The following is a 57,671-nucleotide window of genomic DNA, read 5'->3' as shown; positions in this document are numbered from 1 at the left end:
CTGGAACAGGTTGAACTGGTCGTCGAACCACAGCGGACCGCCCGTGCCGGTGAACAGGCCGGAGTTGGTCTTGGTGCTCGCGACGACGAGCCACCACAGCGGCGTGATGAAGTACAGGACCAGCGCGAGCAGGAACAGGTGCGACCCGATCCGGCTGCTGCGCGGTCCCCGCCCGGTGCTCGCCGGGGCGGTGCGGCCGCCGCGGCGCGGACGACGCGCGGTCTCGGTGGTCTGCGGTGCGCCGGCGTTCCCGCCGGCCGTCTGGAGGCTCATCACTTCAGTCCGCTCTTCTTGCGGGTCAGGTACAGGAAGACGTAGGAGAAGACGAAGACGACGATCCCGAGCGCGAACGCGATGGTGGACGCGTAGTTGAACTGGCTGTAGGAGAACGCCAGCGCGAACGCGTACATGTTCGGGGTGTAGTCCGCCGGGATCGCCCCGGGGGCGACGGTGCGCAGGACGGCCGGCTCGGTGAAGAACTGCAGCGTCCCGATCAGGGAGAAGATCACGACCATGACGAGGGCCGAGCTGATCATCGGCACCTTGATGCGCAGTGCGGTCTGCCAGCCGTTGGCGCCGTCGATGCGTGCGGCCTCGTAGATCGCGGGGTCGATGCCGCGCAGGGCCGCGAAGATGATGATCATGTAGTAGCCCGACCACTGCCACGTCACGATGTTGACGAGGCTGCCGAACACCGTGCCCGAGGCGAGGAACGACGGGGCGGTCGCGCCGAACAGCTCGAAGAGGTCCGTCGCGGGGCCGAAGCGCGGGCTGTAGAGGAAGCCCCACATGAGCGCCCCGATCATCCCGGGGATCGCGTAGGGCGCGAAGATCATGAGCCGCGAGAACTTCGACAGCCGCGTCGCGAGCGTGTCGAGCACGAGCGCGGCCGCGAGGGCGATGCCGATCTGGATCGGCACCATGACGACGACGAACTTGCCGACGCGCAGCAGACCCTCGAGGAAGAGCGGGTCGGTGAACGCGCGCTGGTAGTTCGCGATGCCCGTGAAGGACTCGCCGGCCGCCAGCGTGCTCGTGTGCAGGCTCATCCAGAACGCGTAGCCGAGCGGCGCCACGAGGAAGACGAGGAAGACGATCGCGAAGGGCGTGAGGAAGAACCAGCCCCAGCGCTGCCGGTTGTGCTCGATCCGGCTGCCGCGGCCGCGGCCGGGCTCCGTGGGCGTCGCACCCCGACCGGGGGCGGACGTCGTGACCGTGGAGGTGGTCATCGTTGACTCCAGGGGTGGGGGGCCGGGCCGGACTGGTGTCCGGCCCGGCCCGGGGTCACTCGGTGACGGTGAAGCCCTGCGCCGTCGCGTAGTCGACGAGGCTCTTCTCGAAGCCGGCGAGCGCACCCGCCGAGTCGACCGAGCCCTCGACCATCGCGAACAGCTGCTGCGTCTGCTGGTCGTAGACGTAGGTCTGGAACGGCGCGAACGTGAAGCCCTGGTAGCCCGACGCCGCCTCGAGGAAGACGTCCTGCTGGATCTGCTGGCCGTCGAAGAACTCGTACTCGCGGGTCGCGAAACCGTCCGACTCCAGCACGGGCTTCCACAGCGGGAACAGCGCGGCCTCCTCGATGCCGATGTCCCACGCCTCCTCGGTCCCGAAGATGCCCATCGCGACCTGCGCCGCGAGCTCGGGGTCGTCGGCCTGGCTGGTCACCGCGAACGTCGAGCCGCCCCAGTTGATCTGCGTCGGCTCCTCGCCCTCCCACTGCGGGATGGGCGCGGCGCGCCAGGTCGCCTCCTCGTCGGCGTCGGACAGGCCCTGCAGGTAGCCCGGGCCCCACGCGGCCGCGAGGTACACCGCGTAGGTGCCGTCGACGAGGCTCGTGTTGTAGTCGGCGGTGAACGCCTCGTCGGTCGAGACGAGGCCCTCGTCGACCAGGCCCTCCCAGTAGGAGAGCACCTCCTGCGCCGGCTCGGTGTCGACCGCGATGCCGATCTCGGTGGGCGCGGCGGCGTCGTAGGTGAACGGCTCCCAGCCCTTCTGGGCCATGAGCGCGTGGATGAACGCGTTGCCGTTGGTCGGGAAGTTGGTGATGTAGCCCTCGTAGCCCGCGTCCTTGAGCGCCTGCGCCGCGGTCGCGAACTCCTCCCACGTGGTGGGGACCTCGACGCCGTACTCGGCGAAGATGTCCTCGCGGTAGAGCATGCCCATGGGCCCGCCGTCGACCGGGACCGCGTAGATCGCGTCGCCGTTCGTGACGTCGCTCCAGGCGCCCTCGGTGAACTCGCCCTCGAGCTCGCCCGCGCCGTACTCCGACAGGTCCACCAGGCCGTCGCGGATCGTGAAGGTCGAGAGCACCTCGGCCTCGAGCATGATGACGTCGGGGGCGCCCGAGCCGGCTTCGAGCGCGGTCGAGAACTTGGTGTACTCGTCGGCGCCCTGACCGGCGTTGGTCCAGCAGATCTGGACGTCGTCGTTGGTCTCGTTGAAGTTGTCGACGACCTGCTCGAACGCGGGGTACCAGGCCCACACGCTCACCTGCGGTGCGTCCGCGTTCACGATCTCGTTGGTGCAGCTCTCGCCGGAGGCCGAGCCGCTGCCTCCCGAGCCGCCGTCCGAACCGCCGCAGGCCGCGAGCGCCGTGACCGCGACCGCGCTGGCAGCGACTGCCATGGGCCGACGGGCGGAGCGACGAATGCCCTCCATGCGAATCCTCCTTGATCCGACCGGCGGCGAGGTGCCGTCCGGGGCCGCGTCCCGAGGACGCGTCTACATCGTTGTAGACGAGAGTTTGCATCGATGTAGAGAAGGCGTCAAGCCCCTGAGGTCACGGGATGTTAACGCTCACTTCTGACGGCGGGACGACGGCGGTGTCGTGCGACTCGCGGCGACAGGCGCGTGACGGTGCCCGCCGCTCCGGAAGGTCGCCGGCGCGCGGCGCAAGGTGGTGCCGGGCATCGGCACCGTGCGGCGGCGCGCTCCTCGTCCACGTGAAGATCGTGGTCCGCATTCCGACCCGAGGCCTTCACCGAACGGCGCAGCGGCCGACCGACTCCGCGCAGGTTCCGCACGCATTCACCGCCACCACCACCGACGACGCCCGCACCGACGACGCCCTCGCCACCGGCCCACGGCCCCGCCGCCGCGCGCCCCCGAGCCGCCCGTCAGCGGGTCGACGGGACCTCGACGTCGTCCGGGACCGGCGTCGTCGTCTCGCCGGGCTCGGGTGACGCGGTGCGCCGGCTGGGGTCGGTCGAGCCGCCGACGTCGATCCGGTACGCGGCGACCACGCGCTGGGGCTCGCCCGCGCCCGCGCCCGACGTCCGCTCGTGCAGCAGCCGGACGGCGGTCTCCGCGATGACCTCGCGCCCGGGGTCGACCGTGGTGAGCGTCGGGTTGGAGTACCGGCCCTCGTCGATCGCGTCGAAGCCGATCACCGCGACGTCCTCGGGCACGCGCAGGCCGCGCACCTGGAGCTCGTGCATCGCGCCGAGGGCCAGCGCGTCGTTCATGCCGAACACCGCGTCGGGCGCCGCACCGTCGTCGAGCAGCCGCGCCATCGCCGCGGCACCCGTCGCGCGGTGCCACAGGCCGGCCTCGCCCTCGAGCGCGGGGTCGGGTGCGATGCCGGCCTCCTCGAGGGCGGCGCGGTAGCCCGCGAGGCGCAGCGCGGCCGAGCCGACGACCTCGCCCGGGTGCACCCCGACGACGGCGATCCGTCGCCGGCCGAGCGCGAGCAGGTGCCGGGTCGCCGCCGCCGCGGCGTCGACGTTGGCCATCGTCACGTGGTCGACCGGGCCGTGGAAGATGCGCTCGCCGAGCAGGACCAGCGGGTACCCGACGTCGAGCAGGTGCTCGTCGCCCGGACCCAGCCCGAGCGGGCTGTAGATCAGCCCGTCGGTGAGGTGCCGGCGCGCACCGGTCAGGACCTCGATCTCGCGCTCGCGCCGCCCGCCGTGCTGCTCGATGAGGACCGTGAGGCCGCACTCCTCCGCGGCGTCGATCACCGAGTCCGCGAGCTCGGCGAAGTAGGGCAGGCTCAGCTCCGGGACGGCGAGGCCGATGATGCCCGTCCGGCCCGTGCGCAGGTTCCGCGCGGTGAGGTTGAGCTGGTAGCCGAGCTCCTCGATCGCGGCGAGGACGCGGTCACGCGTCCCCGGCCGGATGTGCGGGTAGCCGTTCACCACGTTCGACACGGTCTTGACGGACACGCCGGCGAGCCGGGCGACGTCCTGCATCGTGGCCGCCATTGGCCTCCCTCTCCCCGGTGCGACCGGCCGCCGTCGCGACCTGCGACGATTCTACATCGTTGTAGAAGAGCCGACGAGGGCCCGGCCCCCGCCCCTGTCGGGACACCGGACCCCGGGTACGCCACAGGCCCGGCACCTGGCCGGGCCTGCGTGGGTCGCCCGGGATCACCCGGGCGACGGGTCACTTCTTGTTGCGACGCTGGTGGCGCGTCTTGCGAAGCAGCTTGCGGTGCTTCTTCTTGGCCATGCGCTTGCGGCGCTTCTTGATGACGGAGCCCACGGGTCCTCGCAGATCTAGATCGGTACCGGGGTCCCGCCGAGGCCGGAGCCCGGCGCCGCCCCGAGGTCGGGAAGGTCCGCGCTCACTGTACCCGGTCGCGCCGACGCCCGCGTACCCGGGCGTGTCGCCCGGTCGACGCCGACGTGCCGTCGACGTGCCGGCGCGTCAGCCGCTGAGCCGGTCGCGGTCGACCGACGACGCCTCGAGGTAGGCGTCCAGCGCGTCCTGCGGGACGCGGAACGAGCGACCGACGCGGACGGCCGGCAGCTCACCGCCGTGGACCAGGCGGTACACGGTCATCCGGGACACGCGCATCGTGTCGGCGACCTCCGCCACGGTCAGGTAGCGCAGGCGCGGCTGCTGCGGCCCGTTCGACATCTCGCCCCGATCTTCCCTGCCCACCCGGGCCCGGTGCCCGCGCAGGCGCGCGACTGCGCCGATGACGAGCCTAGGGGCTCGGCGTGACGGGTGGGAAGGCGGTGACTGCTGTGACGCCTGGGACGTCACCCGACCGGCCCTCAGTCGTACAGCGGGTCGAGGTCGTACCAGTCGAAGACGGCGCGTCGGGCGGCGAGGATCACGCGGTCGACGTCGTCCGCGGGGTCGTAGCCGTCGGCCCACGGGCGCGGACGCGGGTCCTCGTCGTCGGTCATCGTCGTGGGGGCGTCCTGGCCCGTCACGTGGTCGACGTGGTCGAGCCAGGCGTCGGGCACGCGCGTCGCGGGGTCGAGCGGAGCGTGCGCAGCGATCGCGAGCAGGTGCGTCCACACCCGCGGGACCACCGAGGCGACCGCGTACCCGCCGCCGCCGAGCGCGAGCCATCGCCCGTCGCACACGTCGTGCGCGAGCTCGTGGACGCGCTCCGCGGCGCGGCGCTGCGCGTCGACCGAGACGTCGAGGTGCGTGAGCGGGTCCATCCCGTGCGCGTCGCAGCCGTGCTGGCTCACGACGACGTCGGGGGCGAAGGCCCGCGCGACCGGCAGAACGACCGCCTCGACGGCACGCAGCCACGGGACTCCGGACGTCCCGGCCGGCAGCGCGACGTTGACGACCGTCCCGCGTGCGTGCGGCCCCCCGACGTCGGTCGGGTGGCCGGTCCCGGGGAAGAGCGTCAGCGGGCTCTCGTGGACCGACACCGTCAGCACGCGCGGGTCGTCCCAGAACGCGGCCTCGACGCCGTCGCCGTGGTGCGCGTCGAGGTCGAGGTAGGCGACGCGGTGCGCGCCGAGGTCGAGCAGGCGGCGGATCGCCGCGACGGCGTCGTTGTAGACGCAGAAGCCTGCGGCGTGGTCGCGCATCGCGTGGTGCATGCCGCCCGCGACGTTGACCGCGTGCACGACGTCGCCGCGCCAGAGCGCCTCGGCGGCCTCGACGCTGCCCGCGACGACGCGCGCCGACGCGTCGTGCATGCCGGGGAAGCACGGGTCGTCGGTCGTGCCCAGGCCGTGGTCGGGGTCGGGGTCGCCCGTCTCGTCGGCGACCCGCACGGCCTTCACGTAGCCGGGGTCGTGCGCGAGGGCGAGGACGTCGTCGGACGCGGGCTCGGCGGCGACGACCTCGACGTCCGGGGCGTCGAGCACGCCGAGCGCGGACGCGAGGCGGTGGGTGAGGTCCAGCCGCAGGGGCGTCATGGGGTGCCCTGGCCCGAAGTCGTACCTCAGGAGCTCCGGGGACCAGACCACCCGCGTCAGCATGCTTCACCGTAGCGCCCGCACGACCGTGGGCAGGCGCCGGGGCGCCGCCGCACGCGCCCGCGTCCCGTGGTGCACAGTAGGTTCCCGGCGCGGGGTCCCCCGCCCCGCCGGCGCAGGTCCGTCCGGCGTCGGAGCCCGGTCGGGAGGAGGTGGCGGCGGTGGAGATCCCCGCACCGCTGCTCACCGCGCGCGAGTGGGTCGACGACGTCGCGCGCCGCTCCCCCGCACGGCTCGCGATCTCGGTGTTCGCCGCGATCGTCGCGACGGTCGCCGGGCTGCTCATGCTGCCGGTCTCGACCGCGGGCGACCGGCAGACGTCGTTCGTCGACGCGCTGTTCACGGCGACGTCCGCCGTGTGCGTCACGGGCCTGACCGTCGTCGAGACCGCGACCCACTGGTCGGGTTTCGGGCAGGCCGTGATCCTCGTCGGCATCAAGGTCGGCGGCCTCGGCGTCATGACGCTCGCGTCGATCCTCGGCATGGCCGTGTCGCGGCGCATCGGGCTCACCCAGCGGCTCCTCACGGTCGCCGAGACCAAGACGGAGTCGCTCGGCGAGGTCGGCTCGCTCGTCCGCGTCGTGATCATCACCTCGCTGAGCCTCGAGGCCGCGATCGCGCTCATGCTCTTCCCGCGGTTCCTCACGCTCGGCGAGGAGGCGGGCACCGCGCTGTGGCACGCGGTGTTCTACGCGGTGTCGGCGTTCAACAACGCGGGCTTCGTGCCGACGCCCGAGGGCCTGGGCCCCTACATCGGTGACTGGTGGATGAACCTGCCACTCATCCTCGGGGTGTTCGTCGGGTCGCTCGGCTTCCCCGTGATCCTCAACGTCGCGCGCCGCCGGACGCGCGTGGGCAAGTGGAGCCTGCACACCAAGCTCACGCTGTCGGTCTCGCTCCTGCTGGTCGTGGTGGGCGCGCTGCTCATCGGCTCGGCCGAGTGGAACAACGAGAAGACGTTCGGCGGGCTCGACGTGCCGTCGAAGCTGCTCGCCACGCTGTTCGCCGCGGTCATGCCCCGCTCGGGCGGGTTCAGCACGGTCGACGTCGGCGACATGACCGAGGCGACGTGGCTCATGACGGACGCGCTCATGTTCGTCGGCGGCGGGTCGGCGTCGACCGCGGGCGGCATCCGCGTGACGACGCTCGCGGTGCTGCTGCTCGCGATCCTCTCCGAGGCGCGCGGGGACCACGACGTCGAGGCGTTCGGGCGGCGCATCCCGCGCGACACGCTGCGCCTCGCGATCACCGTGACGTTCATCGGCGCGACGGCGGTGCTCCTGGCGAGCCTGCTGCTGCTCGAGATCACCGGCGAGACGCTCGACCGCGTCCTCTTCGACGTGATCTCGGCGTTCGCGACCGTAGGCTTGTCGACGGGCCTGACCGCCGAGCTCCCCGACGCCGGGAAGTACGTCATGACGGCCCTCATGTTCATCGGCAGGACCGGGACCATGACGGTCGCCGCGGCGCTCGCGCTGCGCGACCGTCGTCGCGTCATCCGGTACCCGGAGGAGAGGCCGATCATTGGGTGACGCGCTGGACACGCCCCGTCCCGGGCTCGAGCAGCCCCGCCCCGCGGGGCTGGGTCGCGGGGGCACCGCCGACCGGCACGGGGCCGACCTCGCCCGCGCACGGGGGCGCGGCCGCGAGAAGGAGAAGGAGCGCGAGGCGGGCGTGCTGCTCGTCGGGCTCGGGCGCTTCGGCTCGTCGATCGCCCTGACGCTCGACCGGCTCGGGCACGACGTCCTCGCGGTCGAGCGCGACCCCGAGCTGGTCGCGCACTACACGGGCCGCTTCCCGCTCGTGCAGGCCGACGCGACCAACCCCGAGGCGCTCGTCCAGCTCGGCGCCAAGGAGTTCGGCGTCGCGGTCGTGGGCGTCGGCACGTCGCTCGAGGCGAGCGTTCTCGTGACCGGCAACCTGGTCGACCTCGGCACGCCGCAGATCTGGGCCAAGGCGATCTCCAACGAGCACGCGCGGATCCTGCACCGCATCGGCGCGCACCACGTCGTGCTGCCCGAGGCCGACGCCGGGAACCGCGTCGCGCACCTCGTCTCGGGCAAGCTGCTCGACTACATCGAGGTCGAGGACGGCTTCACCATCGTGAAGATGCGGCCGCCGCGCGAGACGCAGGGCTTCACGATCGGGCAGTCCGAGATCCGCAAGCGCTACGGCGTCACGGTCATCGGCGTGAAGCCGCCCGGCGAGGAGTTCGTGTACGCGACGGAGGAGACGCGGATCTCGGCGAACGACCTCCTCATCGTCTCCGGTCACGCCGACCTGCTCGAGCGGTTCGCCGCGCGCCCGTAGACACGCGGGCCGACCGCAACCGGCCACCTCGGCAGGCGACACCGCGCCAGCCTCCCGGCCGGGGAATCCCGGCACCGACGCCACAGGGCGGGGTCCGCGCGGACCCCGCCCTGCCTGGTGCTCACCTGCGGTCCGGCCGCCGGGTGCTCAGCACCCGGCGGCCGGAGCCGTCACCTCGCCCAGGAGCGACCCCACGGGGCGACGACGCGCAGCACGACCGTGGCCGTCGACGGCGCGTGGAGCGCGTCGCCCAGGTACCGGACCTGGAGCTGGTGCCGCCCGGGCTCGAGCCCGCTGGTGGCGACGACGGCACCGCCGACGCCCCAGCCGACCGAGCCCGTGCCGACGACGACACCGCCCGCACTGACCTCGAGCGTCCCGGTCGGCAGCGCCGTCTCGCGCTCGGCGGGTCGCACGGTCGCGACCACGGCGCTCGGCAGCCCTGCCGGGACGGTGCTCGGGACCGCGTACGCGCGGATCGTCGTCGCCGTCCGGGTCTCGAGGACCGTGACGACCACCCGGGCGCGCACGCCCACGCCCCCGTCGAGCGTCCCCGCGACGACGACCTCGCCCGGCTGGGCCCAGGCCGTCGGGTCCACCTCGTCCCACGTGACCGCGCGCTCCTGCGTCGAGCCGTCACCCATGTGCGCGGTGACGGTGGCCGGCAGCGTCGGCGCCTGACCCATCGGGGTCTCAACCAGTACGTCGTCGACGGACTCGACGAACGCGTCCGGCTGGTAGACCTCGACCAGCCGGTCGAGCTCGCTCTGCGTGATCGGCAGGACGGTGCCGTGCCGCGGGCTCGTCGGCAGGTCCGCCCCCTCGGTGGGGGTCCAGACGCCCGAGTCGAGGTCGGTCGTCTCGAACGGCACGTACCCGTTCCCACCGCCGTACGGCGGCCAGTCCTGGAAGAGGTACCACTTCTCCTCGGTGTTCGACTTGAACACCGTCGGACCCTCACCGTGCGTGATCGTGCCCTCGCCGATGCGCTCCGTGATGAGCTCCCACGAGGTGCCCATGGCACCCGTGGTCGGCAGGAGCAGGTCGTCCGACTTCTCCTGGAGCACCATCATGACGTCGTTCCGCTCGTCCTTCGTGAAGCGGTAGTACGTCCCCTCGTGCTCGACGACGGTGGAGTCGATCGTGCCGCGGCCCGCCTCGCGCCGGACGTCGATCCACACCTGCGGCTCCGTGAACGTCACGAAGTCGCGCGTCGTCGCGTACATCATCCGGTTGTAGCTGTCGGCGGTCCGCCGGCCCTCGACCTCGGTGGTCGGGTAGAGGTTCGACGCCCAGTACACGACGTAGGCGCCGAGGTCGTCGCTCCAGAACGCCTCGGGCGCCCAGGTGTTGCCCGCGAAGTCGGACGACACCTTGACCATCCGCTGCTCGCCCCAGCTCACGAGGTCCGTGGACTCCCACACCATGAGGTGCTTCGAGCCGCTCTCCTGCGCCTCGGCGAAGTTGCCGCCGCCGTAGATGCGCAGGTCGGTGGCCAGCAGGTAGAACCGGTCGCCCTCGGGCGAGCGGATGACGAACGGGTCCCGCAGACCCTTCTCGCCGAGCGTCGACGTGAGCACGGGCTCGCCGTCGTTGAGCTCCTGCCACTCGAGCACGGTGTTGCCCTCGCTCGCCGCGAAGTGGATCTGCTCGCCGTCGGCGGTCGACTCCCCCTCGAAGTACGGGAAGAAGTACGCCTCGAGCGGCTCCTCGGCGGGCAGCGGCTGCACCGTCGCGGTGTAGGTGCGCGTCGCGCTCGCGGCACCGCGCGTGGCGGTCACCGTGAGCTCGACGACGACGGCGTCGCCGCCGTGGGCCGGCCGCGTCACCTCACCCGTCGGGCTGACGACGTCGGGCGCCGACGACGACCACGCGAGCGTGGTCCCCGTGGGTCCGGCCGTCGGCAGCGTGATGTTGCCCCGCACGTCGTCGAGGTTCGGGATGACGACGCCCGCGGCGTCGATCTCGACGGCCTCGGCGTCGTCGGGCTCGGGGACCACCGTCACCTCGAACGTGCGGGTACCGGACTCGGCACCCCGCGTGACGGTCGCGGTGAGCGTCACCGTGGCTGGCTCGGCGTCGGGCGCCGGGCGCGTGACCGCACCGGAGTCCGAGACCACGGCCGGGTCGGACGACGACCACGTGACACGCGAGCCGTCAGGCGCCGACGTCGGCAGCGTGAGGTCGGCCTCGACCGCGGACGTGTCGCCCAGGTCGAGCGCCTCGAGGTCGGCCGCGACCGCCGCCGACGCGACCGGCTGCGCGAGCAGCCGGGTCTCCGCGGCGGTGAGGGCGCGGTCGTGGATGCGCACGTCGCGCACCGTGCCGTCGAGGTACCGGTCGCCGGAGTAGACGGACCGGCCGACGTGGTTCGCGGTGGTGGAGCCACCGCCGATGTCACCCGGCGTGATCGTGACGGGCGCGCGGCCCACCTCGACCCCGTCCTCGTACAGGACGGACACGCCGTCCTCGACGGTGTACGTCAGGTGCTTCCACACGCCTCGGTCGAGGCCCCGGTCGCCTGCGGCCCGGACACCCTGCTCGGTCGTCCAGCTCCCCGACGCGATCGCGGCCCGGTAGGGGTCGCCGGTCGAGAAGAGGTAGCCGTCACCCGAGCCGCCCGTCGAGTTGCCCAGGCCGTACAGGAAGTACGGCGTGCGCTGCTCGGGGTCGATCCGGACGTCGAGCGAGACGGAGATCCCGTCGAGGCCCGCCATCACGTCGTCCGGCAGGTCGACGAAGTCGTCGACGCCGTCGAGCACGAGGCCCTCCGGCCCGAGCTCCGCGCCGCCGAGCACCGCGCCGTCGCGGCCGGAGCCGCTGAGGTCGGTCGCCGTCGTGCCGCCGTCGCCCGTGAGCGCGTAGTGCAGCACGAGGCCCCGCTGCGGGTCCGGCTCGGGCGCTGCGACCACGGTGACCACGGCGCGAGCACGCACGCTCGTGCCGCTCACGGTGCCCTCGACGACGACCTCGCCCGGCTGCTCCCACAGGGCCGGGTCGACGGCGTCCCAGGTCACGACGACCTGGCGCGACGTCCCGTCGCTGAGGTGGGCGGTCGCCCGCGTCGGCAGCGTCGGCGCCTCACCGACGAGCGTCTCGACCGCGACGTCGTCGATCGACTCGACGACGGCGCCGCCGCCGCCCGTGGCCAGCCGCAGGATCGTGACCGACTGCGCCGGCAGCTCGTACGTGAACGAGCCCGAGACGCCGTCGAGCGTGCGCTCGACCGGCACGATGCGGTCGGGGTCGGCCTTGGTGTTGGTGTCGGCGAGCGACGCCGCGGTGAGCTCGGTGACCGTCGCCGTGCCCTCGAGCGCGACGTCGGACACCTCGACCGTGGTCCGCATGACCGTGTCGGACGTGTTGACGACCTTGGCGACGAGGTCGCCGGTCTCGACGTCGCGCGTGACGACCTGGTGCACGACGTCGGCCGGGGCCGGCTCGGTGTACTCCATCTGGAGCACGTCGTCGAGGTAGAGGCGGATCGACCGGCCCGCGACCTCGACGCGGACGCGGTAGTCGCGACCCGTCTCGACCGAGTGGCCCTCGACCGCCATGACCTCGTTCGCCGTGCCGCCGCTCGCGCGCTGGAGGGCCTGACGGGTGTTGTTCCAGCCGCCGATGTTCCACCAGTAGAAGTCGTTCGCGCCGCCCGCGGCGAAGCCGATCAGGAAGCCCTCGGAGCCCGCGAGCTTGCGGGCGTCGACCTCGAGCGTGTAGCTCGACCAGTCCTTCGCGTACGCGTCGGTGATGATCGTGCGGGCGTCGGTGACCGCCGTCGACGACTGGACGTACTCGCCGTCCGCGACGGCCCACTCACCCGCGACGGGCTGCCACTGCGAGGCGTCGGAGAAGTCGTCCGCGAACAGGACGTCTCCCGTGCCGGCCGCCGTGACCCGCACGTCGTCGTACGCCGCGCTCGTCGCCCACGTCGAGAGGAAGACGCCGCCGTCGATGTCCTGCGGCGCGACCGCGGGACCGTCGAAGGTGCTCGGGACGACCTCGTCGCCGACGTTGTTCATGAACATGTGCTGCACGTGGTAGTTCGGCGTGAGCCACGACTCGTCGTTGTCGAACCAGATCGCGTCGGGCGACCACTGCACGTAGTCCTCGTTCGCGAACAGCGGCGCGTACGACGCCATGCGCACCACGTCGGAGTTCCGCTCCAGGCCCGTCATGTACGCCGCCTCGGCGAGCGCGTTCCCGAACGTGTTGCCGCGCGACGCGTACTCGCCGAGGAACACCTCGGGACCGTTGCGGTCGTAGGAGTCGTAGCGGTGCGTGTTCGCGAGGAACCAGGACGGGTCGTTGTAGTAGTGCTCGTCGACCATGTCGACGCCCTGCGCGCGGTTGAACTCCCAGAGCTGCTCGAATCGTGCTCCCGCGTCGTCCGGCCCGGAGTTGGAGATGATCGTGACGTCGGGGTACGCCGCCTCGATCGCCGCGCGGAACCGCGGGAAGTTGGCCTCGAACGTCGTCGTGTTCTCCTCGTTGCCCAGCCCGATGTAGCGCAGGCCGAAGGGCTCGGGGTGCCCGAGCTCGGCACGGACGGCGCCCCACTCGGTGGACGTGTCGCCGTTCGCGAACTCGATGATGTCGACGGTGTCCGCGACCCAGCGCTCGATCCGCTCGTCGTCGGTCATCTCGGGGATCGAGCTGCCGCAGCCGTTCGCGCCGACCGAGACGACCGGGAGCGGCGTCGCACCCAGGTCCTCGGCGAGCATGAAGTACTCGAGGTAGCCGATGCCGTACGACTGGTTGTAGCCCCAGAAGTTCCAGTTGGTCGGGCGCTCCTCGACCGGGCCGAGGGTCTCCTTCCACTGGTACGTGCGCTGCCGGTCCTGGTAGCCGCTGCCGACGTAGGAGTCGAACGTGCCGACGTTGGTCACGCAGCCGCCGGGGAAGCGCAGGAACGACGGGTCGAGCGCCGCGAGGTGCTCCGTGAGGTCCTTGCGCAGGCCGTACGTCCCGTTGACCGGGCCGACCCACTGCTCCTGCGGGAAGAGCGACACCATGTCGAGGTTCACCGTGCCCGGCGCCCCCGCGAGGACGTCGAGCCGGCCGCGCGTGGTGGTCGCCGTCGCCGTGACCGTGACCTCGTGCTCCGCCCAGGCGTCGGTGCCGTCGACGGTCACGGTGCCCGTGGCGACGACGGCGCCGCCCGGTCCGTCGGTGACGCGCACCGTGAGGTCCTGCGCCGTCGCGGTGCGGGCCCACACGGAGAAGTCGTAGGCGTCGCCCTCGGTGAGCGCGAGGCCCGTGTTGTAGCCCGCGTTGCGGATGCCCGCACCGGCCGCGGGCGCGTCGAGCCGCAGGTAGAAGCGGTTCGTCTCGTTGAGCCGGCCGTCGTCGGAGACCACCTCGGCGGCGGCGCCGTCGACCGGCTCCCACGCCGTGAGGCCCGTGAACGACGCGTTGTCGCTGCTGTTGAACTCGAAGGACCGGTTGCGCACGAGCTCGGCGTACAGGCCGCCGTCGGCCGCGTAGTTGATGTCCTCGTAGAACAGGCCGTAGAGGTCGTCGCTGACCTCGATGTCGGTCGCGTCGCCGTCGATGCTCAGCGTCGCCTCGGCCTCGCTCACCGCGGCGAGCGTGAGGCGCACAGCGTCGTCGCGCGCACCGATCACCAGGTCGCCGTCGACGAGACCCGCGTACCCCTGCTCGGCCGTCGCGTCCGCGAGCCGCAGGACGAGCCGACCGCCACCCGCGTCCGTGAGGCGCAGGGGCGTCCCGGAGACGTCGCCGTCGCCCAGGGTCAGCCGGCCCGCGTCGTCGACGACGACGGCGCGGCCGTCCGCCGCGAGCGTGAGGGCGCCCTCCGCGCCGTCGACGGCGGCCGCGCCCAGCTGCACCGACGACGTCGGACGCTGCGGGGCCAGGCCCAGCACGCCGTCGTCGGCGGTCAGGTAGGGCGCGTCCGCCTCGCCGCGGAGCGTGAACGTGCCCTCGGGGACGACGTCCTCGCCCTCGGCGGCGACGAGGGCGACGAAGTCGAAGACCGCGGTGTGCGACGGCGCCGCGCCGGCCGCGAGCGCGTACAGGCCGACCTGCGTCGTCGGGAAGGTCACGGTGACCTCGGCGGCCTGCTGCCACGCGCCGTCGGCCCAGTAGCTCGTCGTGATGGTGTCGCCCGTGCGCTGCAGGCGGAGCGTCTCACCGGTCGAACCGGGGCGCGCCGTGGTCGTCGAGGCGTAGGTGCCCGCGGTCTCGACGCCGTTCTCCAGGACGACCGGTCCGCCGTCCGCGAAGCTCACGTGCGTCAGGCCCGCGCGGACGTAGCTGTCCATGTCCTGCCACGCGATGACGCCGGCCCCCTGGAAGTCCTGGGCCACCGGCGCCTCGAGCGAGGTCACCAGCGTGAAGTCGCCCGCCGGCACGTCGAGCAGCATGACGTTCCGCGCGGTGTTCGAGTCCTGGTAGGTGTCGCCGGGCTGCGACGCGAGCGTCAGCGTCCCCGCGGCGGGGTCGACGCTCCACGCGTCGGGCTGCTCGTTGACGACGGTCCAGCGCGGGTCGAGCCCGTCGCCGGTGAACTCGTCGACCCAGGCGCCCTCGGGGACGACGCCGTCGGGGGCCTCGGCGGCTGCGGGGACCGCGCCCACGAGGGACGCGGCCAGAAGGGTGAGGACGGTCGTTGAGGCGGCACCCGCTCGTCGGCGGGCATGCGGCCAGGAGATACTCATCGTGCTCCAACCACTCGGCAGGGTGGGACAGGGGCCCGGCATCGGGCCTGCTTCGGACCTCCTTCCGGGGCGTCCGGTGACGAGCCGCACGCCAGGAGGTCGCACCCTCCTGGCGTGCGGCGGGGATCAGGTGCCGCCGTCGGGGCCGCGGGCGGGTTCCTCGGGCTCGGTGGTCGGCAGAGCCCGACGTCGACCGCTCACCGGACCTCCTCGTCCTCGGCTCGTCGTCCGTCCCGCGGGAGGGGCCTCGGGCGGGAGACCGTGCCGCGCCCACCGAGGTCCCCTCGCACGAGGTCGGGCCGTCCGGCCCAGGTCACCGACGGCGCTCGCCGAGGGTGGGTGGTGGGTGCTGCGTGCTCTCCGAGCCGTGGGTCCCGCTCCCTTGCGGGGCGGGCCACCGTCGGCCCGCTGCGCGCGATGTTAGCGCTCACAATTTGTTCAGACAATAGGTCTGAACGGTTCCGGACCACCGGATCTCCATCGGTGTAGATGCGCCGCCAAGCCGCGCTGCGCGGTGCGGGCGAGGACGGCGACAGCGACAGCCGGCAGCGGGTACCGAGCCACGGGCACACGGAGCCACGGGCGCCGCGGGCACCATGGCCGCTGTCGAACCTCTGTGAAGGCATCGGGTCGCTATCCGGACCAAACACTTCACACAGATCAGAGTCGGTGTGCTCCCGTGCTCGGCGCCGCGGGGGGCACCCGAGCACGAGGGAGGGCGCTGTACGGCCGCCGGTCCTGCCCGTCCCTGCAGCGCACCCCCCGGCGCCGTTGAGTGAAAGCCTCGAGCCGGAATGTGACCCGACCGCTTCACGCAAGAGCCCCGCGTCGCCGCGCACATCGCAAACGCTGGCCTGGTTCACGCACCGGGGCCGATCGGGTGGTGTCGGAGACCCTGTCGAGCACGTCTCCCCGGTCCCACCGACGTGTGGACGGCCTTCGTCCACCCATTTGGGCGACCAGGCCACCGGAGGCGACGCGCAGCCCGGTCGACTGGGTCCATGCGCCTCCCCGAAGCGACGGTCCAGCACCTCGCTGCCCACCAGGCGGGCGTCCTTGCTGTGGAGCAGCTGCTCGCCGCTGGGGCCGACCGCAGCTGGGTGCGGCGCAAGCTCGCCTCGGGTCGATGGCAGAGGCTGCACCGCGGCGTCGTCGTCGTGCACTCGGGACCGCTGCCGTGGGAAGCACGCGCCTGGGGAGCTGTCCTTCACGCGGGACCCGGTGCCGCCCTCAGCCACCTGAGCGCCGCACACGCCCAGAGGATCAGGACGGCGCGTCCGTCGGAGCCCCTGCACGTGTCGATCCCGGCCTGCCGTCGCATCACGGCCGCAGCCGACCTCGTCGTCCACCTGCGTCGGCGGATGCCGGACGTCGTCCTCGCCGCTCAGGCCCGCATCCCGAGCACCCCGCGCGCCGTCACCGTCATCGACGCCGCCGCCGGTGCACGCGGCGCCGACGGCGTCATCGCCTGGGTGACAGACGGTCTGCGGGCCGGCGCGACGGCCCGTGAGCTCAGAGACGTCCTGGCCGACCGGGCGCGGACGCCGAACGGTCACCTCCTCCGCGAGGTGCTGGGCGAGGCGGTGGCCGGGGTCGAGTCGGCACTGGAGCTCCGGTACGTCCGCGACGTCGAGCGGCGCCACCGCCTCCCGACCTCGTCGGCGCAGGACCGCGACGTCGTCGGCGGGCTCTGGGTGCGGGCCGACGGCCGCTATGAGCCGTACCGCACGCGAGTCGAGCTCGACGGCTGGTTGGGACATCCGGGCGGTCGCACGGACCGCGACACCTGGCGTGACAACGCCGTGCTGCTCGAGCGCGGGGAGCTCACGCTCCGGTACCGATGGCGGCACGTCGCGGTGACCCCTTGCGCAGTCGCCGAGCAGGTCGTCGCGGCACTGCGCGCCCGCGGGTGGGCCGGCACCCCTCGCCGCTGCGGCGCCGGCTGCGCCGTCGTCTGACGGCTGGCCGCGCAAGGCTCCGGACCCTGCGCGGAACGCCGCGGTCGCGCCGCGGTCGACCGGATCCGCACAACCGCTGCGGCACCCCGAGCAGGCTGAGGGGGCGCGGACCGGCGCGAGGCCCGGCGCGGAGGGCGGGACCCCGTTACGGAACCTGGCCCCGTGGGCAGCGCCCCCGGTCCGCACGGCGCGAGGCCCGGCCCCGCGGAGCGGGACCGGGCCTCGACGGGTGCGGGAGGGTCAGCGACCCGTGCCCGCCTTGCGCTTGTTCCAGACGTCGAACGCGACGGCCAGGAGCAGGACCAGGCCCTTGACGACCTGCTGCACCGACTGGTCGATGCCCATGAGCTGCATCCCGTTGGACATGACGGCCATGATCAGACCACCGACCATCGCGCCGGTGACCTTGCCGACACCGCCGGTGACGGCCGCGCCACCGATGAAGCACGCCGCGATCGCGTCGAGCTCGAACATGTTGCCGGCCGCGGGCTGGGCGGCGTTCGACCGTGCCGAGAAGACGACACCGGCGAGCGACGCGAGGAAGCCCATGTTGACGAAGATGAAGAAGTTGACCCACTTCACCTTGACGCCGGACAGCTGGGCCGCCGACAGGTTCCCGCCGATCGCGTACACGTGGCGGCCGAAGACGGTCCGGCTCGTGATGAGCGAGTACGTGATGATGAGGAACGCCAGCAGGATCAGCACGTTCGGCAGGCCACGGCTGCTCGCGAGCTGGTACGCGAACCACATGACGACCGCGGCCACCACGAGGATCTTCAGCACGAACAGCGGGAAGGCCTCGACGGACTGCTGGTACGCGAGCCGGGCACGACGCGAGCGCCACTGGCTGAACGCGTAGCCCGCGACCGCGATGCCGAAGACGACGAGCGTGAAGACGTCGTACCCGGGACCACCCAGCAACCCGTTCTGGAAGCCTGCCGAGATCGTGGTGTACGGCTTCCCGAACGGCGACAGCGAGATGTTGTCCAGGACCAGCAGGGTCAGGCCGCGGAACAGGAGCATGCCCGCGAGCGTCACGATGAACGCGGGGATGCCGACGAACGCGACCCAGAAGCCCTGCCACGCGCCGATCAGCAGGCCCGCGCCGAGGGCGGCGAGGACGCCCATCCACCACGGCATGCCGTTCTTGATGACGATGGTCGCCGAGATGGCGCCCGTGACGGCGACGACCGACCCGACCGACAGGTCGATGTGACCGGCGATGATCACGATCACCATGCCGATCGCGAGGATCAGGATGTAGGAGTACTGCAGGACCAGGTTGGAGATGTTGTTGGGCGCCAGGAGCAGCCCGTCCGTGATGACCGCGAACAGCGCGATGATCACCACGAACGCGATGTAGATACCGCTCGTCCGCATGTTCCGGGTGACGAGCTCCCGGATGTTCGCGACTTGAGTCATTGCACCTTGTCCGTTTCCTTCTCCATGGTCATGAGCTCCATGAGGCGCTCCTGGGTGGCGTCCTGCACCGGCAGCTGACCCGTGATCCGGCCGAACGCCAGCGTGTACACGCGGTCGCTGATGCCGAGCAGCTCGGGCAGCTCGGAGGAGATGACGATGACGGCCTTCCCCGCCGCGACCAGCCGGTTGATGATCGTGTAGATCTCGTACTTGGCGCCGACGTCGATGCCACGCGTCGGCTCGTCGAGGATGAGGACGTCCGCGTCGGTGTAGATCCACTTCGACAGGACGACCTTCTGCTGGTTGCCGCCCGAGAGCTTCCCGACGACGGCGAGCACGCTCGGCGTCTTGATGTTCAGGCTCGCCCGGTACTCCTCGGCGACCTTGAGCTCCTCGTTGCCGTTGACCCAGCCGCGCCGCGACATCTTGTGCAGGCCGGCGGCCGAGACGTTGCGCTTGATGTCCTCGATGAGGTTGAGGCCGTACTTCTTGCGGTCCTCGGTCGCGTACGCGATGCCGTGGGCGATCGCCTCGCTCACGGTCCGCATCTGGACCGGCTCGCCGCGCTTGAAGATCTGGCCGCTGATGTTGCGGCCGTACGAGCGGCCGAACAGGCTCATCGCGAGCTCGGTGCGACCGGCGCCCATGAGGCCGGCGATCCCGACGACCTCACCCGCGCGCACGGTGAACGACGCGTCGTCGACGACCTTGCGGTCCTGCGTGGGGTGCCAGACCGTCCAGTTCTCGACGCGGAGCACCTCGGGCCCGATGTTGGGGGTGCGCTCGGGGTACCGGTGCTCGAGGTCGCGGCCGACCATGCCCTTGATGATCCGGTCCTGGGTGGACTCGGGACGCGACATGTCGATCGTCTCGATCGTCCGCCCGTCGCGGATGATCGTCGTGCGGTCGGCGATCTCGGCGATCTCGTTGAGCTTGTGGGAGATCATGATCGACGTGATGCCCTGGCCCTTGAGGTGCCGGAGCAGGTCGAGCAGGTGCTCGGAGTCGCTGTCGTTGAGGGCGGCGGTCGGCTCGTCGAGGATGAGGAGCTTGACCTCCTTCGAGAGCGCCTTGGCGATCTCGATGAGCTGCTGCTTGCCGACGCCGAGCTGCCCGACGGGGGTGACCGGGTTCTCGTCGAGGCCGACGCGCGCGAGGAGCTTGGCCGCCTCGGCGTTCGTCTTGTTCCAGTCGATGAGCCCGCCGGTACCGCGCTGCTCGTTGCCGAGGAAGATGTTCTCGGCCACCGACATGTAGGGCACCAGGGCGAGCTCCTGGTGGATGATCACGATGCCCTTGTGCTCGCTGTCGTTGATCGACCCGAAGCTCACGACCTCGCCGTCGAAGACGATGTCGCCCTCGTAGGTGCCGTGGGGGTAGACGCCGGACAGGACCTTCATGAGGGTCGACTTGCCTGCGCCGTTCTCCCCGCAGATGGCGTGGATCTCGCCGCGCTGGACCTCCAGCGTGACGTCCTGGAGCGCCTTCACTCCCGGGAAGGTCTTGGTGATGGAGCGCATCTCCAAGATGTTGCTGCTCATGCGGCCTCAGTCCTTCACGTCTCGGGTGGCCACGGATGGGTGCCGACCCGGCGGGGAGAGGCTCCCCGCCGGGTCGGCAGTCAGATCACTCGGCGACGCCGGAGGCGACCTCTTCGGCCGTCCAGTAGCCCGACTCGACCAGCAGCGACTCGATGTTGTCCGCGTAGACGATGTCCGACTCGAGCAGGTACGACGGGACGACCTTGACGCCGTTGTCGTACGTCTCGGTGTCGTTCGCCTCGGGCTCCTCGCCGTTCAGGTACGCCTCGGCGGAGACGATGGCCTGCTGCGCGAGCTTGCGGGTGTCCTTGAAGATCGTCGAGAACTGGACGCCGTCGGCGATCAGCTTGACCGACGCGATCTCCGCGTCCTGACCCGTGATGACCGGCATCGGCTTGTCGGCCGAGTCCACCGCGTAGCCCGCGTTCTGCAGCGCGGTGATGATGCCGCGCGACAGGCCGTCGTACGGCGAGAGGACGCCGTGGACGATCGAGCCGTCGTTGTACTGCGCCGTGAGGAGGTCCTCCATGCGCTTCTGCGCGGTCTCCTGCTGCCAGCGCAGCGTCGCGACCTGCTCGATGTCCGTCTGGCCGGACTTCACGACGAGCGTGCCGTCGTCGATGAGCGGCTGGAGGACGGACATCGCGCCGTCGAAGAAGAAGAACGCGTTGTTGTCGTCCAGCGAGCCCGCGAAGAGCTCGATGTTGAACGGCCCGGCGGGCGCGTCGGCGACCTCGTTGCCCTCGGCGTCGAGCAGGCCGAGGCCCACGAGGAGCGAGGTGGCCTGCTGGACGCCGACCTGGAAGTTGTCGAACGTGACGTAGAAGTCGACGTTCTCCGAGTCGCGGATGAGGCGGTCGTACGAGATGACCGGGATGCCCGCGTCGGCAGCGGCCTGCAGCTGGCCCGAGAGGGCCGTGCCGTCGATCGCGGCGATGATCAGCGCCTCGGCGCCCTTGGTGATCATCTGGTCGATCTGCTGCTGCTGGGTGGGGATGTCGTCGCCCGCGAACTGCAGGTCGACCTCGAACCCGGCCTCGGTCAGGCCCGCCTCGACGGCCTCGCCGTCGGCGATCCAGCGCTCCGAGGTCTGCGTGGGCATCGCGACGCCGATGAGGCCGCCGGCCTCGGCGCCACCCTCGGTGCCGCCACCGGTCGTCGTGTCGTCGTCGTTGGAGCCCGCGCCGCCACCGCCGCACGCGGCGAGGGTCATCGCCAGCGTCAGGCCCGCCGCGGTCACGGCGAACTTCTTGGTGCTCATTCTTCTCCTCCTCGAGAGAACTGCTCTTCCTGAGTGGGCTGGTCGTCGACCGGGCCCTGCTGCCCTGACCAGGACCGGTCAGGAAGTGTGTGGTGCATCTGGGGGGTCACTCGACGCGGACCACGTCCACGTCGGCCCGTCGCAGCCGGGCCAGCTCGTGCGCAGGGGCCGAGGCCCCGGTCACGACCGTGTCGACGTCGCGGACCGAGCCGATCCGGCCCAGGTGGACCTGACCGAGCTTCGAGCCGTCGGCGACGACCACGGTGCGGTCGGCGGCGGCGATCATGCGCTGCTTGATCTCCGCCTCCGGGAGGTTCAGGTTCGTCACCCCGTGCTCGGCGTCGACGCCGTTGCACCCGATGACGGCCAGGTCGGCGTGCAGCCGGCCCAGCAGGACGGTGGCGAGCGGGTCCACCAGCGAGTGCTGGAGTCGCCGCAGCGTCCCGCCCGTGACGACGACCGTGAACCGCCCCAGCGCCGGCTCGAGCTCGAGCGCGATGTTGAGACCGTTCGTGATCACCGTGACGTGCTCGAGGTCGGCACGGGCCACGAGGGCCCGGGCCACCGCCGTCGTCGTCGTCCCGACGTCGAGCAGGATGCTCGACCCCGAGGCGACCACCCCGGCGACGTACTCACCGATGCGCTGCTTCTCACCGGCGAACTCGACGAGCGCCTCCTCGAAGGAGGGCTCGGCGCGGTTGGAGCCTGCGGCGGGCGCCATCGCGCCACCGCGGACCCGCCGCACTGCGTGTGTGCTCTCCAGAGCCGCGAGGTCCGCACGGACCGTCACGTCGGAGATCCCGAAGGCCCCCGCGAGGTCGGCGACGCGGACGAACTGCCGTTCCGCGATCACCTGGAGCATGCGCTCGCGACGCGTCGTCACGGGCAGCGGCTCCGTCTCGTCCTTGAGCACGCCCCTACTGTCGTCGGGCCGGTCGCCTTGCGTCAACTTCTTGAAGCCAACTTTTGATTGCGAAACTGTAACGGCCGGATCGACAGTTCCGAAGAGGGCCCTAGGTCCTGGCCGTTCCAACATCATCGCAGGTCAGAGGGCAAATCGGGCGCTCCGGGCACCTGTCACGGAGCCCGTCGACTACGGGTCACGCTTTCGTTTGTGAAAGTGAATGCAACGGTTTCACAACCTCCGGGCGCGCTCCACCGCACGACGGCGACGTGCAGCGCCCTCGTCCGACATCACCCGGACGGGTGGTCCGGCGCCCCTCGCGAGGGCGCCGGACCGGCCGCCGGGCCACCGTCACGACGGGTCAGAGACCCTGCGCGACGCGGTGGTAGACCTGGTTCCAGCGGAGCTCGTTGGCGAAGCCGCGCGACGTCGTGCCCTCGTCGATCACGAGCAGCTCGGTGCGCGCGATGTCCGCGAAGTCCGCGAAGACGTCGACGCCGACCTGCGTCGAGAGCACCGTGTGGTGCGCCGCGCCGGCCATGAGCCACGCCTCGGCGGAGGTGGCGAAGTCCGGCTTGGGCTTCCAGACGGCGCGCGCGACCGGGAGGTTGGGCAGGTCCTGGTCCGCGCCGACCACGTCGACCGCGTTGGCCGTGAGCCGGAAGCGGTCCCGCATGTCGGACATCGCCACGACGACGCCGGGGCCCGGGTCGGTGTCGAAGACGAGCCGGACCGGGTCCTCCTTGCCGCCGATGCCGAGCGGGTGGACCTCGAGCGACGGCCGCGACGTGGTCAACGTCGGGCAGATCTCGAGCATGTGGGCGCCGAGGATCTTCTCGTCGCCCGGGGTGAGGTCGTACGTGTAGTCCTCCATGAGCGACGCGCCGCCGGGCAGGCCCTCGCCCATGACCTTCGCGGCGCGGACGAGGATCGCGGTCTTCCAGTCGCCCTCGGCGCCGAAGCCGAAGCCCTTCGCCATGAGGCGCTGGACCGCGAGGCCCGGGAGCTGACGGAGCGCGCCCAGGTCCTCGAACGTCGTCGTGAACGCGGTCGCGCCGATCTCGCCGAGCAGCGCGAGCAGCGCGAGCTCCTGCCGAGCGCCGTAGCGCAGCGAGTCGTGGCGGTCGCCGCCGCGCCGCAGCTCGGGCACGACGTCGTACAGGTCCTCGTACTCGGCGACGAGCTCGTCGACCGCGGAGTCCTGCACCGCGTCGACGGCCGTGACGAGCTCGTTGACGCCCCACGTGTTGACGGACACGCCGAAGCGCAGCTCGGCCTCGGTCTTGTCGCCCTCGGTCACCGCGACGTTGCGCATGTTGTCGCCGAAGCGCGCGAGGCGGAGCTCGTGCGTCGCGGCCCAGCCCGCGGCCGCGCGGACCCACGTGGCGACCTTCTGCTGCACGGTCGGGTTGGACACGTGCCCGACGACGGTCTTGCGCGCGACGCCGAGGCGCGTCTGGATGTACCCGAACTCGCGGTCGCCGTGCGCGGCCTGGTTCAGGTTCATGAAGTCGAAGTCGATCGTCGACCACGGCAGCTCGACGTTCGCCTGCGTGTGCAGGTGCAGCAGCGGCGTGCGCAGCGCGTCGAGGCCGAGGATCCACATCTTCGCCGGCGAGAACGTGTGCATCCAGGCGATGACGCCGATGCAGCGGGGGTCGGCGTTCGCCTCGAGCGCCATGCGGTGGATCGCGTCGCGGTCCTTGAGCACCGGCTTCCAGACGATCCGCACGGGCACGACGTCGGACTCGTCGAGGCCGCGGGCGATCGCCTGCGACTGCTCCGCGACCTGCCGGAGGGTCTCCTCGCCGTACAGGTCCTGGCTCCCGGTCAGGAACCACACCTCGCGGTCGGCGTAGGGCTTCGTCATGGTCTCTCCTCCAGCGCGGTGCGCGCTCGTCATCGGTGTCTCGTCAGGCTGGGTGGGGCTGGGTGGGGCTGGGTGCGGGGCTGCGTGGGCCGGTGCCGGCCGCGTCGGGTCGCGCGGGCCGCGTCAGCGGCCGTACACGTTCTGGTAGCGGTCGTAGAGGCTGTCGACGTCGGCCTGCGCGATGGGCAGCGGCTCGCCGAGCTGACGCGCGACGTGGATGGTCCGGGCGACCTCCTCGCACATGACCGCGGCCTTGACGGCGGCCTTGGCGTCCTTGCCGATCGTGAAGGGTCCGTGGTTGCGCATGAGGACGGCGGGGCTGCGCGACCCGCGCAGCGTCTCGACGATCCCGCGGCCGATCGAGTCGTCACCGATCAGCGCGAACGGGCCGATCGGGATGGGCCCGCCGAACTCGTCGGCCATCATCGTCAGCACGCACGGCACCTCCTCGCCGCGCGCGGCCCAGGCGGTCGCGTACGTCGAGTGCGTGTGCACGACGCCGCCGACCTCGGGCATGTTCCGGTAGACGTACGCGTGCGCCGCGGTGTCCGACGACGGCGACCGCTCGCCGTCGACGAGCTCCCCGTCGAGGTCGCACACGACCATCGCCTCGGGCGTCAGCTCGTCGTACGTCACGCCCGACGGCTTGATCACGAGCAGGTCGTGCTCGCCCGGCCCCGCCGCGGGGTCGACGACGACGCGCTGGGAGACGTTGCCCGCGGTCCACACCACGAGCCCCCACCGCGGGAGCTCGGCGTGCAGCGCCGAGACGACCTCGCGCGTGCGGGCCACCGCGTCGCGCACGGCCTGCGGGTACGTGTCGAGCTGGGCGGTCATGGCCTGTCCTCCTGCGTCGGGCGTCGTCCCGCTCTGCGCGGGACCTCGGGGGTCACGGGGGTGACGGGGGTGCGGCTCACGCGTCGTCGTTGCCGGTCGCCTCGGTCGCGGCGCGCTCGACGGCGAGCCCCGCGACGTACCGGTCGAGGAAGACCGCGTAGCCGCGGACGTCGTCGGCGTCGGGCTCGACCACGTCGACCTCCGCCCCGGCGAACACGCGGTCGTCGAGGTAGGACCCCAGGTCCTGCCCCTGCCCCGCCACGAGGTAGCCCGCGAGCACGGCCATGCCCCACGGGCCGCCCTCGCTGGCCGTCCGGGCCACCGCGACGGGTGCGCCGACCGCCGCCGCGAGCAGCCGCTGCGCGACGCCCGCGGTCCGGAACAGACCGCCGTGCGCGAACAGCGTGTCGATCTCGACACCCTCGCCCGCGAGCACCTTCATGCCCAGGCTCAGCGTCGCGAAGGCGCCGTAGACCTGCGTCCGGACGAAGTTCGCGAGCGTCAGCCGGCTGCCGGGCGTGCGGACGACGAGCGGCCGGCCCTCGGTGAGCCCGGTGATCGGCTCGCCCGAGAGGTAGTTGTAGGCGAGCAGGCCGCCGCCGTCGACGTCGCCCTCGAGCGCCTCGCGCAGCAGCGCGCCGAACACCTCGTCCGGCGCCGCCGGGCTGCCGAGCACCGTCGCGAAGCGGCCGAACACCTCGGCCCAGGCGCCGAGCTCGCTCGCTCCGTTGTTGCAGTGGACCATCGCGACCAGGTCGCCCGCGGGCGTCGTCACGAGGTCGAGCTCGTGGTGCACCCGCTCGAGCGGACGCTCGAGCACGACCATCGCGAAGATGCTCGTGCCGACGCTCACGTTCCCGGTGCGGGGCGCGACGGCGTTCGTCGCGACCATGCCGGTCCCGGCGTCGCCCTCGGGCGGGCACAGCGGCACACCCTCCTGGAGCGTCCCGGTCGGGTCCAGCAGCGCGGCGCCCTCCTCGGTGAGCCGACCGGCCTCCTGGCCGGCGACCAGCACCTCGGGCAGGAGCTCGGCGAGGCGCAGCCCGGGACGGCGGCCCGCGACGCGCTCGTCGAAGGCGGCGAGCATGCGCTCGTCGTACGCGTGCGTCGCCGGGTCGACCGGGAACATGCCGGACGCGTCGCCGACGCCCAGGACCCGGCGGCCCGTGAGCCGCCAGTGGACGTAGCCCGCCAGCGTCGTGACGAAGCGGACGTCGGGCACGTGCGGCTCGTCGTCGAGCACCGCCTGGTAGAGGTGCGCGACCGACCACCGCAGCGGGATGTTGTAGCCGAACAGCTCGGTCAGCTCGGTCGCCGCGCGCTCGGTGGTGGTGTTGCGCCACGTCCGGAACGGCACGAGCAGCTCGTCGTCGGCGTCGAACGCGAGGTAGCCGTGCATCATCGCGGAGACGCCGAGCGCGCCGAAGGTCGTCGGGCGGACGCCGTGGCGCCGCTCGGTGTCGGCGAGCAGCTCGGCGACGCACTCCTGCAGGCCCGTCCAGACGGCGTCGAGCGAGTAGGTCCACATCCGGTCGACGAACTGGTTCTCCCAGTCGTGCGCGCCGGTCGCGAGGACCGTGCCGTCCTCGGCGATCAGGCACGCCTTGATGCGCGTCGAGCCGAGCTCGATGCCCAGCGAGGTGCGGCCCTCGGCGACGGTCGCGCGCAGGTCGGTGGTGGGGGGCTCGACGGCCATGTCGCTCCGTCCGGGACGGCGTGTGCACCCGCCGCGGGGACGCGGCGACGGTGCGCCGCCCGCTGGTGCCGGCGGCTCACCGATGTTAACGCTCACACGGGAGGGGTCAAGGTTCCGGAGGTCCTAGATGGCCCGTTCGGGCCAACCTCACCCGCACCACGTCGGCCACGCCCTCCGGTCAGCCGTCGCCGTCGTGCCGCGGCGGGCCGGAGCTCTCCCGGACGACGAGGTGCGGCTCGACGACGCTCGCGGGCGCGTCGTCGCCCTCGATGAGCCCGAGCAGCATCGCGAGGCACCGGCGTCCGAGGTCGCCGAACTCCTGCCGCACCGTCGTCAGCGGCGGGAAGAAGTGCGCCGAGCCCGCGACGTCGTCGAAGCCGACCACCGACACGTCGTCGGGGACCCGCACGCCGCTCTCCGCGAACGCACGGAGCAGCCCGAGCGCGAGGAGGTCGTTCGCCGCGAACACGGCGGTCGGCAGGCGACCCCCTGCGACGAGCTCGCAGCCCACCTCGTACCCGCGGTCGGCGCCCCAGTCCCCGCTCAGCGGCGCACCCGGCTCGATCCCCGCCGCGCGCAGCTCGTCCTGCCAGCCGCGCACGCGGTGCCGCGCGTCGAGCCAGTCCTGCGGCCCGGCGAGGTGCGCGACGTCGCGGTGGCCCAGGTCGATCAGGTGCCGGACCGCGAGGCGTGCGCCGCCGTACTGGTCGACCGCGACGGCGTGCAGCTCGGCGCCGGGCAGCTCGCGCGGGCCGACCATGACGACGGGGACCGGCGAGGGGAACTCGCGCACCGCCTCGACCGCGTCGTCGTGCGCGGCGACGACCACGACGCCGTCGGCGCCCTGGCTCAGGAAGTGCTCGAGGACGGCGCGCAGGCCGTCCTGCTCCCACGCGGCGACGGTCGCGAGGCTCACGAAGTAGCCGGCCTCACGGGCCGCGTTCTCGATCGCGATGAGCGTGCTCGTCGGGCCGAACAGCGCCGAGCCCGACGTGACGACGCCGATGATCCCGCTGCGCCGCGTGACGAGCGCGCGTGCGGCGGTGTTGCGGCGGTACCCGAGCTCCCCGATCGCGGCCAGGACGCGCTCACGCGTCTCGTCGCGCACCGACGGGTGGCCGTTGAGCACGCGCGACACCGTCTGGTGCGACACGCCCGCGAGGGCCGCGACGTCGCTCATGGCCGGCGGCCGCGCGGCGCTCATCCCTCGAGCTCGGCGCTCAGGGCACGGGACCGGTCCCGTGCGGCCTCCGCCGCCGCGACGACCGCGGCCCGCACGGCGTGCGCGTCGAACTGGCGCAGCCCCGCGGCGGTCGTTCCACCGGGCGAGGTCACGCGCTCGCGCAGGACGACGGGGTGCTCGCCCGTCTCGTCGAGCAGCGCGACCGCCCCGCGGAACGTCGCGGTCGCGAGCTCGAGCGCGCGGTCGCGCGTGAGCCCCAGGACCACGCCCGCCTCGGCGAGGGCGTCGACGAGCGCGAACACGTACGCCGGTCCCGAGCCCGAGATCGCCGTCACCGCGTCCATGTCCTTCTCCGCCGCGGCCACGACCAGGCCGGTCGCGGCCAGCAGCGCCGTCCCCGTCGCGACGTGCTCGGGTGTCGCCGAGCGACCGGGCGCCACCGCCGACGCCCCCGCGCCGACGAGCGCGGGCGTGTTCGGCATGACGCGCAGCACGGGTGTGCCCTCGGGGAGCAGTCGCTCGTAGAAGGCCGTCGTCAGGCCCGCCGCGACGCTCAGCACGACGGCACCGGGCGCGAGGTGGTCCGTGACCTCCGTCAGCGCGGCCCGGACGTCGCCCGGCTTGAGCGCGACGACGACGACCTCCGCGCCGCGCACGGCGTCGGCGAGGTCGTCGGTCGTGCGCACGCCGTACCGGTCACGCAGCTCGTCGGCGCGCTCGGCGCGGCGCTCGCACACGGCCACGCCGCCGGCGGGGACCCCCGCGCGCAGGACGGCCGCGAGGATCGCCTCGCCCATGACGCCGCCGCCGAGCAGGGCGACGGACCGGACGGGAGCCGCGGGTGGCGCTTCGCTCATGAGGGCCTCCGGTTCAGGACGACGGTGCCGTGAGCGTAGCGGCGCGTGCGTGTCAGCCGGCGGGACGCGGGCGACCCGTCACAGCGGGAACGCCGCGTAGACGTCGCGCACGGCCGTGGCCGGGCCGTCCAGCCGGAGGAGCGCGGTGCCGTTGGTCCAGTGCACCGTGCCCGAGCCGTCCGGTCGCGTGACGAGCAGGTAGCGCCCGACCTGCGTCCCGTCGACCTCGACCGGACCCTGCTCGAGGGTCGGCTCGGTCGGGGCGGCCGGCTCCGTCGGCTCCTCGGTGGGGGCGGCGGGGTCCTGCGTCTGCTCGCCCGCCGCGGCGTCGTCGGCCGACCCCGTCGGGGTGCCCACCTGGTCGACGGGGATGCCCGCGGCCGCCGCCTCGGCGGCGAGCAGCTCGTCGAACGCCGCGCCTGCGGCGTCCGCGTCGCGCCATTGGCTCGCGAGGACGACGACCTCGGTCGTCCCGCCGTCGCCCAGCACGAGGCGGTACGCCTCGACCGCCCCCGAGGCGACGGCTGCCTGGTCGGCGGTGCTCTCGGTCAGCGCGTACTCGAGCACGGTCCGCGGCAGCGACTCGAAGAAGCGCGTCCCGGGCTCGACGTCGATCGGGTCGATCGTCGGCGTCGGGACGGGGAGCGTGACGACCTCGGGGTCGGCCGGCTGCGGCGCCGCCTCGGGCTCGCGGTCGTTCGCGAGGAACAGCACGGCGACGACGACCGCGACGACCACGGCGAGCACGAGCACGACCCACGGCCACCTGCGCCGCCTCGTCAGGCCGCCCGCTCGGTCGTCGCCGTCCACCGGGACGCGGGTCGCCTCAGTCATGCACCTCTCCTGCCGCTGCCGTCCGGTCAACCCTAGGCGGACAGGGCGGATCGCGCCGGTCGCCTCGCCGCGGCGGGGTGCCCGCGGGCGGCCGGCAGGGGCGGAGAGCATGTGCCCCCGTCAGGCGCCCACGTACTCCGCGAGGTGGCGTCCCGTGAGCGTCGAGCGCGCGGCGACTAGGTCCGCCGGCGTGCCCTCGAAGACGACCCGGCCGCCGTCGTGCCCCGCGCCGGGACCGAGGTCCACGATCCAGTCCGCGTGCGCCATGACGGCCTGGTGGTGCTCGATGACGACGACCGACGTGCCGGAGTCGACCAGGCGGTCCAGCAGCCCGAGGAGCTGCTCGACGTCGGCGAGGTGCAGGCCCGTCGTCGGCTCGTCGAGCACGTAGACGCCACCCTTGCCGGCCATGTGCGTCGCGAGCTTGAGCCGCTGCCGCTCGCCGCCGGACAGCGTCGTGAGCGGTTGCCCGAGCGTGAGGTAGCCCAGGCCGACGTCGGCGAGGCGGTCGAGGATCGCGTGCGCCGCCGGGGTGCGGGCGTCGCCGACGCGGAAGAACTCCTCCGCCTCGGTCACGGGCATCGCGAGGACCTCGCTGATGTCGCGACCCCCGAGGGTGTACTCGAGCACGGACGCGTCGAACCGGCGCCCCTCGCACTGCTCGCACGTGGTCGAGACGCTCGCCATGACGCCCAGGTCGGTGTAGATCACGCCCGCGCCGTTGCACACCGGGCACGCACCCTCGGAGTTGGCGCTGAACAGCGCGGGCTTGACGCCGTTGGCCTTGGCGAACGCCTTGCGGATCGGCTCGAGCAGACCCGTGTAGGTCGCGGGGTTGCTGCGCCGTGACCCGCGGATCGCGCCCTGGTCGACCGTCACGACCCCGTCGCGCCCGGCGACCGAGCCGTGGATGAGCGAGCTCTTCCCCGAGCCCGCGACGCCCGTGACGACGACGAGCACGCCGAGCGGGATGTCGACGTCGACGTCCTGGAGGTTGTGGGTCGAGGCACCGCGGATCTCGAGCGCACCCGTCGGCGTGCGGACCGCGGGCTTGAGGGACGCCCGGTCGTCGAGGTGCCGCCCGGTGAGCGTCCCGCTGGACCGGAGGCCCTCGACGGTCCCCTCGAAGACGACCTCGCCACCGGCCGAGCCGGCACCGGGGCCGAGGTCGACGACGTGGTCGGCGATCGCGATCGCCTCCGGCTTGTGCTCGACGACGAGCACGGTGTTGCCCTTGTCCCGCAGGCGGAGCAGCAGCTCGTTCATGCGCTGGATGTCGTGCGGGTGCAGACCGATCGTCGGCTCGTCGAACACGTACGTGACGTCGGTCAGGGACGAGCCGAGGTGGCGGATCATCTTGGTCCGCTGCGCCTCGCCGCCGGACAGCGTGCCGGAGGGCCGGTCGAGCGAGAGGTAGCCGAGCCCGATCTCGACGAACGAGTCGAGCGTCTCGCGCAGCGCGGTGAGCAGGGGCGCGACGGACGGCTCGTCGAGGCCGCGGACCCAGGTCGCGAGGTCGGTGATCTGCATCGCGCACGCGTCGGCGATGCTCACGCCGCCGATCCGCGACGACCGGGCGGCCTCGCTGAGGCGCGTGCCGTCGCACTCGGGGCACGTCGTGAACGTGACCGCGCGCTCGACGAACGCGCGCACGTGCGGCTGCAGCGTGTCGACGTCCTTGGACAGGAACGACTTCTGGATGCGCGGCACGAGCCCCTCGTAGGTGAGGTTGACGCCCTCGACCTTGACCTTGCGAGGGGACCCGTGCAGGAACTCCTGGAGCTGCTTCGCGGTGAACCTCTCGATCGGGACGTCGATCGGCACGACGGCACCGAAGATGCGCCCGTACCAGCCGTCGGCGCTGTAGCCAGGCACGGTGATCGCGCCCTCCGCGATGGCCTTCGACGCGTCGTACAGCTGCGTGAGGTCGACGTCGTTGACCGACCCCATGCCCTCGCAGCGGGGGCACATGCCGCCCGTGATCGAGAACTCGCGCTTCTCGGCGCGCGCGACGCCGCCCTTCTCGAGCTTGACCTGCCCGACGCCGCTGATCGACGCGACGTTGAACGAGAACGCCTGCGGCGAGCCGATGTGTGGCTGCCCGAGGCGGCTGAACAGGATCCGCAGGAGCGCGTTGACGTCCGTCGCGGTCCCGACCGTCGAGCGCACGTTGGCGCCCATGCGCTCCTGGTCGACGATGATCGCCGTCGTCAGCCCCTCGAGGACGTCGACGTCGGGCCGCGCGAGGTTGGGCATGAAGCCCTGCAGGAACGCGCTGTACGTCTCGTTGATCATGCGCTGGGACTCGGCCGCGATGGTGTCGAACACCAGCGAGCTCTTGCCCGACCCCGAGACACCCGTGAACACCGTGAGCCGGCGCTTGGGGATCTCGATGCTCACGTCCTTGAGGTTGTTCTCGCGCGCTCCGTGCACGCGGATCAGGCCGTGGCTGTCCGCGACGTGCGCGTCCGGCGACGACGTGGGGGTGGCCGTGCTCTCGGACCTGCTGGTGGACGTGCTCGTGACCATGCTGGGCTCTCCGTCCTCGGGATGCGCTCGGCCCCACGCTAGGGCGGGCCACCGACACCGTGCTTCTCCGTACCTGACCGGTGGGGGGACCGGGACTGAGCGGGCCGCTCACCACCCCGCGCCGTGCACCGCGAACGACGTGCGGACCCCGAGCGCGGCGGTCGCCTCGCGCAGCGCGTCCGACGGCGCCCGGCCGCGCGCGAGGCGGCGGTGCACCTCGGCGAGGAGGTCGCCCGCGACGGCGTCGTTGACGGCGGACCCGGCCGCGACGACGCACCGCGCGCCCGCGTGCAGCCACGCCTGCGCCATCCCGAGCGCCTCCCGGCCCCACCCCTGCGCCGAGCGGCCGAGCTCGCACGCCGACAGCACGACGACGGCGGGCACGGCGTCGAGGCGGTCGACGTCGTACCCGAACCACGGCCCGTCGCCCAGCTCGAGGCCCGAGAACAGCGGGTTGTCCGCCGAGTGCCGCCCGTGCGCGGCGACGTGCAGCACGTCGACGGACCGGGCCACGGCCGCGACCGCCTCCGTGGACGCGGGGTGGTCGAGGACGACGGCGTGCGGCGCCCACGCGGCCGCCGCGGCGCGGACCTCGTCGGCGGCCCGCGGCACGTCGGGCCCGGCCGCGAACCCCGCGGTGCGGGGCGCCCGGGGTGCGCGCCCCTGCTCGAGCCAGCGGCCGACCGACGTCGGGCGCGTGAGCGAGCGTCCGCGGAAGGTGTCCAGCGCGTCCCACGGCACGCCCGCGAGCGCGCCCGGCACGGTCAGCACCGCGCGGTCCCGGCGCAGCAGCCGCGCGACCGGGAGCCCGAGCACGGCGTCGAGGCGGGTGAGCCGCTCGTCGAGGGCCCCGGCGACGACGGCGGCGAGGGGCGCGGGGAGGTCGGCACCGGCCGCGTCGAGGTCCGCGAGCAGACCGTCGAGCAGGGCGCGCACGGGCGCCCACGGCCCGAGGTCGACGAGGTGCGCACGCCCCGACACGACGAGCGCCGTGAGCCGGTCGCCCGACCACAGGTAGGTCACGAGGTCGGCGTCCGTCGCGGCGAGCGCCGGGACGACGTCGTCGAGCGACGGCACGGTCCCGACGACGCCGTGCCCCTCGCGCTCCCACCCACGGCGCCGGACGGCGTCGCGCAGCACCGCTGCGCGCAGCACCGCCTCGCGCCGGCCCCCCGGGCCCGCACCCGGTGTCCCGAGCAGCCGCAGCCGGCGCAGCTCCGTGAGGTCGGCGGCCGTCGCCGGGTCGGACGGCGGACGTAGCGGGGCCACGCGGCTCGCGAGCCCCCGCGCGCGCTCGGACCACTCGAGCACGCGTGCGGGGTCGCGCGTCGACACCGCGGCCCGGATCCCCTCGAGGACGAGCCCCCGGCCGTGGAGGGCGAGCCCGCTCTGGAGGTCGACGCTGCCCGACGCGGCCTGCCAGGTCTCGAGCTCGTCGAGGCCCGCCGCCGCGTGCGCGAGGACCCGCCGGGTCGCGCCCTGGGCGGCGGCGACCTCGGCCCGGACCTCGCGCTCCAGGACGCGGACGAGCACGGGTGCGCGGGGCGTGACGCGCACCCGCCGCAGCCTGGCGGCGGCGTCGGCGGGCCGGCCGGTGCGCAGCTCGAGGCGGGCGCGCTGGAGGCGCAGCGCGGTCGCCTCGGCGGTGAGGCCCCGCGCGGCGAGCTCCGCCGACGACGCGTCCAGCCGGGCCGCGAGGTCCTCGACGCGTCCGGACGGGGCACGAGGTGGCTGGACGCTGCCCGGCCGGACGCGGCCCGGCCCGCCGAGCACCTCGGCCGTCAACGCGCACGCGTCGGCGCGTGCGGCGCCCAGTGCGTTGCCCCGGGTGCGGTACCGGCGCGCCGCACGGCTGGCCACAACGGCCGCCGCGGTCACGTCCGTGCCGAGCAGCGCGCCCGCGAGCGCGAGCTCCGCGTCGGCCTGGGCCTGGTGCAGCCGCCGGGAGCCGAAGACGCGCGCGACCGCGGTGAGCAGCCGCACCGCCTCGGTCGTCTCGCCGGCCGCGGCGAGCACCGCAGCACGGTCCAGGTCGCACACCGCGAGCGTCACGGGCGAGAGCCCGACGAGGACCTCACGCGCCCGCTCCATGAGGCGCAGCGCGCGGACGAGGTCGCCGCGCACGAGCGCCGCGTACCCGTGGTTGTGCCGCGCCTTGGCCTCCTCGACCACCTCCCCGGCCAGCTCGAGCTGCTCGGCGGCCGCGCCGAAGTCGCGCTCGGCCCGCAGCACCTGGCCGTGGTCGAGGTGCGCGAGCCCGCGGTTGAGCAGCACCCGCCCCAGGCGCGCGGGGTCGTCGGCGAGGGCGCCCGTCGCGGCCGTGAGGTGCTCGAGCGCGGCGTCGAGGTCGCCGCGACGCAGCTCGACGAGGCCGACCTGGCTCACGAGCAGCGCGCGCGTGCGTCGCGACAGCCCGGGCGCGGCCAGCGCCGCGCGGCACAGCGCGAGGGCCTGGTCGGGGTCGCCCGTCTCGGCCAGGAGGTACGCGCGCGTCCCGGCGATGCGCGCGACGAGGTCCGGGTCCGTGGTGCGCTCGGCCGCGCGTGCGAGCGTGCGTGCCGCGAGCGCGTGCCGCCCCGCGTTGCCGTGCGCGACGGCCCGCTCGTGGAGGTCCTGCGCGGTCAGCACGTCTCAGTCGGCCAACGCCGCGCGGGCGCGCTTCACGGCGGCGTCCCGCTCGCGGGCCTCCGGGGTGTCGGGGACCCGCCCGACCAGGCGCGAGGCGATCCGGCCGGCGACGACGGGTGCCGCGAACGACGTCCCGCTCCAGACCGCGAACCCACCCGTGAAGTCGTCGGGGTCGACCGACTCGCGCGTGCGTCCCGCGTGGACGGTCCGCGCGAGCGGGAGGCCCCCGCCCGAGAACGCGGGCATCGTGCTGAGCACGGCAGCACCGCGCTCGTGACGACCTACCCACGGCCCCGCGTTGGTGAAGAGCGCGTCGGTCCCGTTCGGGTTGAGCGCGCCGACGGCGACCACCGGGACCGCGTCGGGCACGCGCTCGGGCAGCGGGTCGACGTCACCGGGCGCCGTCTCGGCGGGGTCCCACGGCGCGAACGCGGCGGGGAACATGGGGCGGTCGGTCGCGTCGTTCCCCGCGGAGACGACGACGACGGTGCCGCACCGCCCCATCGCCGCGAGGACCTCGTACATGGTGGGGTCGAAGAGCCGGTCCTCGGGCGTCTCGTGGTAGTAGCCCATCGACAGGCTCAGGACGTCGACCGGGATGCCGCCCTCGCCGCGGCAGTGGTGCAGCACGAGGTCCGCGATGCCGACCAGCGCCGCGACGAGCTCGGACTCGGCCACGGCACCCGTCGAGCCGACGACGCGCCACGCGAGGACGTCCGCGTCGGGTGCGGCCTGGTGGACGAGGCCCGCGATGAACGTGCCGTGCCCGGCGAGCGGGTCGAGCCCGCCGTCGAGGGGTCCGTGCTGGTCGGGGTCCCGCTCGGGGTGGTCGGCCGACGACGTGTGCCCGATCGCCGGCCCGGGCACGGGGAGCGTGTTGACGTGCGCGAGCCACGGGTGCTCGCCGCACCCCGTGTCCAGCAGGCCGACGACGGGCCGCCGGCCCTTCACCGCGGGGCTCCGCACGGGGGCCGGCCCCACGTACGCGACGGGCTGGAGCCCCCCGCTGCCCGGCGACCCGTACGCGGCGACGCCGCCGCCCACGCCCGCGACCGGGTTGGTCGAGTGGAACGGGTTCGTGGAGTGGAAGGGGTTGGTCGAGTGGAACGGGTTGGTCGAGTGGAAGGGGTTCGCGCTCACGCCCGCCGAGATGGTCAGCACGTGGTCGAGGCCGACGCCGAGGAGCGTCGAGCCCGCGCGGCCGCGGGCCGCCTCGAGCAGCCGCCAGGCGTCGGGCGGCGCCGCACCGGGCCGCGCGGTGACGAGGAGCCGCACCAGCCCGGGCGGCCCGACGACCCACGGCAGCCGGCGGCGCCGCTCCTGCGTGTCCTCGGGCGCCTCGTCCAGGACGACGCGCTCGTACGCCGGGTCCACGTCGACCGACCAGCCGAGCGCCTCACCCGCCTCGCGGAGCACCGCGACCGCCTCGTCGACGGGACCGAGCGTCGAGACCAGCAGGCGGTCGGGCACGTAGGCGGTCGGGGCGACGCGCACGCCGTCGGCGGTGGCCGGCGGGTCCAGCACGGCGACCACGGGCCCGGGCGGGAGGTGGCGGCGCGACCAGGCGGGCCGGTCCGGTCGGGGGTCGGGGCCGTCCTGGCTCATGTCGTCCTCCTACAGCTCGAAGGGTGCGGTGGTGACGCGGACCGACGGGGTCCCGGCGTCCTCGGGGCCGAGGACCCACAGGGTCGCGACCCCGGACGGGACGTCCGCGACCTCGAAGCGCCCCGCGGCCGACGACGTGGTCCGCACGTCGTCGGCGCCGCAGCGCAGCCGGACCGCGTGGACGCCCGCGGGCGAGACCCAGCCGTCGACCCGCCGCCGGCCGTGGTCGAGCGGGCTCACGCGGAGCATGACCGTGACGGGTCCGGCGGTGAAGGTGAGCGTGCGCGGCGCACCGGCGCCTCCGTCGTCCCCGGCCGGTGCGCGCACCCCCTCCAGACGCGCCGCGTCGCCGGTGAGGGTGAGGAGCTCGTACTCCTCGTCGAGGCCCTCGCTCGCGAGCGCGACGAGGACCGACGTCACGAGCCCGTCCGGGACCGGGTCCCGCCGCCGCCACATCGCACGGAGCGGCGCGAGCAGCGCCTCGTCGGCGTCGTCGGTCATGGCGCACCTCCCTCGGCGAGCAGCGCGCGGAGCTTCGCGAGGCACCGGCCGCGCGTCGGGCCGATGCTGCCGATCGGCATGCCGAGGTCCCGCGCGATCCCGGCGTAGTCGGGCCGGTCCTCGAACGCGACGACGCGCAGCAGGCGCCGGCACCGCTCGGGCAGGCGCCGGACCGACGCCCAGAGCCGCTCGTCCTCGTCGCGCGCGACGACCTCGTGCTCGACCGAGGGCCGTGCGTCGGGCAGCCGCTCGAGGACCTCGTCGTCGACCGTCTCGTCGGCCCGGCCGCGGCGCGCGACGCGCCACGCCTCGCGACGCGCCGTGGTCGTGAGCCAGGCGGCGACGGCCTGGGGGTCGGCGACCGACGACGCGTTGCGGACGAGCGCGACCCAGGTCGTCTGCACGACGTCCTCGGCCTGCGCTCGGCCGAGCCCGTACGCGCGCACCACGTGCCACAGCACGGGCGTCATGGTCGTCACGAGCTCGTCGAGCCCGCCCGGCACGCCGTCGCGCCAGGCCCGGAAGGCCGTCGCCGCCGTGTCCCAGGTCGACGGCTCGGGTGACGCGCTCGTGCGCCCCCCGCCACGGGAGGGCTCCCCTGCCATGCCTCGCATTGTGATCGAGGTCACAGACGCACCGCAACGACCCCCGCCCGCCGGACCGCCCGCGCGCGGGACGGGTGGGGTCGCGGGGACCGGCACGCTCGCGGGCGCGGGCCGGCTCACGAGGGCCGTCGAGGACGCGGCGGGCGTGCTCACGTGATCACCACCTGGTCGTTCGTCGCGCCCGCGAGGACCTGCAGGAGGTACTGCGCGAGCACGAACCGCTCGTCGACCGACAGCACGCCGCTCACCGCGACCCAGCCGCCCGTGCCGTCCACCAGAGCCGTGAGCGTGGCCGGGTCGACGGCCTCCGGCGCGCCCAGCCCGACGGCGAACACGCGCCCGTCGATCGACCCGGCGACGTCCGCGACCCAGGCCGGCGCGTTCTGCCGGCCGTCGGTGAGGACGACCATCGCCGTCCCGTCGTACCCCGCGGCGGCCGCGAGCTGCGTCGCCGCGGTGGTGACGCCGTCGCCGATCGACGTCGCGCCCGCGGGGTCCGGCACGTGCGCGGCGACCGCGGCGAGCGCGGCCGACCGACCCGGGCCGAACGTCTCGGGGCCCGCCTGCTGCACGGGCACCACCGTGTCGGCGTCGTGGTGGAACCGGACGACGCCGACGCCGTCGTCGGGCCGCAGGAGCTCGACCGCGACCGACACGGCCTCGCGCAGCACCTCGACGCGGCTCCGGCCGTCGCCCGCGTCCCACGCCATCGACCCCGAGCGGTCGAGCACGAGCGCGAGCGCGGTCGTCGGGCGCGGCACGGCGTCGGCGGTCACCGGCACGGTCCACGACTCGTCGGTCTCGACGCACCGCACGGTGACGCTCCCGGACGCCGTCGTGCCGGCGGGACCGGCGTCCCACGTGAGCCAGACCCGGCCCTCCGCGGTCGCACCGCGGCCCGGGGCCGGCACCGTCGTCGTCGGCCCGAGCGGGAGCCCGAACGGACCCGAGAGCGCCGTGACCTCCAGGTGCACGTCGAGGTCGCCCGAGCACTCCACGACGACCGCGCGCGCCGTCGTCGTCGCCTCGGCCACGTGCGTGAACGCGACCGACGGCGTCCGGAGGGTCGCCGCGAGCCCGTCGGTGACCTCGTGCGCGGCGAGCGCGAGGGCGAGCAGCCCCGACGACACCTCGCGCACGACCTGCTCGGCGACCGACCACGGCGGCTGGAACGACGTGCCGCACTCGACGGTCCACGCGAGCACCTTCGTCGTCCCGACCACCGCCCGGTGCCGGCTGAACGCGTAGTCGTCGCTCGCACCCGAGGTCGGGTAGAGCGTCATGGCCTGCTCGACGCCGTAGACCGCGCCGTGCGCGGCCGTGACCCCGGCGTCGATCCGCCCCGCGAGGTCGACGACGACGGCCGCGTCCTGCGCGGGCAGGTACTCGCCGATCCCGTCGCCCACGCGCCCGCGGACGGCGTCGAGCCCGGGGTCGAGGAACGACTCCCCCGGGTCGGTGGACTGGTTCTCGTCCGACCCCCAGCTGTGCAGGACGACCGGCACCGCGCTGTGCACGTCGACGTGCCACCGGATGCGCGGGAACGTGTCCAGCACCCACACGACGTCGCGCGTCTCCGGCTCCGACGCGGGCGACGGCCCGCGGTACAGGGTCGGGTGGCACGGGTCGGCGGACGCGCTCACGCCCGAGTCGGGCGCGAACCGCGCGAGGTGGTCCCACAGGAAGTCGAAGTTGCGGTTGAGGTCGACGCCGACGCACGCGGGGTCGGTCGCCCCGGCCGGGGCCGGTCGCCGGTTCTTGCGCCACTGCGGGTCGACGGTCTGGCTGTGCGCCCGCCCGTCGGGGTTCACGCACGCGAGGACGAAGAGGTTCAGGGTCCGCACGACCCGGCGCACCTGCGCCGCGCCGTACGACGCGCCCCCGTAGGCGAGCCCGGTCCCCGTCGCGTACGCCTCGAGCAGGTCGGCCGCGAACGAGACGAGCGCGTCGGGGGGGACCCACTCGCGTGCGTGCACCCCGCCGAGGAGCAGCACGCCGTCGGCGTCGTGCGGGCCGCGCCCGCCGACGCGCAGCAGCGTCACGGTGCGGCCCTCGTGGGTCGGGTGCGGGGTCGTGACGAGCTCGCTCGTCGTGGGGTACGCGGCGGCGAGCGCCGCGAGCGCGGAGCCGATCCCGGTGGCGTCGAGGTACACGGCCTAGCCCTCCTTGCGTCCGAGCCCGCGGGGGACGTCCCCCCGGGCGGTGAAGCGCCCCGGTGCCACCTCGGCCTGCCGGGCAGGTCCGGTGACGGTGAGGTCCTCGAGCTCCTCGACGACGACCCCGCGACCCGCCCGCGTCGCGCGGGCCACGGCGAGCGAGCCGCGCGTCAGGACGACGAACGTCTCGAGGCCCGACGGCGTGCGCCGGGCGACGGGACGACAGCCCGTGTCGGCGCCGCTCGTGGCGACGAAGTCGCGCAGCGCGTCCGCGTCCGCGCCGGTGACCCGGCACCGCACGAGGTGGTCGTGCGGTGCCGGGTCCGGCGTGCCGGGACGGTCCGTCGGCCGCTCGGTCACGGGAGGTCCCCGTCGGCCGGGCGGGCCTGGGGCGCAGGGGCCGGCGCTGTGCCGCCGGCGAGCCGCACCCCGCCGCCGCCCACGGGCACGAGCGGCGTCGGGACCGGCCGCGGACCGCCGAGGGGCGGCCGGACGAACGGCGGCCGGACGACGACGGGCGGGTGCGGCCGCGCGAGCGTCCTGCCCAGGCAGTGCAGCAGCGCCGTGAGGCTGCTGCCGTGCTGCGTCATCCCGGCGTCGAGCTGCTTGGCGAGCCTCGGCTCCCGACGCAGGGTCGCGAGGAAGGCGTCGAGCTCGTCCTTGCAGACCTCGCCGTCCTTCGGCGGCTCCGGGTCCTCCTCGTTGGGCCGCGGCACGTAGACCGAGCCCGAGAGCAGCTGCTCGCGCGTGAAGTGCTCGCCCCGCAGGGTCGTGCCCTCCGCGACGAGGCGGAACCGGTGGACCCCGTGGTCGGTCGCCGTGAAGTCGCCCTCGAAGACGCCGTCCTCGGTCGCCGTGAGGTCGACCTGGTCGTGGCCCGCGGGCCCCGTGACGAGCGCGCGGACCCGTGCCCGCCCGCCGTCGACCGGGATCGAGAACTCGTCCAGGTGGGCCGTCAGGTGCATGACCGACCCGGGCGCGATGCCGTCCTGCCGCAGCGTGGCCCGGAGGGTCAGGCTCGACCGGCTGTGCACCTCGAGCAGGTAGCGCACGCCCCGCCGGACCGCCTCGTGGTAGGCCTCGACGTCCGTCTCCTCGAGGTGCTGGAGCCACTTGGCGAACCCGCCGCGGTCGACCTGCAGGACCGCGTGCCACGTGCCGTCCCAGTGCTCGCCGCCCCCGGCGTCGACGTACGGCAGCGAGAGCCGGTAGTAGCCGACCGTCGCGCCGGTGACGTAGCGCACGCCCGGCGAGCCGGCCGTGACGACGTCGCCCGACGGCGTGACGAGCGAGAACCGCACCGCACCCGGCTCCGGCACGAGGAGGATCACGTCGGTCGACGAGTCCCCGCGCGTGAGGTCGAACGGCACCTTGACGGTGTCGCCGGGCTCGACGAAGCCCTCGGGGTCGAGCACGACCTGCTCGTTGGTGACGCCCGCGAGGATCTGCAGGTAGTACTTCGCGAGCAGGAAGTGCTCGTCGGACGACAGGTTCCCCGTCATCGTCACGTACCCGCCCGTGCCGTCCGTCAGGGCGGTGAGCGCGGCGGGGTCGACGGCGGACGGCTCCCCCAGGCCGATCGCGAACACCGTGTCGCCGATCGACCCGGCGACGTCCGCGATGGACGCCGGGGCGTTCTCCTGCCCGTCGGTGAGCACGATCATCGCGGTCGTGTCGTAGGACGCGCCGACGGCGGCGAGCAGCGTGCCCGCCGACGCGACGCCGTCGCCGATCGACGTGGCGCCGGCCGGGTTGGGCGCGTGCGACGCGACGGCCGCGGCCGCCTGCGCGCGTCCGGCCCCGAAGACCTCGGGCCCCGCGTCCGCGACGGCCATGACCGGCGCCGCGTCGTGGTCGAAGCGCACCACGCCGATGCCCGTCTCGGGCTGGAGCAGGTCGACCAGCACGTGCGCCGACTCGCGCAGCACCTCGACCCGCTTGCGCCCGTCGCCCGCGTCGAAGTCCATCGAGCCCGAGCGGTCCATGACCATGACGACGGCCGCGGTCGGCCGCTCGATCGTGTTGGCGGTGATCGCGACGGTCCACTCCTCGCCCGTCTCGACGCAGCGGACGACGATCTCGCCCGTGGCGGTGTCCCCCGCGTCGGTGCCGGTGTGGATGAGCCACAGCCGCGCGTGGCCGACCGCGCCGACGCCCGGAGCGGGCAGCGTGACGGACGAGCCGAGCAGGAGCGTGAACGAGCTCGCCGCGCCCGTCGTCGTCGTCGGGCCCGAGACGACCTCGAAGGTGAGGTCCTCGATCCCGGCGACCTCCCACACGACGGCGCGGGCCGTCGTCTCGTCCTCGGGCACGTCGTTGAAGACGACCGTCGGCGTGAGGAGCTCGACGCGCCGTGCGGCGGCCCTGACCGCGGCGAAGGCGTTGACGCGCCCGAAGCCGTAGTCGTCGTTGTGGCCCGCCGCGTCGTAGACGACGCCGCCGACCTGGTCCGCGGTGTCGCGCATGATCTGGCGCAGCTCGTCCCGCGTGAGGTCCGGGTTGACCGACAGCGCGAGGGCCGCGCAGCCCGCCGCGGCGGGCGCCGCGAACGACGTCCCCGTCCACGGACCGTAGGTGTTCCCGGAGAACGCGTTGACGACGTCGACGCCGGGTGCGATGAGCTCGACCTCGTCGCCGCGCGCCGCGTCGTCCTCGAGGTCGTCGCGCGTGGAGCGCACGACGGCGATGACGTCCGGGTGGGAGACCACCTGGTCCAGGCTCACGTCGACGTCCGCGCCGTTGCTCGCGGCCCAGAAGATCGCGGTGCCCAGGCCCCCGCGCCCGTTCGCGGCGGCGGCCTCGATCGCGAGCTCGAGGGTCGTGGTGAGCGCCCAGTCGGCGCCGTTCGGGCCGAGGCTCGAGACGATGATGTCGGCGCCCGTCGCCGGGTCGGCGGCCGGGACCTCGGTCGAGGGGTCGGCCGAGTAGGCGACCGCGCGGGCGAGCGTGGTCTGGGTGCCGACCTGGTCGCCCAGGCACGCGACGAGCATCAGCTCGGCGTCCGGGGCGGCCCCCACGCCGCCGGTCCCGCCGCCGCGCCGCGCGCCGACCATGCCCGCGCAGAACGTGCCGTGGTCGCCGTCGGGCATGCCCGCGGTGCCGACCGTGAGGGTCGCGGGGCTCCCGGTGAAGAAGCCCGACCCCGCGCCCACGCCGGCGGCGAGGTCCTCGTGGTCGGCGTCGAAGCCGTTGTCGATGACGGCGACGCGGATCCCCGCGCCGAACGTGTGGTCCCACGCGGCCTCGGCCGAGACGTCGGCGCCCGCCGTGCCCCCGCCCTGGCCCGTGTTGCTCCACTGCCACTGGTCGCCGTACTCGGGGTCGGTCGGGGTGAAGCGCTGCGGCACGTGCTCGACGAACGACGGCTCCGCGAAGACGAACCGCGCGTCGTCGTGCAGCCGGACCGACGCGTCGAGCGCGTCCCCGGTCGACGTGCGGACCTCGAACAGGTTCGGCGCGAACCGCAGCTCGGTGAGCACGGACAGGCCGGCCTCGTCGAGCACGCGGCGCGCGTCGTCGGCGCTCAGCGACGCGTCGAGCTGGACGGCGAGCACGTCGGTCGCGATGACCGGCCGGCCGTCCTCGTTGATGACGACGCTCGCGGCCGGCGTCGCGGCGCGTGCGCCTCGCTCGTCGCGCTCGGCGTCCGTCAGCAGCTGCCAGCCGGCGCGCGCGAACGCGTCGAGCGTGTCGTCGTCGATCTGCCGGGCGGCGGCGCGCACGTCGGCGCCCGCGCGCTCGGACGCACGGTGCCCCCGTGCGCCGTCGGCGGACGGCTCGACCGAGTGGACGGCGACGACGCCGTCGACCTCCTCGACCTCGACGAGCCGGTCCTTGCGGTAGTAGCGGCGGTTCATCGGGACTCCCCGGTTCGAAGGATCGGTCCTGCACCGACCCGGTCGAGGTGGAGGAGCGAGCCGGGGCCCGCCCTGATACGTCGCGCCGACGGCTGCCTCACGGACCGTGCGCAGCCGTCCGCGTCACGGGGCGTGAGCCCGCCCTGCCGTGCGCCTCGCGGGCCGTGTCGGTGGGCGCGGTTAGCGTGCCGCCCGTGACCTCGACGACCACGCGCACCGCGCGCTCCGCCCGCGGCCAGCGCGCCGACCGCCCCGGCTTCACGTGCACGCAGTGCGGCTGGACGTCGGTCAAGTGGGTCGGCCGGTGCGGCGAGTGCCAGGAGTGGGGCAGCGTCGTCGAGGACGCCGCGTCGACGGCGGGCCCGCGCACCGTGGCCACGGCACCGCCGCGCGGCCCGGCGCGCCCGGTCACGGAGATCGACGTCGAGGCCGCGCGGGCGAGGCCGACCGGCGTGGGTGAGCTCGACCGCGTGCTGGGCGGCGGGCTCGTGCCGGGTGCGGTCGTGCTCATGGCGGGCGAGCCGGGCGTGGGCAAGTCGACCCTGCTGCTCGACGTCGCGGGCCGCGTCGCGACGGCGCACGGGACGGTCCTGTACGTCACGGGTGAGGAGTCGGCGGGCCAGGTGCGCCTGCGCGCCGAGCGGATCGGCGCCCTGGCGCCGCGCCTCCTGCTCGCGGCCGAGACGGACCTGGGCGCCGTGCTCGGCCACATCGAGCAGACGGAGCCGTCGCTCCTGGTCGTCGACTCGGTCCAGACCATCGCGTCGGCGCTCGTCGACGGCGCGCCGGGCGGGGTCTCGCAGGTCCGCGAGGTCGCGGCGGCGCTCATCGCGGCGGCCAAGGCGCGCGACCTGCCGACGCTGCTGGTGGGCCACGTGACCAAGGACGGCGCCGTCGCGGGCCCGCGCACGCTCGAGCACCTCGTCGACGTCGTGTGCCAGTTCGAGGGCGACCGGCACTCCCGCCTCCGCCTCGTGCGCGCGACGAAGAACCGGTACGGCCCGACGGACGAGGTCGGCTGCTTCGACCTCACCGAGACGGGCATCGTCGAGCTGCCCGACCCGAGCGGCCTCTTCCTGTCCCACGCGGTCCGCCACGTGCCCGGGACGTGCGTGACGGTCACGCTCGAGGGCCGTCGGCCGCTCGCGACCGAGGTCCAGGCGCTGGTGGTCCCGTCGCTCCTGTCCAACCCCCGCCGGACCACGAGCGGCGTCGACTCGAGCCGCCTCGCGATGGTGCTCGCGGTGCTCCAGCGGCGCGCGGGCGTCAACCTCGGCGACCGTGACGTGTACGTGTCCACGGTGGGTGGCGCCCGGGTCGTCGAGCCCGGCGCCGACCTCGCGGTCGCGCTCGCGACCGCGAGCGGCGGGGAGAACGTGCCGCTCCTCGACGGCCTCGTCGCGCTCGGCGAGGTCGGGCTCGCGGGCGAGATCCGTCCCGTGGTCGGCATCGACCGGCGGCTCGCCGAGGCACGCCGCCTGGGCTTCACGCGCGCGGTCGTGCCGTCGGGCGCGGTCGACCCGGCGTCCGTCCCGCCGGGGCTCGAGGTGCTCGAGGCCGTGCACCTCGCCCAGGCCGTCGAGCTCGCCCGCGGGCCGCGCCTGCGGTCCGCCTGAGCACCCCTCGCGTACGCTTCTGCCGTGGTCACGACCGAGCGCTCCGCCGAGGACACGCTGCGCTCCACCCTCGCCGCCGTCGCGCCCGGCACCGAGCTGCGCGACGGTCTCGAGCGGATCCTGCGCGGCCGCACCGGTGCGCTCATCGTCCTGGGCTACGACAAGGTCGTCGAGACCATCTGCTCGGGCGGGTTCCAGCTCGACGTCGAGTTCTCCGCGACCCGCCTGCGCGAGCTCGCGAAGATGGACGGCGCCGTCGTCGTCGACCGCGACGCGACGCGGCTGCTGCGCGCCGCCGTCCAGCTGCTGCCCGACCCGACGATCGAGACCACCGAGTCGGGCACGCGGCACCGCACCGCCGAGCGCGTCGCGAAGCAGACCGGGTTCCCCGTCATCTCGGTGAGCCAGTCGATGCGGATCGTCGCCGTCTACGTGGGCAACTCGCGGTACGTGCTCGAGGGCTCCGACGTCATCCAGTCCCGCGCGAACCAGGCGCTCGCGACGCTCGAGCGCTACAAGGCCCGCCTCGACGAGGTCAGCGGGACGCTCTCGGCGCTCGAGATCGAGGACCTGGTCACCGTGCGCGACGTCGCGGCCGTCGTCCAGCGCCTCGAGATGGTCCGCCGGATCTCGGAGGAGATCGCGGGCTACGTCGTCGAGCTCGGCACCGACGGCCGCCTGATGGCTCTCCAGCTCGACGAGCTCGTCGGCGGCATCGGGTCCGACCGCCAGCTCGTGATCCGCGACTACGTCGACGACGGCCGCCCCGGTCGCTCGCTCGCGGACGTCCAGGCCTCGCTCGCCGCGCTCGACGCGACCCAGCTGCTCGACCTCGCGCACATCGCACGGGTCCTCGGCCTCGTCTCGGTCGAGGACTCGCTCGACGGCGCCGTCGGTCCGCGCGGCTACCGGCTCCTGTCGAAGGTCCCGCGCCTGCCCGGCACGATCGTCGACCGCCTGGTCGGCCACTTCGGCGGGCTCCAGAAGCTGCTCGCGGCGGGCATCGACGAGCTCATGGCGGTCGACGGCGTCGGCGAGCAGCGCGCGCGTGCCGTCCGCGAGGGCCTGTCCCGCCTCGCCGAGTCGAGCATCCTCGAGCGCTACGTCTGACGCGTCGTCGTCGACGGCGACGCGACGGGGGCGACCGCTCGCCACAGGTGCATCGCGGCGTAGGACCGCCACGGCGCCCACCGCGCGGCACGCCCCGCGAGGACCCGGTGCGCCGCGGCGCCCGTGACGTCGCCGTCGAGGACCCCCGCGGACCTCGCACCCGCCAGGAGCGCGACGTCGCCCTCGAGCCACGCATCCGGGTCGCCGAGCACCCGCATCGCGACGTACGCCGCCGTCCACGGGCCGATGCCGGGCCGCGTCACCAGGTCGCGGCGCAGGGCCACCGCCGCGAGGCCGCCGTGCACCACCAGGTCGCCGTCCGCGAGCGCACGGCACGTCGCCACGACCGTGGCGAGCGCCCGACGCGGGAGGCGGAGCGGCCGCCCGGGGTCGAGCTCCTCGGCGGCGGACGGGGCCCGCACGGCCGCGACGACCCGGTCCGGCGAGGGGAAGAGCCGGTCCAGCCCGGGGACAGTCGACGCGTACGGCTCGCCGGCCACGCGCGCGAGACGGCTCAGGTGGGTCCGCGCGGCGGCGACCGAGATCTGCTGACCCACGAGCGCACGCAGCACGAGCTCGTGCGCGTCCACGGTCCCCGGGACCCGGATCCCGGGCGTCCGCGACACCAGCGGCGCGAGGGTCGGGTCGGCGGCGAGCGCGGTGTCGACCGCGGCGGGGTCGGCGCCCAGGTCGAGGAGGCGGTGGACGCGGTCGAGTGCGACGTCGACGTCGGACCCGTCCGCGACCTCGACCGTCGCGCGCACCCGCCAGCCCGGTCGCGGCCCGGCGGCGTGGGCCCGGTGCGCGACCACCTCGACGGCACCCGGGCCGCCTGGCAGCGCCACGGTGCGTGCGTAGCGCAGCGGCCCCTGGGCGGGGAGGTCGGCCACCTCGACCCCCGCGACGGCGCGTGCGCCGAGGAAGCCCAGCACGCCGGGAGCGTCGAACGGCTCGCCGACCGCGAGCTCGACCTCCGTCCGGACAGCCACCGCACCATCCTCCCCCCGCGGCGGGCCCCGTCTACGGTCGGGGCATGACCTCCGTCATCGGACACATCGCCATCGACGCCGCCGACCCCCTCGCCCAGGCCGAGTGGTGGTCACAGGTCCTCGGCTGGCCCGCGGGCCACGAGGACGACCCCGACGAGGCGTGGGTCGAGCCCGCAGACGGGTCCGGTCAGGGGCTGCTGTTCCTGCGCGTCCCCGAGCCCAAGACGGTGAAGAACCGCCTCCACCTCGACGTCCGGCCGGACGACGGCACCGACCAGGCGACCGAGCTGCAGCGGCTGCTCGACCTCGGTGCGACGGCGGTCGACCTGGGCCAGGGGGACGTCACGTGGCACGTCCTCGCGGACCCGGAGGGCAACGAGTTCTGCCTCCTGCGCAGCACGCCGTCGCAGATCGCCGCGGAGCTCGCCGCCGAGCAGACCGCCTGACGCGCCTCGACGCGCACCGGTGGGCCGACCGCGGCGAGCGCGTCAGCCGAGGTCGAAGACGATCTGACCGCTCTGCGCACCCGCGACGACCGCGAGCGCGGTGTACGTCCCGGCGCGTGGCTCGGGCAGGTCCGCGGTGCACGCCTCGTCGGAGCGCACGCGCGGCCACGCGAGCTGCACGACCTCCTGCGCACCGGGAGCCATGAGCAGCATGCGCTCGCCGTCGGCGGTCGTCGCGCAGTCCGCGCTCGACCAGATGCGGTCCGCGCCCGAGGTGACCACGAGCGACTGGTTCGCGGTGCCCGCGTCGACCGTGCAGGCCTTGTCGCTGCTGTTGGTGAGCGTCACCGTGAACGTCGGCGTGCTGCCGGCCGGGTACGTCGCGGCGTCCGAGACGAGCGTCGTCGTGAGCGCCTCGACCGCGCACGCGTCGGGGGCACCACCCTCGGACCCGTCGTCGGCGGTCCCGTCGTCCGTCGCCGCGTCCTCGGCGCCAGCCCCCTCCTCGCCGTCGGCCGCTGCCGCGTCGTCGTCGCTCGCACCGGTCACCGCGGCCGTGTCCTCACCCGCGGCCGTCGCCGGGGCGTCCCCGCCGCGCAGCGACGACAGCAGCGAGACGACGAGCACGACCACGGCCACGAGCACGCCGACGACGACGAGGCGCCGCACCCAGTACACGCGCGAGGGCTGCGGACCCACAGGACGCAGGACGGTGTTCATCGGGTCTCCAAGCACGCTGGGGGGCACCGGCGTCGGTGCGCCACGGACTGCACCGCCACGCTACGGCGACCCGTCGCGCACGCCGTGGTGCCGCGCCGGGACGTCACGACACGGCGGCAGGCAGGCAACGAGGCAGGCATGATGAGCCGGTGCCGCACCCGCTCGTCCCGCCGGTCCTCGACTGGTACGCACGCTCCGCGCGGGACCTGCCGTGGCGGCGGCCCGGCTGCACACCGTGGGGCGTCCTCGTGAGCGAGGTCATGCTCCAGCAGACGCCCGTGGTCCGCGTCGAGCCGCTGTGGCGCGCGTGGATGCAGCGGTGGCCGACGCCCGCGCACCTGGCCGACGCCGCGACGTCCGACGTCCTGCGCGCGTGGGACCGCCTGGGCTACCCGCGCCGCGCCCTCCGGCTGCAGGAGTGCGCGCGGGCCGTCGTCGAGCGCCACGACGGCGAGCTGCCCACCGACGAGGCCGCGCTGCTCGCGCTCCCGGGCGTCGGCACCTACACGGCCGCCGCGGTCGTCGCGTTCGCGCACGGGCGCCGGTCCGTCGTCGTCGACACCAACGTGCGCCGCGTCCTCGCGCGCACCCTCGGCGGCGAGGCGCTGCCGCCGCCCTCGCTCACGCGCTCGGAGATGGCACGTGCGGCGCAGGTCGTGCCCGACGACGACGCGACGGCGGCCCGGTGGAGCGTCGCGGTCATGGAGCTCGGCGCGCTCGTGTGCACGGCACGGTCGCCCCGCTGCGCGGCGTGCCCGGTCGACGACCTGTGCGCGTGGCGCGCTGCCGGGATGCCCGCCGACGAGCACGCGCACCGCCGACGGCGCCAGGCGTGGGCCGGGACGGACCGCCAGGTCCGGGGGCGCGTCATGGCGACCCTGCGCGCGGCCGACCACCCCGTCCCCGAGGCTCTGCTCGTCGACGCGGGCCCCGACGAGGCGCAGCGGACCCGCGCCGTCACCGGACTCGTCGCGGACGGCCTCGTCGTGCGCGAGGACGTCGTCGGCACGGTCGACGGCGAGCGCGTCACCACCGCCGTCTACCGGTTGCCCGGGTGAGCGCCGAGCTGCCTGAGGTCCCCGCGGGCCTGCTCTCGCTCACCGACCGCGAGCCGTCCTGGGATCCCTGGCTCGCGGCGCTGCCGCGGCTCGCCCGCGAGGTCGTGGCGGACTGGGAGCTCGTGCCCGACGGCGACGCGATGCACGGCGAGTGCTCGCTCGTGCTGCCCGTGCTGGCCGAGGGGCGGCGCGCGGTGCTCAAGCTCGGCTGGCCGCACGACGAGGCGCGCCACGAGCACCTGGCCCTGCAGCACTGGCACGGCGGCGCCGCCGTCGAGCTCCTGCGCGCCGACCCGCACCGGTGGGCGCTGCTCCTCGAGCGCGCGGGCCCGGCCGACCTGCACGCGCTCGACGACGTGACGGCGTGCGAGACCGTCGGCGACCTGTACGCGCACCTGCACCGCCCCGCGCTGCCGCAGGTGCGGCGGCTGTCCGCGCTCGCGGCGGACTGGGCCGGGCGGCTGTCCCGGCTCCCCCGCTCGGCACCCGTGCCGCACCGCCTCGTCGAGCAGGCCGCGTCCCTCGCGCGCGATCTCGCCGAGGACGACGCGACGGACCGGACGCTCGTCCACGGCGACCTGCACTTCGCGAACGTGCTCCGGTCGGGCCGTCGCGCGCGCGACGACGGCGCCGCCGACGCGTGGCTCGTCATCGACCCGAAGCCGCTGTCGGGCGACCCCCACGTCGAGCCCGCGCCGCTGCTGTGGAACCGGTGGGACGAGGTGGTCGCGTCGGGTGACGTGCGGTGGGCGGTGCGCCGTCGGCTCGACGCGGTGGTCGACGCCGCTGGCCTGGACCGCGACCGGGCTCGCGACTGGTCGGTCGTGCGCCAGGTCGTCAACGCCCTGTGGTGCGTCGAGGCGCTCGACCGGCAAAGGAAGGCGCTCGACGCGGGCGCCCGCGAGTGGATCACACGCGCGGTGACGATCGCCAAGGCCGTCCAGGACTGAGCAGGCGTCGGCGCCCGGCCCGACCGCGCTCGACCCGGGGCTCGGCCCTCGGCTCGGCCAGGGGCTCGGCCCTCGGGGGGCTCAGAGCTCGAGCAGCATCCGCGTGTTGCCGAGCGTGTTGGGCTTCACGCGCGCGAGGTCGAGGAACTCCGCGACGCCGTCGTCGTGCGAACGCAGGAGCTCGGCGTAGACGTCCTGGCCGACCGGGGTGCCCTCGATCGCGTGGAACCCGTGCCGCGCGAAGAAGTGCGTCTCGAACGTGAGGCAGAAGACCCGGCGGAGCCCGAGCGCCCGGGCCCGGCCGATCAGCGCGTCGAGCAGCGCGTGGCCGACGCCCCGCCCGCGGTGCGCGGGGTCGACGGCGAGGGTGCGGACCTCCGCGAGGTCGGACCACATCACGTGCAGGGCGCCGCACCCGGCGACGACGCCGTCGACCTCGGCGATGACGAACTCCTGCACGGCCTCGTAGTAGCCGACCATCTCCTTGGCGAGCAGGATGCGTCGCTCGGCGTACGGCTCGACGAGGTCGCGGATCGCGGGCACGTCGGCCGGCAGCGCGGGCCGGACGGTCACGCGACCCGCACCGGACGCGGGCGCGGGGTCGGCTGCAGTCGTCACGCGCCGAGGCTAGGACCTCCGCGCGCGTCGCCGCGCGACGTCCCCGCCCGTCGAGATCAGGGTTCGTGTCGGCGTGTCGCGCGACACTCCGACACGAACCCTGATCTCGACGTGGGGCGCGAGGGAGAGGGGGCAGGGTGGGAGCGAGGGGGCCAGGGTGGGAGCGAGGGGGCCAGGGTGGGAGCGAGGGGGCGTGCGGTCACGCACGTCCGACCACGTCGAGGAGTGCGGCCGCGGTGAGCTCGTCGATCACGAGGTCCGTCACGACCCCCGCGGCGAGCGCGGCGCGCAGGGGTGCGACCTTGTTGTCGCCCGCGACCGCGCACACGCGCCGCGGGATGCGCCGCAGCTCGACGGGGCTCGGTCCGGTGGCGCGCGCGTTGATCGCGACGTCGTCCCAGCTGCCGTCCGGCCGCAGGAAGACCGTGCACACGTCGCCGACGACGCCCTCCTCGTGCAGCAGCCCGGCGTCGTCCTCGTCGAGGTAGCCGGCCGAGTAGACGTGGCTCGGGACGCCGCCGTGCAGCGCGCCGACGCCGAAGAGCGCGATGTCTGCACGTCGTTGCACGTCGAGCACACGTCTGACCGACCGCTCGCGCCACATCGCCTCCTTCGTCTCCGGGTAGTCGAAGAACGCGGGCACCGGGAAGTGGTGCACCGCAGCGTCGAACGCGGCCCCGAAGCTGGTGATGAGATCGCTCGCGTACGCGAAGCCGCTGGTCCGCGTGTTGGCCGCGCCGTTGAGCTGGACGATCGCGCTGCCCCGCGTCGGCTTGGGCGTGAGGTGGCGTCCGACGGCGGCGAGCGTCGTGCCCCAGGCGATGGCGAGCACCATGTCGGAGTCGAACCAGGTCCCGATGAGACGCGCCGTCGTGCGGGCGACCTGCTCGAGACGGTCGATCTCGGTCGCCGAGTCGGGCACCGCCACGACGTACGTCTCGATGCCGAACCGGCGTCCGATCGTGCGGCTCAGCCCGGGCGCCTGGGTGCGCGCCGGACGGATGGTGATCTCGACGAGCCCGGTGTCACGTGCGCGTTTGATGAGGCGGGAGACCGTGGACCGTGAGGTGCCGAGGTGGCGCGCGATGACCTCCATCTTGATGTCCTGGAGGTAGTACATCGACGCCGCCCGCAGCACGTCCTCCTGCTCCATGCCGACCTCCTCGTCGGGTGCACATACGTGCACTGGGGTTGCGCGTTTGTTCGGCAGTCCCCAGCATAAACATCGGTGCGCCCCGGCGGAGAGACTCCCGCAAGAGCCGGACGTCCCGGGACCGCCACCGACGTCGAGGAGGACACCGTGAGGACTGTGGCGCTGACACCCCAGCGGCGGACCGAGGCCCTGGAGGCGCTCGCGCGGTCGTCGACGGACGGCAACGAGCTCGACGTCCTCGTCGTCGGCGGCGGCGTGACCGGTGCCGGCATCGCGCTCGACGCGGTGACGCGCGGCCTGCGCGTCGGCATCGTCGAGGCGCAGGACTGGGGCAGCGGCACGTCGAGCCGGTCCTCCAAGCTCGTCCACGGCGGTCTGCGCTACCTCCAGATGCTCGACTTCCACCTCGTCCACGAGGCGCTCACCGAGCGCGACCTGCTCCTCAAGCGCATCGCGCCGCACCTGGTGAAGCCGGTCTCGTTCCTCTACCCGCTCGAGAACAAGTACTGGGAGCGCGCGTACGTCGGCGCCGGCGTCGCGCTGTACGACGCGCTCGCGAGCATCGCCCCGGGCAAGCGCGCGATGCCGTTCCACCGGCACGTCACGCGCACGGGCATGGAGCGACTCTTCCCCGACCTCAAGCACGAGGCCGCCGTCGGCGCCGTCCGCTACTGGGACGCGAGCGTCGACGACGCGCGGCTCGTCGTGACCCTCGTCCGCACCGCCGCGTCGTACGGCGCGCACGCCGCGAGCCGCACGCAGGTCGTCGAGCTCACCAAGCGTGGGACGGGCGTCGTCAACGGCGCCGTCGTCGTCGACCTCGAGACCGGACGCGAGATCACGGTGCGCGCCGACCAGGTCATCAACGCGACCGGCGTCTGGACCGAGGAGACCGAGTCGCTCGCCGACACCGAGGGCGGCCTGCACGTCCTCGCGTCCAAGGGCATCCACATCGTCGTGCCGCGCGACCGGATCCGCGGCGACGTCGGCCTGATCCTGCAGACCGAGAAGAGCGTCCTGTTCGTCATCCCGTGGTCCCGCTACTGGGTCATCGGCACCACGGACACGCCGTGGAAGCAGGAGCTGCAGCACCCCGTCGCGACGGCCGCCGACATCGAGTACGTGCTCGACCACGCGAACCAGGTGCTCGAGCGCCCGCTGACCAAGGACGACATCATCGGCACCTGGGCGGGCCTGCGCCCGCTCCTGCAGCCCGGCACCAAGGAGGGCACGTCGTCCGCCAAGGTGTCCCGCGAGCACACGGTCGCGTCACCCGCCCCGGGCCTGACCGTGATCGCGGGCGGCAAGCTGACGACGTACCGGGTCATGGCCGAGGACGCGGTGGACTTCGCGCTCGGCTCCCGCGCCAAGCAGCTCCCGTCGATCACCGACCGGATCCCGCTCGCCGGCGCCGAGGGGCACGCCGTCCTCCAGCGCCAGGCGCGCCGCATCGCCGAGACCCACGGGTGGACGCGCGCCATGGTCGACCACCTGCTGCACCGCTACGGCTCGATGCTCGACGAGATCATCGACATGGTCACCGAGCAGCCGGACCTCGCCCGCCCGCTCGAGAACGCACCCGCGTACCTGCGTGCCGAGGTCGCGTACGCGGCGTCGCACGAGGGCGTCCTGCACCTCGAGGACGTCATGCTGCTGCGCACGCGGCTCGTCTACGAGCAGGCCGACCAGGGCCTCTCGGCCGCCGAGGAGATCGCCGCGATCGTCGGCGAGCGGCTCGGCTGGGACGAGCAGACGCGCCGGTCGGAGGTCGACGCGTACCGCGCACGCTGCGAGGCCGAGGCGGCCGCCGCCGCCGAGCAGACCGACGAGGCGGCCGAGCAGGTCCGGCTCGCCGTGCCCGACCTGGCACCGCTGCGACCGCTCGGCGGTCCCGCCGACCCGGGCCGCAAGCCCGGGTCGCCCGCCGGCTCACCTGCGGCGGCGGGGCCGGCCGGCACCTGAACCGTCGGGGCCCCGGCCCCGGCACCCCCGGCGGGAGCGCTCCCGCCCCGAAGACCCTCCGGCCCCCGCCGGAGAGCACGTGACAACGACGTCTCGACTGAAACGAGGAACCCATGGACGTGACCCTTGGGCAGGTCTTCATCTCGGAGGTGATCGGCACCGGCTTCCTGCTCCTGCTGGGCGCGGGTGTCGTCGCCAACGTGATCCTCCCGGCCAACAAGGGCTTCAACGCCGGCTGGCTCACCATCAACTTCGGGTGGGGCCTTGCCGTCTTCGCCGGCGTCTACGCCGCCTGGCGCTCGGGAGCCCACCTCAACCCCGCCGTGACGTTCGGCCTCCTGGCCAACGGTGCGGAGGAGTACGCACCCGGTGTCGAGGTGTCGTTCAGCTCGACCCTGGTCTACCTCGCGGGCGAGATGGTCGGCGCCTTCCTCGGCGCCGTGCTCGCCTACCTGGCGTACAAGAAGCACTTCGACGAGCCCGCCGACCCGGCCGTCAAGCTCGGCGTCTTCTCCACCGGCCCCGCGATCCGGAGCTACGGCTGGAACCTCGTGACCGAGATCCTCGGCACGTTCGTGCTCGTCTACATCATCCTGCAGTTCGGCAACACGCCCAGCGAGCTCGGCCCGCTCGCCGTCGCCCTCCTGGTCGTCGGCATCGGCGCGAGCCTCGGTGGCCCGACGGGCTACGCGATCAACCCGGCACGTGACCTGGGCCCGCGCATCGCGCACGCGATCCTGCCGATCAAGGGCAAGGGCTCGAGCGACTGGGGCTACTCGTGGGTCCCGGTCGTCGGCCCGATCATCGGCGGTGTCCTCGCCGGTCTCCTCGCGGCGGCCGTCGGCTGACCCGCGTCGGGCGGTCGCGGCACCGGCCGCGACCGCCCGCCCCGAACCGACAACCCATCCCCAGCACGACGACGTGAAGGACGGACATGGCTGACTACATCCTGGCGATCGACCAGGGAACGACGAGCACGCGCGCGATCGTCTTCGACCACTCCGGGTCCATCGTGGCCACGGGCCAGAAGGAGCACGAGCAGATCTTCCCGAGGGCGGGCTGGGTCGAGCACGACGCCGCCGAGATCTGGACCAACACGCGTGAGGTCGTCGGCCTCGCGCTGACGCGGGCCAACCTCACGCACCGCGACATCGCCGCCGTCGGCATCACCAACCAGCGCGAGACCGCCGTGGTCTGGGACCGGACGACGGGCGAGCCGGTCTACAACGCGATCGTCTGGCAGGACACCCGCACGCAGAAGATCTGCGACGAGCTCGCCGCGCTGGGCGGCGGCGCCGAGCGGTACAAGGACCGCGTCGGCCTGCCCCTCGCGACGTACTTCTCGGGCCCGAAGATCCGCTGGATCCTCGACAACGTCGACGGCGCGCGCGAGAAGGCCGAGGCGGGCCAGCTCGCGTTCGGCAACACCGACTCGTGGGTGCTGTGGAACATGACGGGCGGCGTCGACGGCGGCGTGCACGTCACCGACGTGACCAACGCGTCGCGGACCATGCTCATGAACCTCGACTCGCTCAGCTGGAACGAGGAGATCGCGGGCGAGATGGGCATCCCGATGTCGATGCTCCCCGAGATCCGCTCGTCGTCGGAGGTCTACGGCAAGGGCCGCCAGGGCGGCATGGTCCCCGACGTGCCGATCGCGGGCATCCTCGGCGACCAGCAGGCCGCGACGTTCGGCCAGGCGTGCTTCGAGGTCGGCACGGCCAAGAACACGTACGGCACGGGCAACTTCATGCTGCTCAACACCGGCACCGAGCCGATCCACTCGAAGAACGGCCTGCTCACGACGGTCTGCTACAAGATCGGCGACCAGCCGCAGGTGTACGCGCTCGAGGGCTCGATCGCGGTGACCGGCTCGCTCGTGCAGTGGCTGCGCGACAACCTCGGGCTCATCAAGGACGCGCCCGAGATCGAGAAGCTCGCGGCGTCCGTCGAGGACAACGGCGGCGCGTACTTCGTGCCGGCGTTCTCGGGCCTGTTCGCGCCGTACTGGCGGTCGGACGCGCGCGGTGCGCTCGTCGGCCTCACGCGGTACGTCAACAAGGGCCACATCGCCCGGGCCGCGCTCGAGGCGACCGCGTTCCAGACGCGCGAGGTCCTCGACGCCATGAACGCCGACTCGGGCGTCGACCTGACCGAGCTCAAGGTCGACGGCGGCATGGTCGCCAACGAGCTGCTCATGCAGTTCCAGGCGGACATCCTCGGGGTGCCGGTCGTCCGGCCGAAGGTCGCGGAGACGACGGCGCTCGGCGCCGCCTACGCCGCGGGCATCGCGGTCGGCTTCTGGTCCGGTGAGCAGGACGTCATCGACAACTGGGCCGAGGACAAGCGCTGGGAGCCCTCGATGGAGGACGCCGCGCGCGAGAAGACGTACCGCAACTGGAAGAAGGCCGTGACCAAGACGTTCGACTGGGTCGACGAGGACGTCGAGTGACGTCCTGACCGGGTCACGACGACGGCGCCCGTCCCCGCACAGGGGGGCGGGCGCCGTCGTCGTCCCGCGCCCGGCGGCGGCCGCAGCCGTCGTCGTCGCGCGCAGGGCCGTGGTCGGCGAGGATGGCCGCATGACGACGGTCGCGGTGACGGGTGCGTACGGCAAGGCGGGACGGGCGGTCGTGGCCGACCTCCTCGAGCACGGGTACGAGGTGCTGGCGTCCGACCTCGCGGGGCCCGCCGGGGACCAGAACGACCTGGGGACCGGCCTCGTGCTCGCCGACCTCACGGACTTCGGGCAGGCCCTCGAGGCGATGGCGGGTGCGGACGTCGTCGTCCACCTCGGGAACATCCCCGCTCCCGGGCGCGCGACCGCGCCCGAGACCCTGAACCGCAACACCGCGATGAACCACAACGTCTTCCTCGCGGCCGCGCGCCTCGGCATGCGGCGCGTGGTGTGGGCGTCGAGCGAGACGACCCTCGGGCTGCCGTTCGACACCCCGCCCCGCTACGCACCCGTCGACGAGGCGCACTTCCCGGTCCCGACGTCGACGTACGCGCTGTCGAAGGTCCTCGGCGAGGAGGCCGCGCGGCACGTGAGCGAGTGGTCCGGCATCCCGTTCCTCGGGCTGCGGCTGTCGAACATCCACACCGTCGAGGACTACGCCGCCGTCCCCGGCTACTGGGACGACCCGGCGTCGCGGCGCTGGAACCTGTGGGGCTACGTCGACGTCCGCGACGTCGCGCAGGCGTTCCGCCTCGGCGTCGAGGCGACGACGACGGGCTCGCAGAACGTGATCGTCGCGGCGGCGGACACGATCATGACGACGCCGTCGCGCGAGCTGCTCGAGCGCGAGTTCCCCGGCGTCCCGCTGACGCGCGAGATCGGCGAGCTCGAGACCCTGCTGGCGATCGACGCCGCGCGCGAGCTGATCGGGTACGACCCGCAGCACTCCTGGCGCGACCACGTGGGCTGACGCGCCACCCCTCGCCTCAGGCGCGGCCCTCCCGCGCGGCGTCGGCGGACGCGAGGAGCTCGCGCAGGAGCCCGTCGAGGAGCGGTCTGCGGTCCTCCGCCACGCCGGCGAGCAGGCCCTGCTGGACCTCAAGGCCCGCGACGAGCGCGCGGTCGACGAGCTCGCGTCCCTCCTCGGTCAGGCTCACGACGAGGCTGCGGCGGTCGGACGG

Annotated in this window: 44 protein-coding genes (2 of these 44 running past the window's edge); 13 read left to right on the top strand and 31 right to left on the bottom strand. The window is 73.8% G+C overall.

The features are described 5' to 3' along the window. The 7 genes from IEV86_RS11540 to IEV86_RS11510 all read right to left on the bottom strand — a co-directional run. Positions 1 to 273: the 5' portion of a carbohydrate ABC transporter permease gene (locus tag IEV86_RS11540; RefSeq protein ID WP_081978557.1), read on the bottom strand. The gene continues 684 nt to the left of window position 1, outside the view; only the first 273 of its 957 coding nucleotides appear in the window; the start codon lies at positions 271 to 273; its stop codon lies beyond the left edge, outside the window. After that, positions 273 to 1,229, bottom strand: coding sequence for a carbohydrate ABC transporter permease (locus IEV86_RS11535; RefSeq protein WP_081978556.1), 957 nt, complete (start codon positions 1,227 to 1,229; stop codon positions 273 to 275). Before IEV86_RS11535 ends, IEV86_RS11540 begins: the two co-directional genes overlap by 1 nt. Positions 1,230 to 1,284: 55 nt before the next feature. Further along, a complete protein-coding gene (locus IEV86_RS11530) occupies positions 1,285 to 2,625 on the bottom strand; it encodes an ABC transporter substrate-binding protein (protein ID WP_043603982.1) in 1,341 nt (446 codons plus the stop codon). A gap of 491 nt (positions 2,626 to 3,116) precedes the next feature. After that, the gene (locus IEV86_RS11525; protein ID WP_081978554.1) at positions 3,117 to 4,202 is read right to left on the bottom strand and encodes a LacI family DNA-binding transcriptional regulator; all 1,086 of its coding nucleotides are present in this window, start codon (positions 4,200 to 4,202) and stop codon (positions 3,117 to 3,119) included. A gap of 181 nt (positions 4,203 to 4,383) precedes the next feature. Then, the gene (locus tag IEV86_RS11520) at positions 4,384 to 4,482 is read right to left on the bottom strand and encodes a 30S ribosomal protein bS22 (protein ID WP_003792170.1); all 99 of its coding nucleotides are present in this window, start codon (positions 4,480 to 4,482) and stop codon (positions 4,384 to 4,386) included. A 165-nt stretch (positions 4,483 to 4,647) separates the two neighbouring features. Further along, positions 4,648 to 4,860, bottom strand: coding sequence for a helix-turn-helix domain-containing protein (locus IEV86_RS11515; RefSeq protein WP_043603979.1), 213 nt, complete (start codon positions 4,858 to 4,860; stop codon positions 4,648 to 4,650). A 140-nt stretch (positions 4,861 to 5,000) separates the two neighbouring features. Continuing rightward, positions 5,001 to 6,176 (bottom strand): acetoin utilization protein AcuC, encoded by a 1,176-nt coding sequence (locus IEV86_RS11510; RefSeq protein ID WP_043603978.1) that lies wholly within the window; start codon positions 6,174 to 6,176, stop codon positions 5,001 to 5,003. A 158-nt stretch (positions 6,177 to 6,334) separates the two neighbouring features. On the opposite strand from IEV86_RS11510, the gene IEV86_RS11505 reads away from it, so the two are divergent. Both IEV86_RS11505 and IEV86_RS11500 read left to right on the top strand, forming a co-directional pair. Then, positions 6,335 to 7,705 (top strand): TrkH family potassium uptake protein, encoded by a 1,371-nt coding sequence (locus IEV86_RS11505; protein ID WP_043603973.1) that lies wholly within the window; start codon positions 6,335 to 6,337, stop codon positions 7,703 to 7,705. Between the two features lie 142 nt (positions 7,706 to 7,847). After that, on the top strand, positions 7,848 to 8,483 hold the full coding sequence (locus IEV86_RS11500) for a potassium channel family protein (RefSeq protein ID WP_043604011.1): 636 nt from the start codon (positions 7,848 to 7,850) through the stop codon (positions 8,481 to 8,483). A 170-nt stretch (positions 8,484 to 8,653) separates the two neighbouring features. On the opposite strand, the gene IEV86_RS11495 is transcribed toward IEV86_RS11500, so the two are convergent. Further along, the gene (locus IEV86_RS11495) at positions 8,654 to 15,166 is read right to left on the bottom strand and encodes an alpha-L-arabinofuranosidase family protein (RefSeq protein WP_152605571.1); all 6,513 of its coding nucleotides are present in this window, start codon (positions 15,164 to 15,166) and stop codon (positions 8,654 to 8,656) included. A 1,001-nt stretch (positions 15,167 to 16,167) separates the two neighbouring features. Between IEV86_RS11495 and IEV86_RS11490 the strand changes: the two genes are divergently transcribed. After that, positions 16,168 to 17,124 (top strand): type IV toxin-antitoxin system AbiEi family antitoxin domain-containing protein, encoded by a 957-nt coding sequence (locus IEV86_RS11490; protein WP_043603971.1) that lies wholly within the window; start codon positions 16,168 to 16,170, stop codon positions 17,122 to 17,124. A 240-nt stretch (positions 17,125 to 17,364) separates the two neighbouring features. Here the strand turns inward: IEV86_RS11490 and mmsB are convergent, their stop codons facing one another. From mmsB to IEV86_RS11415, 15 genes are all read right to left on the bottom strand, one after another. Beyond that, positions 17,365 to 18,546, bottom strand: a complete 1,182-nt coding sequence (gene mmsB / locus IEV86_RS11485) for a multiple monosaccharide ABC transporter permease (RefSeq protein ID WP_043603969.1) — start codon at positions 18,544 to 18,546, stop codon at positions 17,365 to 17,367. Beyond that, positions 18,543 to 20,087 carry a multiple monosaccharide ABC transporter ATP-binding protein gene (mmsA, locus tag IEV86_RS11480; RefSeq protein WP_043603967.1) on the bottom strand — a complete coding sequence of 515 codons (1,545 nt, stop codon included), beginning with the start codon at positions 20,085 to 20,087 and terminating at the stop codon, positions 18,543 to 18,545. The genes mmsB and mmsA overlap by 4 nt, the downstream gene beginning before the upstream one ends. Positions 20,088 to 20,172: 85 nt before the next feature. Further along, a complete protein-coding gene (gene chvE, locus IEV86_RS11475; RefSeq protein ID WP_043603965.1) occupies positions 20,173 to 21,348 on the bottom strand; it encodes a multiple monosaccharide ABC transporter substrate-binding protein in 1,176 nt (391 codons plus the stop codon). A gap of 106 nt (positions 21,349 to 21,454) precedes the next feature. Further along, a complete protein-coding gene (locus IEV86_RS11470; RefSeq protein ID WP_043603963.1) occupies positions 21,455 to 22,261 on the bottom strand; it encodes a DeoR/GlpR family DNA-binding transcription regulator in 807 nt (268 codons plus the stop codon). Between the two features lie 352 nt (positions 22,262 to 22,613). Beyond that, entirely contained in the window at positions 22,614 to 24,122 is a 1,509-nt protein-coding gene (gene araA, locus IEV86_RS11465; RefSeq protein ID WP_043603962.1) for an L-arabinose isomerase, read from the bottom strand. Positions 24,123 to 24,245: 123 nt separating this feature from the next. Continuing rightward, positions 24,246 to 24,959 (bottom strand): L-ribulose-5-phosphate 4-epimerase, encoded by a 714-nt coding sequence (locus IEV86_RS11460; RefSeq protein ID WP_043603959.1) that lies wholly within the window; start codon positions 24,957 to 24,959, stop codon positions 24,246 to 24,248. Positions 24,960 to 25,035: 76 nt separating this feature from the next. Beyond that, positions 25,036 to 26,655: a xylulokinase gene (locus IEV86_RS11455; protein ID WP_043603956.1), complete on the bottom strand. Its 1,620-nt coding sequence runs from the start codon at positions 26,653 to 26,655 to the stop codon at positions 25,036 to 25,038. A 178-nt stretch (positions 26,656 to 26,833) separates the two neighbouring features. Beyond that, the gene (locus IEV86_RS11450) at positions 26,834 to 27,859 is read right to left on the bottom strand and encodes a LacI family DNA-binding transcriptional regulator (protein ID WP_229734615.1); all 1,026 of its coding nucleotides are present in this window, start codon (positions 27,857 to 27,859) and stop codon (positions 26,834 to 26,836) included. After that, on the bottom strand, positions 27,856 to 28,695 hold the full coding sequence (proC, locus tag IEV86_RS11445; protein WP_043603950.1) for a pyrroline-5-carboxylate reductase: 840 nt from the start codon (positions 28,693 to 28,695) through the stop codon (positions 27,856 to 27,858). Before proC ends, IEV86_RS11450 begins: the two co-directional genes overlap by 4 nt. A 78-nt stretch (positions 28,696 to 28,773) precedes the next feature. Next, on the bottom strand, positions 28,774 to 29,529 hold the full coding sequence (locus tag IEV86_RS11440) for a hypothetical protein (protein ID WP_152605570.1): 756 nt from the start codon (positions 29,527 to 29,529) through the stop codon (positions 28,774 to 28,776). A gap of 120 nt (positions 29,530 to 29,649) precedes the next feature. Further along, on the bottom strand, positions 29,650 to 32,058 hold the full coding sequence (locus IEV86_RS11435; RefSeq protein ID WP_081978553.1) for an ATP-binding cassette domain-containing protein: 2,409 nt from the start codon (positions 32,056 to 32,058) through the stop codon (positions 29,650 to 29,652). Positions 32,059 to 32,166: 108 nt separating this feature from the next. Next, complete coding sequence (locus IEV86_RS11430) at positions 32,167 to 34,686, bottom strand: CHAT domain-containing protein (protein WP_188484674.1); 2,520 nt, start codon at positions 34,684 to 34,686, stop codon at positions 32,167 to 32,169. A 3-nt stretch (positions 34,687 to 34,689) separates the two neighbouring features. Continuing rightward, on the bottom strand, positions 34,690 to 36,291 hold the full coding sequence (locus IEV86_RS11425; RefSeq protein ID WP_052426538.1) for a S8/S53 family peptidase: 1,602 nt from the start codon (positions 36,289 to 36,291) through the stop codon (positions 34,690 to 34,692). Positions 36,292 to 36,300: 9 nt separating this feature from the next. Further along, positions 36,301 to 36,792 carry a hypothetical protein gene (locus tag IEV86_RS11420; RefSeq protein WP_052426539.1) on the bottom strand — a complete coding sequence of 164 codons (492 nt, stop codon included), beginning with the start codon at positions 36,790 to 36,792 and terminating at the stop codon, positions 36,301 to 36,303. Next, entirely contained in the window at positions 36,789 to 37,397 is a 609-nt protein-coding gene (locus IEV86_RS11415) for an RNA polymerase sigma factor (protein ID WP_043609849.1), read from the bottom strand. Before IEV86_RS11415 ends, IEV86_RS11420 begins: the two co-directional genes overlap by 4 nt. Before the next feature lie 10 nt (positions 37,398 to 37,407). Here IEV86_RS11415 and IEV86_RS11410 point away from each other — a divergent pair, with 10 nt between their 5' ends. Then, positions 37,408 to 37,554, top strand: a complete 147-nt coding sequence (locus tag IEV86_RS11410; RefSeq protein ID WP_161784081.1) for a hypothetical protein — start codon at positions 37,408 to 37,410, stop codon at positions 37,552 to 37,554. On the opposite strand, the gene IEV86_RS11405 is transcribed toward IEV86_RS11410, so the two are convergent. Genes IEV86_RS11405 through IEV86_RS11395 form a run of 3 tightly spaced genes read right to left on the bottom strand, consistent with a single transcriptional unit; the run spans position 37,547 to position 43,410 of the window. Continuing rightward, positions 37,547 to 39,550 (bottom strand): M14 family zinc carboxypeptidase, encoded by a 2,004-nt coding sequence (locus IEV86_RS11405; protein WP_052426540.1) that lies wholly within the window; start codon positions 39,548 to 39,550, stop codon positions 37,547 to 37,549. The genes IEV86_RS11410 and IEV86_RS11405 overlap by 8 nt on opposite strands. A gap of 3 nt (positions 39,551 to 39,553) precedes the next feature. Then, on the bottom strand, positions 39,554 to 39,913 hold the full coding sequence (locus IEV86_RS11400) for a hypothetical protein (protein WP_188484673.1): 360 nt from the start codon (positions 39,911 to 39,913) through the stop codon (positions 39,554 to 39,556). Beyond that, entirely contained in the window at positions 39,910 to 43,410 is a 3,501-nt protein-coding gene (locus tag IEV86_RS11395; RefSeq protein ID WP_188484672.1) for a S8 family serine peptidase, read from the bottom strand. The genes IEV86_RS11400 and IEV86_RS11395 overlap by 4 nt, the downstream gene beginning before the upstream one ends. Before the next feature lie 194 nt (positions 43,411 to 43,604). Between IEV86_RS11395 and radA the strand changes: the two genes are divergently transcribed. Together radA and disA are read left to right on the top strand one after the other, a co-directional pair. Continuing rightward, positions 43,605 to 45,026 (top strand): DNA repair protein RadA, encoded by a 1,422-nt coding sequence (radA, locus tag IEV86_RS11390; RefSeq protein WP_043607535.1) that lies wholly within the window; start codon positions 43,605 to 43,607, stop codon positions 45,024 to 45,026. A gap of 24 nt (positions 45,027 to 45,050) precedes the next feature. Beyond that, positions 45,051 to 46,136, top strand: a complete 1,086-nt coding sequence (gene disA / locus IEV86_RS11385) for a DNA integrity scanning diadenylate cyclase DisA (protein ID WP_043607528.1) — start codon at positions 45,051 to 45,053, stop codon at positions 46,134 to 46,136. Here disA and IEV86_RS11380 read toward each other — a convergent pair. After that, positions 46,127 to 47,125, bottom strand: a complete 999-nt coding sequence (locus IEV86_RS11380; RefSeq protein WP_052426295.1) for a DNA-3-methyladenine glycosylase family protein — start codon at positions 47,123 to 47,125, stop codon at positions 46,127 to 46,129. The genes disA and IEV86_RS11380 overlap by 10 nt on opposite strands. A gap of 44 nt (positions 47,126 to 47,169) precedes the next feature. Between IEV86_RS11380 and IEV86_RS11375 the strand changes: the two genes are divergently transcribed. Beyond that, positions 47,170 to 47,571 (top strand): VOC family protein, encoded by a 402-nt coding sequence (locus tag IEV86_RS11375; protein ID WP_043607527.1) that lies wholly within the window; start codon positions 47,170 to 47,172, stop codon positions 47,569 to 47,571. 42 nt (positions 47,572 to 47,613) lie between these two features. Here the strand turns inward: IEV86_RS11375 and IEV86_RS11370 are convergent, their stop codons facing one another. Next, positions 47,614 to 48,291, bottom strand: a complete 678-nt coding sequence (locus tag IEV86_RS11370) for a hypothetical protein (RefSeq protein ID WP_043607526.1) — start codon at positions 48,289 to 48,291, stop codon at positions 47,614 to 47,616. 149 nt (positions 48,292 to 48,440) lie between these two features. Between IEV86_RS11370 and IEV86_RS11365 the strand changes: the two genes are divergently transcribed. Beyond that, a complete protein-coding gene (locus tag IEV86_RS11365) occupies positions 48,441 to 49,349 on the top strand; it encodes an iron-sulfur binding domain-containing protein (RefSeq protein WP_043607525.1) in 909 nt (302 codons plus the stop codon). Then, positions 49,346 to 50,299: an aminoglycoside phosphotransferase family protein gene (locus IEV86_RS11360; RefSeq protein WP_202595174.1), complete on the top strand. Its 954-nt coding sequence runs from the start codon at positions 49,346 to 49,348 to the stop codon at positions 50,297 to 50,299. Before IEV86_RS11365 ends, IEV86_RS11360 begins: the two co-directional genes overlap by 4 nt. An 81-nt stretch (positions 50,300 to 50,380) precedes the next feature. Here IEV86_RS11360 and IEV86_RS11355 read toward each other — a convergent pair whose 3' ends face one another. Together IEV86_RS11355 and IEV86_RS11350 are read right to left on the bottom strand one after the other, a co-directional pair. Next, on the bottom strand, positions 50,381 to 50,917 hold the full coding sequence (locus IEV86_RS11355; RefSeq protein ID WP_052426294.1) for an amino-acid N-acetyltransferase: 537 nt from the start codon (positions 50,915 to 50,917) through the stop codon (positions 50,381 to 50,383). 199 nt (positions 50,918 to 51,116) lie between these two features. Beyond that, complete coding sequence (locus IEV86_RS11350; protein WP_043607524.1) at positions 51,117 to 52,070, bottom strand: sugar-binding transcriptional regulator; 954 nt, start codon at positions 52,068 to 52,070, stop codon at positions 51,117 to 51,119. Between the two features lie 147 nt (positions 52,071 to 52,217). On the opposite strand from IEV86_RS11350, the gene IEV86_RS11345 reads away from it, so the two are divergent. From IEV86_RS11345 to IEV86_RS11330, 4 genes are all read left to right on the top strand, one after another. Then, positions 52,218 to 54,032 carry a glycerol-3-phosphate dehydrogenase/oxidase gene (locus IEV86_RS11345; RefSeq protein WP_043607523.1) on the top strand — a complete coding sequence of 605 codons (1,815 nt, stop codon included), beginning with the start codon at positions 52,218 to 52,220 and terminating at the stop codon, positions 54,030 to 54,032. Positions 54,033 to 54,145: 113 nt separating this feature from the next. Then, positions 54,146 to 54,880 carry an MIP/aquaporin family protein gene (locus IEV86_RS11340; RefSeq protein WP_081978785.1) on the top strand — a complete coding sequence of 245 codons (735 nt, stop codon included), beginning with the start codon at positions 54,146 to 54,148 and terminating at the stop codon, positions 54,878 to 54,880. A gap of 86 nt (positions 54,881 to 54,966) precedes the next feature. Beyond that, positions 54,967 to 56,484 (top strand): glycerol kinase GlpK, encoded by a 1,518-nt coding sequence (glpK, locus tag IEV86_RS11335; RefSeq protein WP_043607522.1) that lies wholly within the window; start codon positions 54,967 to 54,969, stop codon positions 56,482 to 56,484. Between the two features lie 130 nt (positions 56,485 to 56,614). Further along, positions 56,615 to 57,460, top strand: coding sequence for an NAD-dependent epimerase/dehydratase family protein (locus tag IEV86_RS11330; RefSeq protein WP_043607521.1), 846 nt, complete (start codon positions 56,615 to 56,617; stop codon positions 57,458 to 57,460). Positions 57,461 to 57,476: 16 nt separating this feature from the next. Here the strand turns inward: IEV86_RS11330 and IEV86_RS11325 are convergent, their stop codons facing one another. Further along, positions 57,477 to 57,671, bottom strand: the final stretch of a protein-coding gene (locus IEV86_RS11325) for a MarR family transcriptional regulator (protein ID WP_081978784.1). It continues 402 nt past the right edge of the window; 195 of the gene's 597 nt are visible here — the last part of the coding sequence; the start codon falls outside the window, past its right edge — the gene reads right to left on this strand; the stop codon is at positions 57,477 to 57,479.

The sequence above is a fragment of the Cellulomonas carbonis genome (genome assembly GCF_014636275.1).
GTDB lineage: Bacteria > Actinomycetota > Actinomycetes > Actinomycetales > Cellulomonadaceae > Actinotalea > Actinotalea carbonis.
The sequence above is the reverse complement of the archived record's forward strand: the minus strand, read 5'-3'. Positions and strand labels throughout refer to the sequence as shown.

Excerpts from the sequence above, each read along its gene's own strand:
- IEV86_RS11395 (WP_188484672.1), bottom strand. The coding sequence starts at position 43,410 with ATGAACCGCCGCTACTACCGCAAGGACCGGCTCGTCGAGGTCGAGGAG.
- IEV86_RS11510 (WP_043603978.1), bottom strand. The coding sequence starts at position 6,176 with ATGCTGACGCGGGTGGTCTGGTCCCCGGAGCTCCTGAGGTACGACTTC.
- proC (WP_043603950.1), bottom strand. The coding sequence starts at position 28,695 with ATGAGCGAAGCGCCACCCGCGGCTCCCGTCCGGTCCGTCGCCCTGCTC.
- IEV86_RS11370 (WP_043607526.1), bottom strand. The coding sequence starts at position 48,291 with ATGAACACCGTCCTGCGTCCTGTGGGTCCGCAGCCCTCGCGCGTGTAC.
- IEV86_RS11530 (WP_043603982.1), bottom strand. The coding sequence starts at position 2,625 with ATGGCAGTCGCTGCCAGCGCGGTCGCGGTCACGGCGCTCGCGGCCTGC.
- IEV86_RS11490 (WP_043603971.1), top strand. The coding sequence starts at position 16,168 with ATGCGCCTCCCCGAAGCGACGGTCCAGCACCTCGCTGCCCACCAGGCG.
- IEV86_RS11330 (WP_043607521.1), top strand. The coding sequence starts at position 56,615 with ATGACGACGGTCGCGGTGACGGGTGCGTACGGCAAGGCGGGACGGGCG.
- IEV86_RS11525 (WP_081978554.1), bottom strand. The coding sequence starts at position 4,202 with ATGGCGGCCACGATGCAGGACGTCGCCCGGCTCGCCGGCGTGTCCGTC.
- IEV86_RS11340 (WP_081978785.1), top strand. The coding sequence starts at position 54,146 with ATGGACGTGACCCTTGGGCAGGTCTTCATCTCGGAGGTGATCGGCACC.
- IEV86_RS11350 (WP_043607524.1), bottom strand. The coding sequence starts at position 52,070 with ATGGAGCAGGAGGACGTGCTGCGGGCGGCGTCGATGTACTACCTCCAG.
- IEV86_RS11420 (WP_052426539.1), bottom strand. The coding sequence starts at position 36,792 with ATGACCGACGACGCCGACGAGGCGCTGCTCGCGCCGCTCCGTGCGATG.
- IEV86_RS11515 (WP_043603979.1), bottom strand. The coding sequence starts at position 4,860 with ATGTCGAACGGGCCGCAGCAGCCGCGCCTGCGCTACCTGACCGTGGCG.
- IEV86_RS11450 (WP_229734615.1), bottom strand. The coding sequence starts at position 27,859 with ATGAGCGCCGCGCGGCCGCCGGCCATGAGCGACGTCGCGGCCCTCGCG.
- glpK (WP_043607522.1), top strand. The coding sequence starts at position 54,967 with ATGGCTGACTACATCCTGGCGATCGACCAGGGAACGACGAGCACGCGC.
- IEV86_RS11440 (WP_152605570.1), bottom strand. The coding sequence starts at position 29,529 with ATGACTGAGGCGACCCGCGTCCCGGTGGACGGCGACGACCGAGCGGGC.
- IEV86_RS11415 (WP_043609849.1), bottom strand. The coding sequence starts at position 37,397 with ATGGCAGGGGAGCCCTCCCGTGGCGGGGGGCGCACGAGCGCGTCACCC.
- IEV86_RS11455 (WP_043603956.1), bottom strand. The coding sequence starts at position 26,655 with ATGGCCGTCGAGCCCCCCACCACCGACCTGCGCGCGACCGTCGCCGAG.
- mmsA (WP_043603967.1), bottom strand. The coding sequence starts at position 20,087 with ATGAGCAGCAACATCTTGGAGATGCGCTCCATCACCAAGACCTTCCCG.
- IEV86_RS11375 (WP_043607527.1), top strand. The coding sequence starts at position 47,170 with ATGACCTCCGTCATCGGACACATCGCCATCGACGCCGCCGACCCCCTC.
- IEV86_RS11425 (WP_052426538.1), bottom strand. The coding sequence starts at position 36,291 with ATGAGCCAGGACGGCCCCGACCCCCGACCGGACCGGCCCGCCTGGTCG.
- IEV86_RS11435 (WP_081978553.1), bottom strand. The coding sequence starts at position 32,058 with ATGGTCACGAGCACGTCCACCAGCAGGTCCGAGAGCACGGCCACCCCC.
- IEV86_RS11460 (WP_043603959.1), bottom strand. The coding sequence starts at position 24,959 with ATGACCGCCCAGCTCGACACGTACCCGCAGGCCGTGCGCGACGCGGTG.
- chvE (WP_043603965.1), bottom strand. The coding sequence starts at position 21,348 with ATGAGCACCAAGAAGTTCGCCGTGACCGCGGCGGGCCTGACGCTGGCG.
- araA (WP_043603962.1), bottom strand. The coding sequence starts at position 24,122 with ATGACGAAGCCCTACGCCGACCGCGAGGTGTGGTTCCTGACCGGGAGC.
- IEV86_RS11535 (WP_081978556.1), bottom strand. The coding sequence starts at position 1,229 with ATGACCACCTCCACGGTCACGACGTCCGCCCCCGGTCGGGGTGCGACG.
- IEV86_RS11495 (WP_152605571.1), bottom strand. The coding sequence starts at position 15,166 with ATGAGTATCTCCTGGCCGCATGCCCGCCGACGAGCGGGTGCCGCCTCA.
- mmsB (WP_043603969.1), bottom strand. The coding sequence starts at position 18,546 with ATGACTCAAGTCGCGAACATCCGGGAGCTCGTCACCCGGAACATGCGG.